Consider the following 55,631-nt stretch of genomic DNA (forward strand, 5'->3'; position numbering starts at 1 on the left):
CGGATGCGGGGCAAGGCCCATTCTTGCAGCTTCTCGGCGATGCGGGGCGAGGCATAATTGATGATCTGGAATTCGCAGCCCGCCACCAGCACATCGGAGATGATCGAGGTCAGGATTTCGCCGATGCGCTCGTCCGCACCCATGAGCGGGGCGAGTTCCAGGATGAAGCCCTTCGATCGGGTCAGGTGGAAGATCTGCGTCTCGGCGGCATAGGCGCGATAGCCCAGGAAATTGGCGAGCATCGGCACATCGCGCGTTTCAGCGCGGTGTTCGGGCGCTTCGCTGTCGCCAGTGACGAGTTCGATGAGCCGGGAGAGCATGGCGCGTCAGTCCCCCTGCGGCGGGAAGGTTGCAGCGCCCGCTTTGGTCTCACCAGCCTTGGCCGGTTCGGCTTTGATGGGGGCAGCGACCTGCTTGGGCTGGTTCAGGATCTCCTTCACCTGCGCCTTGATCGCTGCCGTCGGATCCGCTGTCACCGCCGGAGCGGCCTTGCCGGGTTCCGATGCCTTGGTGGTTGCGGGTGCTGGCGCCATCAGTGCCATGTCGGGAGCCATTTCCGCGAGGGTGAGCAGGCTCATGTTTTGCCCGGTGCCGATGGCTTTCGCGTCCAGCGGAGCGCTGGACGCCTCTGAAGCACGCAGTGCGTCGATGGGGACAAAACCTGTGGTGCGGGGGTGGAGGCGGCCCGATCCATCGCGCCAGGGCAGATAGACAATTCTGAGCACCGGCCGCGTTGCCGAACCGGCCGGGCCGATAAAGGTCCATGCCTTCTTCTCCTTGGGATTGGTGAATGCTTGGGAGCCGTTGGCGGCAGGCTCGCCATCGGGAGTGGGCGGCGCGTCCTTGGCTTCAGCCTCGGCGTCGATCGCGTGGATGGCGCTGTCATCGATCGTGGTCGAAGGCGCGCATGTGCCGCGCGGCGCGCTGCACACAAAGCCGCCTTTGATGTTCGAGTGGAACAGCGAGCAACCGGCCAGCGGCATCAGGCCTAGCACAGCGATGATGGGGGAAATGCGCATGGTTCAGGCGCCTCCCTTCAGCCAGCTTTCAAGGAACTCGCGTGGGCGGAAGCCCAGCAACACAGCGCCATCCTCGCGGACCAGCACGGGCGTACCGGTAAAGCCATGGGCGCGCGCGAAGGCCTCGTTGGCATCGAGGCCGCTGGTGTCGCAGGCGCGCTTGACCACGTCCTGATCGGCGTAGGCGCGCTCCATGGCCGCAACCTTGTCCTCGGCGCAGATCACACTTTCGGAAATCGCCCGCGTGCCGAGGATCGAGATCGGCCGTTCGGTGACGCGCACGCCCATGGCCTTGAGGGTCTGGTGCAAAGCCCGGCAATAGCCGCAGTGGAAGTCGCTGAAGACGGTAACGCGAGGGGCGTTGGGGTTGCTTGCCCCCCATTCAATGGCACCATTGGCCGGAAGGCTGGCAAGGCTCACCTTCTGTGCGGGCGCTGAAGCGGCCACCGATGCCGATTGCGGATGCGAAGGGGCAAGGCCGGCGCTCTCCGCCTCTTGCGCCTTGGCCGTGGCGGCCGCGCCGACCAGTATGTCGGGATTGATCGCCAGCAGGCGCACTGCGGTCAGATCCTGGTGCGTCTCCATGTCATAGATCCGCCCGACGATCAGATAACGGGCCGAGGGATCGATGTAGAAGAGGTTGGTGCCAGCCTGGACCTCGCAGATCCCCGGCACATGGCTGCAATCGACTTTGGTGACCGCAGTACGCGGCAGACGCTGGGTCAAGGCCCGCATGGCGGCGGCATCCCGCGAGACGGCAGGACGAGCGCGCGTGGCCGCGGCAGCACGGGCATCGGCGATGCTCGGCAAGGCTCCCAAAGCGAGACCGAGAACGGGCAACAGGCGCAGAAATGTTTGGCGGTGAGACACGTGGGTGGGTTCCCTTCAATTGCGGATGAAGACGCCGTCGAGGAACACCACCTCGACATCGAGGCCGGTCGGCATTTCGACGACTGGCTGGTACTGCTCGGCGCGCTCGATCAGATATTTGGAGACCATGTCGCCGGACTGGGCGACGCCTTGGCCAAGCCCGCCCTGGGCGATGTCCGAGGGCGAGAGCGTCGAGCGCTGGCCGTTCATGCTGACCGTGGGCGAAGTCAGATAGGCCGAGGAATTGGTCGAGAAGCCGCGGCCGAACCCGCCCAGCACGCCTGCGATGAAGGCCTGGCCCACCAGATTGCCCGAGCGATTGACCACGCGGCCACGCACACCGGTCTTGCCGCCAAAGGCAATGAAGCCTTTGACCTCACTCACTGCGACTTTGCCGCCCGGCTGCGGACAGGTCATGCGCTGGAGCTTCACATAGACCTTCTCGGACGAGAGGTCGGCGAGCGCCGCGCCATTGACCATGCAGCCCACGATATTGGTCTTGAGCAGCTTGCCAGCCACATAGACCGAGCGCGCGGGCCCCGTGATGCGCAGCACCACCGGCAGCGGATCGGTCTGGCTCTTGGTGTTGGTCGTGGCATCGACGCCCACCACCACTTTGGCTGTCGCGATCGAATTGGGCGGCAGATAGTTCTCGCTGTCGGTGAACTGGGTCGTTTTGCCCGGCACCATGCGTGTACCAGTGCCGCCGGCATCCCCGCCAAAGGAGAGCAGCTTCACCTCACTCGAACGCGGCGCGCTGGCCGGATCGATGGCGGCGCGGGCGGGATCACCGGAAGACTGGGCCAGCGGCGAACCGCTGGGGACCGAGGCAGAACGCTGATAGGTCGGCGGGGCGCCAGTGCCATAAAGCGCGCTCGGCCCGGCGGTGGCCCGCTGCATCTGGGTCGAGAGCGCCGAGATCTGCGAGCGAAGCTGGTCGTTCTCGGTCTGATAGGCCGAGAGCACCTTCGATCCATCGGTCTTGAGCGCCTGGTTCTGGCCCTGCAAATCCTCGATCTGCTTTTGGAGTTGATCCAGGCGGACGGAATCGCCTTGCAGCGTCTTGATCTGGTTGCCCTGCGTGGTGAGCTGGTTCTCCGACAGAGCCATCCATTCCTTGTCGGCCATCGACCGGTTGACCATGTCATCGGTCGAGATCTTGATGGCTTTGGGATCGTCCTTCTTCTCGACGGCCGCGTCCTTTGGTGTGGGCGAGGCAATGATCCACCACATGCCCGCCATCACCAGCACGCCGCCCAGACCCCACATGGCGATCTGCTGGTTGCGGCGGGTGGTGGCGTTGCGGGCGAGATCGTCGGTTGTCGATGCGGGCACCGATGACGGTGTTGCGGGGCTGCCCTGAGTGCTCGGCGCGTTCATGGCTGGCCTCCCGCATCAGCGCTGCGCTGGACAATGAAGGCGGTGGTTGCCTCGCCGGGGGCCAGACGGGGGTTGGTAATGCTCACAGCGATCGCGTCAGCAGGCGCGACCTTGTCCTCGGTCAGTGCCGCCGGCTTTGTCCCGCGATTGGTGATCTTGATGAGCTTGCCGGTGTAGCTGGCCCCGACATATTGCCCGACCATCTGGACGACGAGCGTATCGATGTTGACCGGCACCAGCGCGCGCCAGGTGATGTCGAAACCCTCGACCGGCTTCTGGGCATACATGGCGGCGATCAGACGGGCTGAGGCATCCTGCGGCGACAGGCCAGCGGGCCATGTCTCACCGACTGGGCGCGGATGTTCGACATCGGCATTGGCGATGAACACCTGCCGCGCATCACTGCCGCCCACGGCGCAGATGAATTTGTAGACGAAGCCTTTGCGGGTCGTGCCGAAGAAGGAGATCGTTTGCCTTGTAAAGCCATTGGCGACCGACAGGTAGATGTCGCCGCGCAGGGGCTCATTGACCACCTGGAAGTCATCGGCGGGATTGGGCGCCTGCACCTTGGAGACCGAGGCGAACTGGTCGTCCTTCAGCGAAATGCGGGTCAGGTCCTTCGCCGAGGCTTCGCAGCGCACAGTGCCATTGTCGGCAACAAGCAAGGTTTGATCGGCATAGGCTGGCGCGGCCGTGGCAAGGCCAGCGCTCACCAGCGCGATGCCAAGTGCGCGTTCCGCCCACCACAGGCGCGGGGCAAGGCTTGCCCCCGCCGACAATTCCAGAATGGCCATGAAGGAAAACCTCTGTGGGAAGAGGCCGGGCAAGGAAGCGCTCATGGCGTCTCCTCCGGCTTGGCAATCATCCCGAAGCCTTTGAGCTTCAGCGAGATGCCGTTGTAGGTCCAGGTGAAGCGGAAGGTGCGATGCTCGGAGGTCACCTCCTTGGAGGCGACCACGGTATGCAGCGTGCCGCCGACCGTGCTGGTCAGATGATCGGGATCGACCTGCATGCCATCGGGCGTGAAAAATTGGGTGATCTGCGAGCCTTGCTGCTCGGCCACCACTTTCATCAGCGCCTTTTTGACGTCGCCGCGTGCCTGCTCGTCAGTTACCTCGAGGATGGAGTCCATCCAGTAGGTCAGGCTCTGGGGCGAGCGATTGAGGGCAACCAACGCCACATCGCGGGTCACCAGTTCGAGATAGTCTTTTGAGACTTTGGTGCTGGTCAGCGTGAGCGGTGTGCGCAAGGTCGGCACCAGCACTACCTCGCGGTCCCTGCGACTGGCCGAAATGACGGTGGCGACGCTGATGATGCCAAGCACAATGCAGACAACGGCCAGGCCATTGCGCTGGCGCAGCACGCGTTGCGATTTGTCGTGGGCGAGATCGATGTCCATCTCAGCCCGCCAGCACGCGAAGATGGGACGGCGGGAAGCTCTTCATGGCGAAAAACTCGCCAGGAAGGTGCCAGTATCCAAAATGCAGGATCCAGGACATCGAGCGTCCGGCGCGGAGTTTGCGATAACCGAACCAGGCCACGGTGGAGAACACCAGCCCGATGACGATATGCGAAGCCAGAATGCCCCAGATGAAGGGGGTGACCATCACCAGGAACTCATCCAGCGTCCAGAACCCGATGAGTTCGGGGTCATCCAGATGTTTGGGGATCGCATAGCGTTCCATCGCTGCCCGCCGTCACAAGAGTTGATAGGGGATCGGGCCGGTCCGCGCGGGGCTGTGGGAGGGGCGATTGCCCTGCGCAGCCGGCCTTCTCGTCAGATGGTGGCGGTGACCATCGCGGTGACGATGGGAACGCCCGTCCCGGCGGCGACACCCGTGCCGACCGGCACGGCGACCTGCGCCAGCGAGAAGCGGCCCGAGGCCAGACCGACGATGCCGCCAGCAAGGCTCAGCACGGTGATCACCTTGCCGCCCGAACCGGACAGGAAGTTGGTGAACTGCGTGAGCGCGGTGTTGAACGAGGTGTCGGTGCCGGCAAAGGCGGCGCCCGGGCCTAGTATGGCCGCAGCCACCACTGCGACACCGAGATAAGGCAGGATCGAGGCGCGTTTGGGCGCCGGCAGAGCAAGGGACGTCATGAAGTAAGTCCTTTCGAGAGGGCCAGGACAAGGGACTTGTTCCTGCGCCGACCCAAAGGCTCCGCCAGTCGGGGACTCACCGACAAGTCGGCTCCCGCCAAATTCGAGCTAAATCAAGTAAAATTCCAAGGTCGGGCGTATGCTCGACTCGATTCGGCCCAACAGGTGTGTGGGAAGCGCCCAGTCGCGGGCGAAACGAGACGGGGCTTGTTTCAATCTCGCGCAAGCGTGGGCGCTCAGCGCCCATTATCGGGCTGAAATCATGGGGCAACAGGAGGTTGATATGGGGGCAGGCCATGAAAGAGGATCAGGCAAGGGATAATCATCAGCCGCGATCTCAAACCGCACATCGCCTGAAAATGAGCCCGGCGGCGTTTCGGGCGCTAAGCTTGGCGCTGCACAATCTCTCGTCGCGCGAGCTTGAGCTTTGCTCGCCCAGACGCCTGCTGACCACAGTGCTGTCCTCAGAGAAGAGAGAAATATTTCATATACCTCTCAACGTGTTGGACGGCATTTGTCATCACGACGCGCTGGTTGGCGAAGTGCCGATCAACATCCGGGTCGATTCCACGATCAATGATCGCCTGCGTGATTTTCGCGAAGAAGCGGGGCGACGGCTCGGTCGATCGGTCAGTGTGATCGAGGCGATCAGCGCTTGTGCCCATGTGCTGAACAAGGGTCTTTGAGCCAAAGCAACGACATTGCCTGAAACTTGACAAAAGTCGCCCTCCCGCGCCGGTTATGGTTAACGCCGCAGCGCGCCGAGGAGTATTATGACTGAGCCCATCACTCCAACCACTGACTATACTTTAGTATCCCATGACGGGGCGGCCTTGGTATCTGAGGTCCCGGTATCTGGGAGCCATTGCGCCTTGCTTCGGGACCGCATCAACCGCGATGGCCGGTCATTGGCAGAAATCGCATCGCTGGCGGGGATGAGCCGCCGCCAGCTTGGCCGTCTCCTTGATGGGCAGAAGCCTTTGCGCCTCGTCGATCTCAAGCGGCTATCGGCTATCGTCGGGATCGATGCCGCCAAGGCGGTCATTGCCATCGAGATTATCGGTGATTGGAGCGCCTATGATGAGCCAGTGCTGGAGATCCTCATCCGGATGCTGGCACCCGTTTTCAAGAAGGTGGATGCCAGCGCCGACTTCCCGATGGAGCCTTTGTCGGTGGCGGCCCAAGAGAAGTTCACGACCTGGCTTGCCGACATTCTGGTCACCAATCAGAAGCAGATCCGACAGCGCCGCGATGAGTTCGTAAAGTTGCCATCGCTCTGAAATCCCCTCGGCCCGAACAATATGGGCAAACGGCTGCAACTCCCTCGGGTCGCCGCAGCTGCAACGAATTGAGGGGCGCCAGACTATTCGCGAAGCGGCACAGGCGCCGCAAGCTGCCGCTGCATGGTCACCAGAATGTTCGAGACATAGTGGATGGTCTCGTTGATGCGGGGCACGCGGCCTGTTGCCCGCACGCGGCCCGCGCCAGCATTGTAGGCGGCCAGTGCCAGATCGAAACGGCCGAATTCATCGAGCAAAGCGCGCAGATAGCGCGCACCACCGCGCATGTTCTCGCGCGGGTCCAGGATGTTGCGCACGCCCAGGAAACGGGCGCTGGCGGGCATGAGCTGCGCGAGGCCAGTAGCGCCCTTTGGGCTGACGGCGACTGGGTTGTACCGGCTTTCCTGAATGATGAGAGCGTCGAACAGTCGAGCGGGCACGCCCGCCTCGCAAGCAGCAGCTACCATACTTGAATACCATGCGGCGCGACGGCGCTCTGCCTGGTCTGGCAGTTGCGGACTAGGTGCATAAGGCTCCGCCCAACAAGGTATTGGATCAGTGGGAAATTCGTCGCGGAAGGTTTTCCGCCTAGGCGAAGCTGGGATTGCTCGGCGCGGTTTTAGACCGCCATCCGCCATGGGCAGTTTATGCTCAGCCATGCTCGTGAAATCGTCCAGTAGGGATGACGCACCTTTGCTAGGCTTCCCATCATGATCGGGGACACGGAGGGCAAACGGCTGGAGCTTACCTGCTGAACTGTCGAAGTTCTCAAGGGTTACGCTCTGCGCGGCGGCCATCGACGGGTAAACTGATGAGCCGATCATAGCGGCAAGCAGCAAAAATCTTGTTTTCACAGTCCTGATCTCTCAATCAGGCTTGGTCCGGTTATCGCGCTGCTAATCTCGGATAAATAGGCTCTCGGGGCAAGGCTGGGGCGCCCACTTTATCGCAGGCGCCCCACATGTCATCAAATCTTAGTGCCGTACCGGGCCACAAGTCCCGCCAAAGTCGCGTTCTCAGTTACAGCTTGGTCAGGTATCAAGGCATATTCCCAAGGCTTGCCATCCCCTTCTGCTGCAAATTCGTTGGCATGTTTGATCCACTCGGCGGCAGCTCTCGCCTTTTCTTTGACGATGGGATCGTCCATTTCCCGCTCAGCCTTGATCTCTGCGATCAGTTTCCGGTCAGAAAGCTCAACGACGAAATCCGGTTCGTATGGCTTACCTGGTTGGTATTCGATGCGGAATTGATTGCGGGCCGGCTTGAGCCAACGGATCACGTCCTTTTCGAATTCGCTGTCGATCAAAACAGCAAACCGGCGCTCAGGATCAGAATGGAATTTGTGAAATTTGTAGGGGCTCTTTTGCCCCCCACGGAACGTGTATCCGGGCGTTGCTGAAAGGGGATTGGCGGCCTCAGTCAGTAGCAGGGATTTGGCAGGTGAATACGCGATATTCTGGGGCTCAAGACTGCGGAAAGACCGAACCTTGGTTGCACGATATTCTGCCGGCGTCTGCCGGTAATGTTGCTTCATTTGGACCATGATGCGCTGCGCCAAGGCCTTGCCTTGCGCCAGCGCGACGTTCTCAACATCGTCTTCGCTTTGCAGGTAGCTGCGCAAGTGATCTACCATTTGCCCTGCCAGCTTATAAAGAAGATCGGCTTGGCTATCGTAATCAACCTCGGGATAATCCATGAGGAAGCGCACGATATAGTTTTCGATCCTATCTTCTCGCGGCCCGTCCAAGGCTCGCGCCAGTTCACGCTGGGTTTGATCGCGCAGATTGCGGACGAGCAATCGATCCGAGATCGGCTGAAACCGGATGTCGCTGATCCCCGAGAGGTCAAAATCCTCGAACCAAAAATTGACCTCGCGGCTCGGAAGAACGACGATTTCAGGAATTTCGATGCTGTTATCAGCGATGCTGGCGGTAACCACAGCAACGAGTTGGTCGACATCGGGCTGGGTGACAATGCCCTCAAGTGTTCCTTGGCGAGCCTTGGAGATCCGGCGAACGTCCTCAGCAATGCGCTTCTGGACTTCGGGACTTTTCAATTCTTTGTGACCGCCCTTTAGCTCACGCTCATACTTCTCGCGAATAAGGTCGATCGTCAACTGAGCGACCTTCCGGTCTTCAGGTGTATCAAAAATGGCTGGCGCTGGCGCTTCTCGCACCTTGTCGTCGCCTTCTGGCACCTGCGGAGCCGTGCCGGTCAGTGCGGCTTCGAACGCCGTGGGCACGGTCAGGACCGTTTGTGGCGCGGTGGTGATGTCTCCCCCTTCGCCGATCGTGTATTCCTTGATCTGAACGATCGAGTCCGCTTCTCGCGCCTTTTTGATCACCTCGTCGAAACGGTCATGCGCGATCACTGTAAGCGTATCGACCGCCTCATTCCCTGTCCGCTCGCCATAGGGCAAGCGCAGACCGCGCCCGAGGGTTTGCTCAGTCAGGATGTCTGATGCCGAGGCTCGGAGCGGGACGATTGTGTAAAGGTTGGTGACGTCCCAGCCTTCTTTCAGCTTGTTGACGTGAATGACGATGTCGGTGTCACCCGCTTCCTCCAGACGGACCAGGCGCGACATGGCGTCATCGCTTTCCTCTCCCTTCGTGTTCGAGTGGACCTCGATCACACGGCCCTTATAGGCCCCCTTGAAGAACTCATCGCCTTCGATGCGCGCTTTCAACTTGCCAGCATGGGTTGTGTCTTGCGCCACCACCAGCATGAAGGGGAACACCCGCTTTCGCCCCGTCTGCCGAGCATAAAGCTCCAATTCGGTCTTCACGAACTCGTGATAATGCACACCGTCCTCAAGCATGATCGCCTCAAGGCCATCGGCGTCATAATCCTTGGGATTGAAATCGGCGCGCGTGGCGACGGCCGGCTCTTTCACAAAGCCATCGGCCATGGCGTTGCCCAAGCCGTAGTTGAAAATGACGTTCCGGAACTCCTTGTTGGTCCCGACGGCCTTTGGCGTGGCGGTCAGTTCCAGCCCCAGCTTGGGGTTCAGTTCGAAAAGCGTCTTGGCCCCGGCCTTGGCGCGATAACGGTGCGCCTCATCCATCAACAGCACGAGATCGGGGAGCTTGGACAGGTAATCGAAATAGCTGTCGCCCAAGGTCTCGCGGAAGCTGCGGATTTTGCCGCCTTCCTTGTTGATCTTGTCGACGTTGAAGATGTTGATGATTGCTTCCGAGCCGAAAAGATCGGCGCCGCGAATGCCGCGCCCCTCCTGCCAGGTATCGCCGGTGACGATCACTGGCGGCGTCTGAGCAAACTGCGAGATCCCGCGGAACACATATTTGGGCGACGATTGCTTGGAAAAATCCGCAATGAGCTTGTCGTAAATCGTCGTGTTCGGCGCGAGCACGAAGAAATTTTTCGATCGGCCAGACAGATAGAGATAGGCGATGAATGCGCCCATCAGGCGCGTCTTGCCCACGCCGGTGGCGAGGGAGAAGCAGATCGAGGGGAACTCCCGCTCGAAATCGGCAACTGTCGGATACTGGGCCTTGATCGCCTCCAAAAGCGCCACCGGGTCGGTCTCGGCGCTGAAATCCATGTGGCTCAGCACGTCACCAAGAATCGACAGTGAGTTTTCCTGTGGCGCGCGTAGCGAGAGCCGCTGGGCAATCTGGCGGCGGATACGGGTTTCGTTCACCGGCTCACTCATCGCCAGCCTCCCCGCCGAACAGGTCCATCGCATCGGGCTTGGCCTTGCTGCTCCGCCTGCCCTTCTTGGGTGCCTCATCTTCCGTAGGCTCGCCGTCATCCTCGGCGACTGGCAGGTTCTGAATATTCAGCGAGTAATCATCACGGCCCCATTCGCATTTTTGCAGGATCGAGGTCGGGATCTTGACCAGCGTCAGATTGTCGAAAGCATCAGCTTTGGCGTCGAATGCTTTGCAGCAAATCAGCAAGCTGCGGTCAGGGCCGACATCATGCGCGATCTTGGCGCAAGCATCATGCGTTAGAGCCTGCGTGGTCACATAGATGAAATCGGTCTCGGTCGAATGGCCATGCCGCCAATATTCCTGGGAATCCTCGGCGGGCGCATAGGTAAAGCCCATGTGCTTGCACATGGCCTCGGCCAGCATTGCCGGGTTGTAGTCCTTGGCAATTACCCAGTTGCCGTATTTGTCCTGTTCAAGCAGTGATGGGGCAAGATTGAAGTAGCGGAAGCCTCCGCCGCCTTTCCATTCAAACACTTTGCTGACCCCACCTTGATCAGTACCGTCGATCACTTTCTGCAAGCGGGGAATGATATGCGTTTCGGCATGGGTGCCGATCTCGACCATGATCCAGCGGCGTCCCATTTTGTGGGCCACAGCGCCAGTGGTGCCTGAGCCCGCGAAAGAGTCTAGGACTAGGTCGCCAGGGTCAGTCGCTAAGTGGACAATGCGCTGCATTAACCTCTCGGGTTTTGGTGTCCCGAATAAGTCGTTCACAAAGAGGTATCGCATCTCCTTTTTGGATTCGTCGTTGTGGCCAACCTCGTCATATGGCCATATTGTTGTGCTCGGGATCGTTTCGCTCACTTCAGAAAGGAAACGCTTATAGGCCGGTCTAGAGTCGCCCGCCTGTCCGAAATAAATTCGGTTGTCAGCGATAAGATCCTCAAATTTTTCCTTTGTATAGCGCCAGCTTGTGCCCGCAGGAGGCATAACTTCTCGCCCGCTCGGAAGGCGGACAGGGAAGATAGCGTAGTCTCTCGCTTCACTTCTGAGTACGTCGCTAGCCTTCCATGGCCCACGCGGATCGTTGTCCTTATTCGTGTAGCGATCGGTCTGCTTATTAGATTTCGGAAGACGGTTGATCTTCAGATTTTCCAGAGATTTCGCATATGCCAGAATAAAATCATGAGAGGCAGACAAGTATTTTGAATCTGATTTTGGCGCGTATTTTTTCTGCCAGATGGCAGTTGAAATGAAGTTCTGCCTTCCGAAAATTTCATCGCACATTACTTTGAAATAGTGCGCTTCGTTATCGTCTAAAGTCACCCATAGCGAACCATCGTCGGATAGCAGCCGTTTGATGATCTCCAACCGATCCCGCATCAGGCTAAGCCACAGCGAGTGCTCCAGCCCATCGTCATAATGGGTGAACGCCGATCCGGTATTGTAAGGCGGATCGATGAAAACGCACTTTACTTTCCCCGCGTAATCCTGCTCAAGCGCCTTTAATGCGAGCAAATTATCGCCCTTAATAAGCATATTATCAAAGATATCGCCTTCACGCCGCACTTGCGCGTGATAGCTCTTCGAGGGATCTTCGATCAGGATACGCGGCTCCAGCTTGGGGCGTTCATCCTTGCCGGGCCAGGTCAGTTCAAGCTTGGTCTTTTTGGTCATAACAATGCGATAGCGCCTTCTCAGTCGATTGTCTCGCCCGCGGTGGGAGTTTTGAACGGCAAGCCCAATCGCTTGGCCTTGCTGATAACGGCATTGCGGCTTGTGCCTCCCAGCGCCTCGGCAATCTGGGCCGCCGAATGGCCCGAAAGCCAAAGCTGCCTGAGCATCTCAACCCGCTTCCCAGACCATTGGCCACTGTCAGAATCATCTGACCAGTCATTGCCAATCACCGCCGTGGCGGCAGCCATACGGCGATCCAGCAGTTCCAACTCTTTGCTCACCGCAGCTCGTGCATCTTGATTGGCCAGAAACTTGCGCGATCCCGGGAAAAACTTCCGCCCATGCTCCGTCAGGTCTTCAAGCTCGGCCGCAAGCATGGCCCGCTTGACGGCGAGGTCATCGCTGATCGCGAGCTTGGGCAAAGGCTGCACGATCTTGACTGGCGGCTTGGGCGGGACGGCCGCTTCGACGGCCCCCAACCGCTTTGGCAGTCCGAGCCGATATGCCTTGCCGATCACCGCGTTGCGCTTGACCCCACCCAGCGTGAGGGCGATTTCATCGGCAGAGATGCCATCTGCCCACATCTGCTTCAGGGTCGCCAGCCTCGTCGGTGTCCATGTTCCATTGGATTGATCGACCATCTGCGATTTGGGAAGAGGCCCTACAGCCCTGTCGCCTTCGGCAGGCTCGACGATGACTGCCTCAGCGCCCGATGATGGCGAGCCATTGCCCTGTACATCTTGGGATGATTCATTCTGCTGCGCGGCTTCCTTCGCCGCGTTGGCGCGAAGAGCGGCGCCTACTTTTGCCAGGACAGATTCTGCATTTTCGATTGGCGCCTCGGCCTCGGGCGCGGCCGGCGCATAGAAGCTACCCTCAGTCCATTTGGGGGCAATCTCACACTCTGCTCTCGGGCAACCGGAACGCCAACGCACCAGGTAGAGCGGCTCAACTTCAATAAGCACATCCGTGCGGCGCCAGAGCATTTCCTCATGGGCCTCAGCGCGTCGACGCAGCGAATTGCGCTGGTCAACATAATCAGCGAGGAGGCTATCATTCTCAGCCTCTAGGTCGGCAATCACGGAGTTGAGCGCGATCTGAGCCTCGATGGTTGTGTCCGGCCGGCGCCGCCGTTGACGCAGAACGCCGATCTGGTGCTCCAACTGCCTTGACCTGGACTTGACCGCACGATCAAGGGCCTCGACCTCCCGCTGAGATTGGTCGTAGAAGGCAGCCAGATCGGCATTGGTGGATCGCTGCCAGCGCGCGTAGAACGCCCCTTCTTCCTCACATAGAAGATCATCGAGCACCATCGGCGGCTCTTCGTAGCAATAGTCGAGGCCGCTCCACGAGCACTGCGTCAAGTGCAAGGCCCGCCACGAGGGGATAATGTTGTCGCGATCATCACAAGCAACGATCAGTGTGCTGCTCAAAATGTCATGCTCGCTCTGAATCGTTGCCTGGGCCGCAAGAAGCCATCCTCTCTGACCACGGAATGCAGCGACATGCTTCCAGTCGCCTTCATAGGAACTGAAATCGAGTTCGAGGCTGATCGGGACCTGACCAATCTCGACCAACATGGCGTTATGCCGCCATCGCGCTTTCTGGGCGACTTGAACCGGCAACCACAGTCCATCGTAGTGTGAAAAGCTGCTGGATCGTGGGTTTCTGATTCAGTTGGTCGGCAAATTCATCGAGCATGTCCTCAACTTTCCGGCGCGCATCTTTGCGGCGCTGGAATTTTGAAAGCTTGATGTCATCGACCTCGTTTTCCATCCGCTTAATCTTGCGCGTAATTTCAATTTTGTCCTGCATAGAGGCATCCGCCGCACGCTTTTGTTTTTTCAGGTCTTTGATCTCGGTTTCAAGTGCAGCGATTTGCGCATCAAGTTCGACCTCAACATCGGCAGCATACCGATCGAGCCGATCACTCTCGGCCTCAAGCCAAGCCTCGTTCTCCTTGAACACGCGATCAGAAAAGCTGCCGAACAGCCCATCTCGTATGGCGGCAAGGCTTGCCTCATCCGGCTGCCGGGCTTCGACACCCAGATCATCTGCGGGCGCAAGGAGCAATTGATCGGCGACTTCGGCCTTGATCGAATTCCCTTGGTCATCAACACATGCGATCAGCAATTCTTCCCGCAGGGCATTGGCAGACGGCATCACTGCCTTGAACACCTGCATCCAACCGGACTGACCTACAAGACCACGTGCAGCGCCAAGCTGGCCGCCATATGGAAAGCTTTCCGGCTCAAACCGGACGCTGCCAACCTTGCCGGTGTGATCGCGGCTTTTCGCGGCTTCGACCAACTCGGCCCCCAAACCCTCATTGACGCGGAAAAACTGCCAATCTCGTTCGTCTGCCTGCGGCCATTCGGTTGTGTAAGTCTGACCGTTGACCGAAAAAACCTCCGAACCTGCGCCATCGAATTGCGCTTCGGGCAGTTCGGCATGAGCCACCATAAGCAACCGCTGGCGGTACTCTGGCACGACCCTCTGCAATTCCTTACCGCGATCCTGCAACTTGGAAACGACGGTAGCATCCATCTCGCCGAGCAGCTTGTTGCGAGCCGCTTCAAATGCTGCATCGATATGATCTTGGATTCGAGATTTCAACTCATTGAATTCAAGCTCAATTTGATCAGGCGTCCTGCCCTCCTGGACGATGCGCAAGACTTCCTTCTCGAAGTCAACACCGCTCATCAATGTCCCGAGAACCTCGTCGCTGGCACCAAAAACGCCTTCAAAGAGATGGAACTTCTCACTCAACAGTTCATGGATGCGCTGCTCTGTCTGGTTGGTAAGATCGAGCATGTTGACCACGGTGACGTCGATCTTTTGCCCATACCGATGGCATCGGCCGATCCGCTGCTCAACACGCTGGGGATTCCAGGGCAGGTCAAAATTCACAAGCAGCGAGCAAAATTGAAGGTTGATGCCTTCCGCACCGCTCTCGGTGGCAATCAGAATTGCCTTCTCGTCGCTCTTGAATGCCTCGACGATGGCCGCCTTCATATCGGCGCTCTTTGAACCAGAAACCTTGTCCGTCCCTTTATGGCGGGCGAGCCATTCAGCATAAATCCGACGGCTTTCGTCGTCGGAATTTGAGCCATTCATGAGCACGACCTTGCCCGCATAGCCGTGTGTATCCAGCAGATCCCGAAGGTAACGCTGGGTCCGAACGCTTTCTGTAAAAATTACCGCCTTGCGCGTGCCACCTTTCGCATGGATTTCGTCCATAACCTGCGGCAGGCGCTTGAGCAGTTCCTCGCCTTTGGCGTTTTTGGAAATGGATTGGGCAAGCGCAAGATAGCTCTGCAATTCTAGGATTTCTGCCTCGATCATCTCGGGTGTGATATGGACATCATCGTTCTCGTCGACGTCCTGATCGGCTTCTTCAACTGTCGTGCCAAAATCCTCAATGTCATCCGTCATGTTAAGGGATGCTGCTTTCCGACGTTGCAAGCGCTCGATCAGCGTCTCTAGATATTTGGCAACTGCAAAGCTCGAGGAACCCAAGATTTTGCGTACTTGCAGAACTACCAACTGGTTGGCACGATCTCCATACGAAACGGTATCTGTGCGCTTCAAAAAAGTAGATAACTGCTCATAGAGATCTCGTTCCGGCTGCGACGGATCGAAATGAAAAGTCTTCGCATTGCGCTTGGTAAAGCTGATGTGGCCGGCCTCTTGAACTTGCCGGCGCAGTGACCGGTGACAAATTGGCTTCAGCCGGTCGCGCAACACATCCAAAGCTGCCGACGAAGCGCCACTGCCTGCATATTGCGCTCGGAATGCATTTTCGCCGCCAAAGTGCTCGTCATCAATTATGGAGATGATACCGTATAGCTCCATCAGCGAGTTCTGAAGTGGCGTCGCGGTTAGTAGGATCTTGAAGTGATCCTGCAGGGCATCTTTTAGGTCTTTAGCTCGTGCTGAGCCGCCTTTGCGGTATACGTTGCGAAGGCGGTGAGCTTCATCGAAAACCACCAAATCCCAACGGACATGACGCAAGTCATCGGCTTTGCGGGCAGCAAACTCATAGGAGACGATGATGATACCATCCACAGCCTCGAACGGGCGGCGATTTCCGGCCTGCCGTAAGGCACGATAGGTGGCCGCTTCCATGATCTCGCTGCGAAGCGAAAATTTCTCGTAGAGTTCTTGCTGCCACTGCTTTCGCAGCGAGGCAGGAACAATCAAAATCATTCGCCGCCGATGCTCCGCCCAGCGCTGTGATAACACCAGACCGGCCTCGATGGTTTTGCCCAAACCTACTTCGTCTGCGAGCAGCACCCCTTTGGAAAGCGGAGACTTGAGGGCGAACAGGGCGGCATCGACTTGGTGGGGGTTCATTTGGACTCGCGCTGAAGTCAACGACCGCGTGAACGCGCTGTCATCGACACCAGCAAGGGTGATTTTGTGAGCCTGGTAATGCGCCTGAAGAGAAGTATACAAAGCTCACACCCATTTGAATTTGCCGAACAACGAATATTATTTTTTGGACCAGAAGCGTAGAACGCTAATGCGGCCAAATTTATTCTCCGCTCGATCTATTAGCCATAGCGGCAAGAGGAGCGAGATAAGGATGATTGATATAGTTTTGGTTTCAAAAGTTTTTTGAAAGAAGGCGAGGATTAGCGCGATCAAGGCAATGGTGGCGAATGTTAATACCGTTATTTTTGCGAACGCCAAACTTTGCGGGATGATCTCAAGCTTAAGGCGATCCATCTCCGCGACACGTTGCCGCTCAGCTTCAAGCTCAGCCTCCTTACGGCGCATTTCTTGCCGCAATTCAAAGCGATCTGCCATCAGTTTCTCGATTGGCGGGTTCACTTCCTTTAGAGCAGCAAGCAAGCGCTTGTCGGTGATATTTGGCAATCGATCGTCAGTCATTTCATGCGCTCAATGCAAAAATCTTCTCACTCATTGCTGGGCTAATTTCGCCATGCTCTAGCAGATACTGAAACAGAGCGCCGCCGAGCTTGACCAATGCATCCTTATCCACTTCGTCACCGCCGCGACCCAGGTAAGTCCAAGCCGTTTCAATAGAGCGTGCGTATGCCTCATCCAGGCCCGTTTGATCCGGCCGACCCTCACCGGTCAAAACCCAAGCGGCGCTAACCTTGTAGCGCTCCGCAAAGCCCAGAATGACGCTGGCAGGCGGTTCGCGCAGGCCTTTTTCATAATTCACCAGAGCGCCATGCGAGATCCCAAGTTCCGAAGCAACGTCGGCTTGATTCAAGCCGAGAGCCTTCCGGATCTCCAGAATGCGGCCTCCGATGCTCATTCAAAATTCCCCTTCCAAGGGCCTTGACGAATCTCACATATGTGAGTTAACACACTAATGTAAACTTTTTACAGATGATCGTCTGTAAAATACAACAGGAGACGCGCCCATGCAAACAGTGCTTTTGCGTGTGCTTGGTGATGGACTGGGTGCGAAACCGCGCACTCATCGAGTGTTGAAAAGCGGGCCGCAACGACTTCACACGGAGCCCTGAAATGACGTCACGCCGCAGATTGGTGCCATTGGCAGAGATTCAGCAGGCCTATGACTGGTGGACCAGCTTGGGCCACACAGCGGCCGGCGTCGATATTCGAGCCGATGGCGTCACCTTCATTCCCCCTGCCACACAACAAGTTGGAAGTGCATTCGATGCGTGGAAGGCAAAAGACCAGGGTCGTGACCGGACTGCACATAGTCGGTAAGCGATCGGCCAAAGGCTGCATATGGTACGTCTATGCTTGGCGTGGCGGCCCTTGCATCCACAAGGCATTTGGTGAGCGGCCTGTGGTCGACATGGCCCTCATCATGAAGGCCGAGAAGGCCCGCACTCCATCCAAGGGGACACTTGAGACCCTAGACGATGTTCTGGATCGCTATCGGCAAAGTCCCGAATTTGTGAAGTTGGCCGAGAGCACCAAGAGAGATTACCGGCTTTGGCTGGATCGCATCAGCGAAAAATTCGGTCCAGCACCCATAGCGGCCTTTGAGGATCAACGCATGCGCACAGAGATCATCGACTGGCGCAACACCTGGGCAGATCAACCACGAACCGCAGACAAAGCCAGCGTCACCATGGCGACCGTGCTTGGTTGGGCTCAGGGCGAAGGCATTCTGCCCGTCAATATCGCCACTGGCATCAGGCAACTCCATCACGTCAACAAAGCCGACCAAATCTGGGAGGACAGGCACTGGGATGCCATGAAGTCCAGCAAGGACAAAAATGGTCGGTCGCTCTACTCCGATCACTTGGATCGCGCGCTGCGCCTTGCCAGCCTTACGGGTCTGAGATTGGGTGATTTGGTTCGTGTCACATGGGAGGACGTTGGCGATAAGGCCATCATCCTGACCACCCGCAAGCGTAAAGGGCGAGCCATCATTCCGATCCTCCCCGACCTTCGGGCGCTACTCGACTCGATTGGTGCAGGAACCGGCCCGATCCTGAGGAACAGCCGGGGCGAACCGTGGACCGAGAGCGGGTTGGGAAGCGTGTTCCAGAAGGCCAAGCCAACAGGCTTCGACAGGACCATGCACGACCTGCGCGGGACCTATGCGACCTGGCTAGCCGTGCGGGGCCTGACCGACGAAGAGATCGCCCGGACCATTGGCTGGACGGCCAAACGGATCAGTGAAATTCGCAGCCGATACGTCGATGAAGCACGTGTCATTGTGTCGATGGTGGAGCGCCTCAGCGCCTAGCGGTTTACAGAGTTTGTAAACCGGCCCATTTTTGGAGGGACTGTGATGGACCTAAGTTATTGTTTTTATGGTAGCGGAGGAGGGACTCGAACCCCCGACACGCGGATTATGATTCCGCTGCTCTAACCGGCTGAGCTACTCCGCCCCGAAGGGTTCTGGCCTTGCTGCGGACACATCCGGCGGCAAGGCAGGCGGGCCTATTAGGCAAGGCTGCCTGCGGGGTCAACAGGGGAATCGGCCTTGCGGCACATGGCTTAACGCCGGACGCGCCCACGGAAGGGCCATCGGCCCGCCGGCTCCCACGGGCCACCGAGGTAGCGGTGGAGCGCAAGCCCGGCGAAGGCAAATCGCTCCGGCTGCACAGCGGGGGCTAGCGCGGTCTGCAGGGCCTTTGCCTCTGCCCGCAGCACCTTGTTCTGGATGGTGACGTGGAGGCGCGGCACACCCTCGTCCTGCAGCGTGAGCATGCCGTGGAAATGCTCGGCGATCATTGCCCGCACATCGAGCAGCGAGCGGCTTTCGATCGCAAGCGCGGTGCCGGTGCCGAGATCCATCAGGCCGGTCATCTGCGCGGGCGGCGGTGGCAGCTCGGCGGCGAGCGCGGCCAGCAGGCGCCGCGCTTCGTCCTCCACGAAGGGTGGCAATGCGCGCAGCAGGGTTACGTGCGCCGGCACCAGGTTGCGGTCCGCCGGATAGTGCGCGCGGCGCAGGGCATCGGCGCGGGACTGGAGCGCGACCGGCAGCTCGGCCGTCACCACCAGCGGGGCCTGCACGGCCGCCTAGAGCTCCCCGCGCGCGCGGCGAATCGCGAACCAGCGGGCGACGTTGGCGTTGTGCTCTTGCAGGGTGGCGGCAAAGACGTGCCCGCCCTTGCCATCGGCGACCATGAACAGCGCGTTGGTCTTGGCCGGATGCAGCACCGCTTCGATCGAGGCCTTGCCCGGATTGGTGATCGGCGCCTTGGGCAGGCCAACCATCGTGTAGGTGTTGTAGGAATTGACAGCCTGAATTTCGGACTGGCGGATGCGCCGCCCGAGCGGTTTGCCGCGCGTGATCGGATAGATGATCGTGGGATCGGCCTGGAGCATCATCCCCTGCCGGATCCGGTTGGAGTAAAGCCCGGCGACCATGCGCCGTTCCGAAGGCTTGCCGGTTTCCTTCTCGACGATCGAGGCCAGAACAACCGCTTCTTCAGGGCTGCGCGCGACAGAATCGGGCGCGCGGTCTGCCCAGAGCTTGGCCAGCGTGCGGGCCATCGCCAGCTGCATCCGGGTCACCACCGCCGTGCGGCTCTCCCCGCGCTGGAACGCGTATGTATCGGGCAGGACAGACCCTTCCGCAAGCGTCGGCACCGGCCCTGTCAGCAGGGTGACCTTGGCGAGGCGTTCTTCGACCATGATCGAGGGCATGCCTTCGGGAATGGTGACCATGCGGCGTACTTCGCCGCCCACACCCTGGAGGATCGCCAGAACGGCCGAGCCGCTGGCATGCGCCGGAATGGCATACTCCCCCGCCTTGAGCGGCTCGCTACCGCCCAGCAGGCGCGCGCGGAGACGGAAGGTATCCGCCGATGCGACGATGCCTTCCGCTTCCAGCTTCTCCGCCACGCCGGCGAGCGTCGCTCCCTCTGGCACGGAGAAGGTCGCGTCCTTGACCAGCGGGCCGCTGCCATACCAGCCGTAGAGGAAATGGACGCCAAAGGCGCCCACCACCAGCAGCACGGCCAGCGCGATGATCCTGAGGCGGCCTGCTGCTGCCTTTGGCATCGAACGCCGCCTCCCCCGTCTCCGGCTCAGATCGCCTTCACGATCACGCTGGCGTTGGTGCCGCCAAAGCCGAACGAGTTGTTGAGCGCAGCGCGCACGACACGCTTCTTCGCGACCTTGGGCACGAGATCGACGCCTTCGGTGCCTTCATCCGGATCATCCAGATTGAGCGTGGGCGGCACGATCTGATCGCGGATCGCCAGCACACAGAAGATCGCCTCGACCGCGCCAGCGCCGCCGAGCAGGTGGCCGATGGCCGACTTGGTGCTGCTCATCGAAGCACCCGACAGATCGGGCCCGAGCACCCGCTTGACTGCCGCCAGTTCGATCGTGTCGGCCATGGTCGAAGTGCCATGGGCGTTGACGTAATCGATATCGCCCGGCTCCATCCCGGCCTTGCGCAAGGCCATGCGCATGGCGAGTTCGGCGCCCTTGCCTTCGGGGTGCGGCGCGGTGACGTGGTAGGCATCGCCCGAGAGGCCATAGCCGACGACTTCGGCATAGATCTTCGCGCCGCGCGCCTTGGCGTGCTCGTATTCCTCGAGCACGACGACACCGGCACCCTCGCCCATCACAAATCCGTCGCGGCCCTTGTCATAGGGACGGCTCGCCTGTTCGGGACGGTCGTTGAAGCTGCAGTTGAGCGCGCGTGCCTGGGCAAAGCCGGCCACGCCGAGCGGGTTGATCGTGCTTTCCGAACCGCCCGCGAGCATGATGTCAGCGTCATCGTCGCGGATCATGCGCGCGGCATCGCCGATCGAGTGCGCGCCGGTCGAGCAGGCGGTGACGACGGCGTGGTTGGGGCCCATCAGGCCATACTTGATCGAGACCTGGCCCGAGATGAGGTTGATCAGGCGGCCATGCACGAAGTGCGGGCTCACGCGGCCCGGGCCCTTTTCATGCAGGACGATCGATTCGCTCTCGATGCCCGGCAGGCCTCCGATGCCCGAACCGATCGAGCAGCCGGTGCGCATCTTGAGGTCATCGTCCATGTCGGTGAGGCCAGCATCCTCGAGCGCCTGGCCCGCCGCATCGATGCCGTAGACGATGAACGGATCGACCTGACGCTGCACCTTGAAATCGACGCGCTTGTTCGGGTCGAAGCCATAAGGATGATCAGCCGGCTTCACTTCGCAGGCGATCAGGCACTTCTGGCCTGTGGTATCGAAGCGCGTGATCCGCCCCGCACCCGATTTGCCGGCAATGAGATTGGCCCAAACGGTTTCGACATCGGCCCCCAAGGGGGTGACGAGGCCAAGTCCGGTGATGACGACACGGCGCATTTCAGTCTCCGAAACGTCCGCCCGCAACCGGCGAACGAACCTTGAAGCACAACAGGCCCAGACCCCTCACGGGACCGAGCCTGTCGAAGCCCCGGCGGTTCAGCGCCGGGGGACGACCGCCGCTCCCGTCACGCTCCGCAGGCGGGGCAAGACGGAAAGGTGCGGACGGATTGGCAATCCGAAAGGATCAGCCCTTGTTGTCGTCGATGTACTTGATCGCGTCCGACACGGTGGCGATCTTCTCGGCCGCGTCATCGGGGATCTCGACACCAAACTCTTCTTCGAACGCCATGACCAGCTCGACGATATCGAGGCTGTCGGCACCGAGATCGTCGATGAAGCTCGCGTCTTCGGTGGCCTTATCGGCCTCTACCCCGAGGTGCTCGACAACGATCTTCTTCACGCGGTCGGCAGTATCGCTCATTCTTTTGCCCCTTCAAGGAACTGGGTTGGTATACTCAAATCTGGCCATCGCCCTAATGTCCGGATTGCGGGCTGGCAAGTGGTGCGGTGTGGACGAATTGTGCGAGAGGCGTGACGAGCGGTGAAAGAAGCGGCGAGACGGGCGGCCTGACCGGCGGTTTGCGCGCCCTCCCTGCCTAATCCGCTCACCCCTTCGAGGGTTCCACCGTCCGCAGATGCAATTCGCGCAGCTGCGTGTTGATCGCCGGCGAAGGCGCACCCATCAGCAAGTCCTCGGCACGCTGGTTCATCGGGAACAGCGTAATCTCGCGAAGGTTCTGCGCGCCGCAGACCAGCATGACAATGCGGTCCACGCCCGCCGCCATGCCGCCGTGCGGCGGCGCGCCATACTGGAAGGCGCGATAGAGCCCGCCGAAGCGCTGCTCGACGTCTGCCTTGGACAGGCCGACGAGTTCGAACGCCTTGACCATCAGTTCGGGCGACTGGTTGCGGATCGAGCCCGAGGCGATTTCGTAGCCGTTGCAAACGAGGTCGTACTGGAAAGCCTTGATCGTCAGCGGGTCCTGGCCTTCCAGCGCGCCCATGCCGCCCTGCGGCATCGAGAACGGGTTGTGCGCGAACTCGACCTTCTTGGCGTCCTCGTCCCATTCGTAGAACGGGAAATCGACGATCCAGCACAACTCGAAGCGGTCCTTGTCGATGAGGCCGAGCTGCTCGGCGACGCGCGTGCGTGCGGCCCCTGCCAGCTTGGCAGCCTGCTCAGGCTTGCCGGCGGCAAAGAACAAGCCGTCGTCCGGGCCAAGGCCGAGCGCAGCATAGAGCGCTTCCATGCCCTCGGCACCGTGGTTCTTGGCAATCGGGCCGCCGAATTCGCCGCCCTTGCGCGTGACGTAGCCAAGCCCGGCATGGCCTTCGCTGCGTGCCCACTCGTTCATGTCGTCGAAGAACTTGCGGCTCTTGTCCGCGGTGCCCGGCGCGGGGATCGCGCGAACAGTGCCGCCGCCCGCCACGATCTTCTCGAACAGGCCGAAGCCCGAGGTGGTGAAGTGGCTGGCGACATCAGTGATGATCAGCGGGTTGCGCAAGTCCGGCTTGTCCGAGCCGTACTTCAGCATGGCATCATCATAGGCGATACGCGGGAAGCTGCCCGAAGGCGTCACCGGCTTGCCGTTCGCGAACGTTTCGAACACGCCGCCGATCACCGGCTCCATCGTCTCCCACACTTCTTCCTGGGTGACAAAGCTCATCTCGAGATCGAGCTGGTAGAATTCGCCCGGCAGACGGTCGGCACGCGGGTCCTCGTCGCGGAAGCAGGGGGCGATCTGGAAATAGCGGTCGAAGCCCGCCACCATGAGCAGCTGCTTGTACTGCTGCGGCGCCTGCGGCAGCGCATAGAACTTGCCGGCATGGATGCGGCTGGGCACGAGGAAGTCACGCGCGCCTTCAGGGCTGGAGGCGGTGAGGATCGGCGTCGAGAATTCGGTGAAGCCGGCGGTTTCCATGCGGGCACGCATGTCGCGGATCACCTTGGTGCGCGTCATGATGTTGGCATGCAGCGTCTCGCGGCGCAGATCGAGGAAGCGGTAGCGCAGGCGGATATCCTCGGGATACTCCTGCTCCCCGGCCACTGGCATCGGCAGCTCTTCCGCCGCCGAAAGCACCGTGGCGGCGCGGGCATAAACTTCGATCTCACCCGTCGCGAGCGCGGCGTTCACGGTGCCTGCGCTGCGAGCCTTGACCTCGCCCTCAATCGTCACGACGCTTTCGACGCGCAGGCTTTCGAGCACGGCAAGCGCCGCACTGTCGCTGTCCGCCACGATCTGGGTGATGCCGTAGTGGTCGCGCAGGTCTACGAACAGCACGCCGCCGTGGTCGCGCTTGCGGTGCACCCAGCCCGAAAGGCGCACGTTCTGCCCGACATCCGTCTTCGCGAGCGCGCCGCAGGTGTGGGAACGATAAGGATGCATGAGGCGAGGTTCCAATTTGGCTGGCAAACCGGCCAGCATTCGGGCAGTGATGGCCAGCGGCCAAGAGGCGATGGCTGCGGATTTGTCAAGCCGCAGGCCCCGGACGGGGTCACCACCAGCACCGGTCAGGCATGAGGGCCTGGCCCGGTGCGCAATAAGAAAAGCACGATGAAGATACACCCGCTGATCACGACGACTCCGGCCCTTGCCGATCTGTGCGAGCGTCTCTCCAAGGCCGATTTCATCACGGTCGATACCGAGTTCATGCGCGAGAACACCTATTGGCCGGAACTGTGCCTGGTGCAGATCGCCGACGACAAGGAAGCCGCCGCGATCGATCCACTGGCGCCCGGCCTCGATCTTGCCCCGCTGCTTGAGCTGCTGGTCGACAACGAGGACGTGCTCAAGGTCTTCCACGCCGGCGGCCAGGATGTGGAGATCATCTACAACCTTTCGGGCAAGACCCCGCACCCCATCTTCGATACCCAGATCGCGATGATGGCGATCAGCCAGTCCGAACAGATCGGCTATTCGAACCTCGTCGAAAGCTGGCTGGGCTTCACGGTCGACAAGGGCGCGCGCTTCACCGACTGGTCGCGCCGGCCGCTGACCGAACGGCAGATCGAATATGCCATCGGCGACGTGACGCATCTTTCCAAGATTTTCCCGCGCATGCTCAAGCGGCTGATCAAGACCGGGCGCGGCGAATGGCTCGATGCCGAGATGGAAAAGCTCGCCGATCCCGAGAACTACCGCTCCGATCCTCAAGTGGTTTGGCAGAAGATCCGCGCCCCCAGTCGCAACCCGGCGGTGCTGGGGCGGCTCAAGGCCATCGCCGCCTGGCGCGAAACCGAGGCGATGGACAAGAACATCCCGCGCGGGCGAATCATGCGCGACGAGACTCTGGCCGATATCGCCAGCCACCCACCGCGCGAGCAGCACGAACTCGCCAAAGTGCGCGGGCTTTCCGCCGGGTGGAAGGACAACGACATTGGCCGCCGCCTGATGCAGGCGATCGCGGATGCAACGCCGATGAGCGATGCCGAACTGCCCCCGCGTGCGCCACGCGGCGCGCCGCTGGGCAAGGAAGGCGCGCTGGTGGCCGATCTGCTCAAGCTGCTGCTCAAGATCCGCAGCCGCGAGATTGATATCGCAGCCAGATTGCTGGCCCGCAGCGATGATCTGGAGGCCCTCGCCGCCGGGCAACGCAAGGGCCTGCCGATCCTCGAAGGCTGGCGCTTCGAGCAGTTCGGGCGCGATGCGCTGGAACTGGTCGAAGGCAAGCTCGCCTTCGCTGTGGTGAAGGGCAAGCTCAAGATGGCACATATCGATGCCATCGGCGGCGGCAATGACGACGAGGTCGAGCCGGCGGCGGATGATGACACCATCCTGCTGGCGACCGAGGGCGACGAATTGGGGGGCGACGGGCGCAATTGGGACGACGTTCAGGCCGCCGAGCCCGAGGCTGACTGAGAGCCTGACGGCATGACCACCTACCTCCCCACGCTCAAGCAGTTGCAATATCTCGTCGCGCTCCACGAACACGGCCACTTCGGGCGCGCGGCGGAGGCCTGCTTTGTCTCGCAATCGACGCTGTCGGCAGGGCTGCGCGAACTGGAAACGCTGCTCGGCGTGACGTTGGTCGAGCGCACACGGCGCGTGGTCCGCTTCACCGCACTGGGCGATCAGGTCGTTGCCAAGGCCCACCGCCTGCTGCGCGAGGGCGAGGAACTCTCGGCGCTCGTCCAGGCGCACGGCGCGCCGCTTTCAGGCGAACTGAGGATGAGCGTAATCCCCACCATCGCGCCGTTCCTGCTGCCACGCATCCTCCCGCGCCTGCGCCGTGAACGGCCTTCGCTCAAGCTGTTCCTGCGTGAGGAACCAAGCGCGGCGGCGGTCGAATCGCTGCATCATGGCCGCGCGGACTGCGTGCTGCTCGCCCTCCCCTTCGCGACGGGCGAGGTCGAGGCGGCGCACTTGTTCCACGACCGCCTGCTCGTAGCCTTCCCCAAGGACGACCCGCGCGATCCCCCGCTGAGCATCGCGCCCGCGCTGATCGACGAGGCGCGCCTGCTCCTGCTGGAAGACGGTCACTGCCTCAAGGACCACGTCCTCGCCGCCTGCAACCGCCCCGAACTCCGCGCCAGCGCGAGCGTGATCGGCACCAGCCTGCACACGCTGGTGCAGATGGTCGACAATGGCCTCGGCCTTACCATGCTGTCGGAAATGGCGGTGAAGGCGGGCATCCTGCAGGGCACCCAGATCGTCGCCCGCCCGCTCGAATCCGAACATGCCAGCCGCGAAATCGCACTGGTGTGGCGCAAGAACTCCCCCCGCGCCGAGGAATTCCGCCTGCTGGCGAGCGAACTGGCCGCCGGTTGATAATAGTTGATAAGCGAGATATTGTCAGCGGTCCCTTCATCTGCGAGGCAATCATGATCAGCGCCGATCTCGGAACCAAGCTTGAGGAATTCGTGTCCTCGCTCGTCGCGAACGGACGCTACAACTCGAAGAGCGAAGTACTGCGCGAAGGGGTGCGGCTGATTCAGGATCGCGAGGCGCGGCTGGCTGCGTTTGATGCTGCGATCATGGAAGGCGTGCGAGAGGCTGACGCAGGTCTCGGCGCGCCGGCAGAGGATGTACTCAAGCGGCTGAAAGACAAGTACCGGTCAATGATGTGACCATGTTACCGGTGATCATTGCGCCGCGTGCGCAGTCCGATCTCACAGACATAAGCGACTTTATTGCCGCAGAAAATCCAGCCCGGGCTGCAACCTTTGTCGAGGAGTTGATCGGGCGGTGCCTGTCCCTGTCTGAGCAGCCCGCAAGGTTCCCGCTTGTGGAGCGACTTGCAGGCGCCGGTGTCCGCAAGATGACGCACGGCAGCTACCTAATCTTCTATCGGGTCTATCCGAACCGCGTGACCGTCGCGCGCATCCTCCACGGTGCCATCGATTATGAAGCGAGGTTCCTCGCCCCATGAACCTCCCGCCCTATCTCGCGCTCGCAATCGCGATTGTCGCCGAAGTGGTCGCCACCACCGCGCTCAAGCAATCGGCGGGTTTCACCAAGCTTCTGCCGCTGGCGGTGAGCATGGCCGGATATGCGATTGCGCTGTTTTTCCTCTCGCTCACGCTGGAGCGCATTCCGACCGGCGTCGCCTATGCGATATGGTCGGGCGTAGGCATCGTGCTGATCGCCGCGCTGGCGTGGGTGGTCCATGGTCAGCGGCTCGATATGCCGGCGCTGGCGGGGATCGGCCTGATCATGGCCGGGGTGCTGGTGCTGAACCTGTTCTCGAAAACCGGCGCGGGCTGAAGGCTCTCAGTCCATGTGCTTGAGGCCGACCCGCAGATAATCCCAGCCGGTAATCACCGTCAGCGCGGCTGCGGCCCACAGCGTGATGAGCCCCACCGTGTGCGGCAGGTTGGCGTCGATCCCTGCCACCATCACCGTCCAGTCCGGCGCGCCCTGCCCCAGGATCAGCGCGCCGAGTGCAATGAACTGGAAGGTCGTCTTCCACTTGGCGAGCTTGGAGACGGGCACCGAGACCTGAATGCCCCCAAGAAACTCGCGCAGGCCCGAAACGGCAATCTCGCGGATCAGGATGATAAGCCCGGCGATCACGTGGAGATCGCCCACATAGGGTCCGGTCAGCACGCCTTGCGCGGTGAGCACGAGGATCACCGCCGCCACCATGATCTTGTCCGCAATCGGATCGAGGAAAATCCCGAGCTTGGAAACCGTGCCCTGCGCGCGGGCCAGGTAGCCGTCGAAATAGTCCGTCACCCCCATCAGGGCATAGACAGCGAAGCCGATCGCATAGCCCGCCTGCCATTCAGGCCACCATAGCAGGCCTGCCAGCAACGGCACGGTGACAATGCGGGACAGCGTTAGCAGATTGGGAAGGGTCAGCATCGTAGAGCCACCATAGGCATGAAGACGCCGCGAAGAAACCGCAAGTTGGTCCCAACGTGCCCCCTTGCCCGCCCTGTGGAGGGCGCTATGGGATGAACGCAACACGCGAAGGCTGGCAAAACCCGAATGACAACGCCCGAATGACGACAACCGCGCTGCTCATCCGGAAACGCCGCTTCCTGCCGCTTTTTGCCACGCAGTTGCTCGGCGCGTTCAACGACAACCTCTACAAGAACGCGATGATCCTCTATGTGGTGTACACCGTATACCACTCGGAGGCAGCCGAAGCGCGCTTCTCGGCCATCGCTTCGGCCGTGTTCATCCTTCCCTTCTTCCTGCTTTCCGCACTTTCCGGCCAGCTTGCCGATATGCGTGACAAGGCGCGGATCATCCGCATCGTGAAGGCGGCGGAAATCGCCATCATGCTGGTGGGCGCGGCAGGTCTGTTCATGGCCTGGCGCGGCATGGCCGTGCAGATCATGGCAATCCCGCTGATGCTTACCGCGCTGCTCGCGATGGGCGTGCATTCCACCTTTTTCGGCCCGATCAAGTACGCAATCCTGCCGCAGCACCTGCATCCCGATGAAGTGCTGGCCGGCACCGGCCTTGTCGAGGCGGGCACCTATATCTCCATCCTTGCGGGCACGATCTTCGCAGGCTGGATCCCGGTCGAATGGGCCGCAGTCATCTGCATCGTGACCGCTGCCATCGGGTTCTTCACCGCGCAATTCGTGCCCTCCGCACCGCCGCAGATGGAGCCCGTCCCGCTCGACTTCAACGTGATCCGCTCCTCGATCACGCTTGTGCGCATGACCACGCGCCACCCGCGCGTGTTCCTTGCCATTGCGGCGATCAGCTTCTTCTGGACCATCGGCGCGGTGCTGTTCATCCAGTTTCCGCCGCTTGCCAAGAACGTACTTTCGGCGAGCAAGGAAGTCGCCAGCCTGTTCCTCGTGGTCTTCTCGATCGGCGTCGCGATAGGCTCGGTCTCGATCAACCAATTGCTCAAGGGTACCGTTTCGGCGCGCTTCGGTCCGGTGTCGGTGATCGTGATGGGCCTGTTCATCGTGGCCTTCCACGTGGTGTGCAAGACCTGGCCCCATGCGGCGGGCACGGCGCTGCTCAGCGTGCCGCAATTCGTGATGGAGCCGCTGGCGGTACCGCTGCTGCTGACCTTGCTGGGCATCGCCATTTCGGGCGGCATGTTCGTGGTCCCCCTCTACGCCTTCCTGACAACGGTGGTCGACAAGGGTGAAACCGCGCGGACAATCGCGGCGAACAACATCGTCAATGCCGGCGCGATGGTCGTTGGATCGCTCATTGCGGTCGGGCTGAGCGCCGGGGGCGTGGCGCTGGCCGATCAGTTGCTGCTTGGCGCTGCCATGTGCCTTGTCGCTGCGTGGCTCGCCCGTGTGCTCCACAAGGCCGAACTGGCCCATGAGGGCGAGATCGAGCACACGTTCTGAACGGCGGTATCCGCTTTCAGAAGATGAAGACCGAAACCGCCAGGAAGCAGGCGCAGTAGGCCAGCAGAAAGTCCATCACATCCTGCCGCGTGATCCGTTTGGGATCGACCGGCGGCGAACGCACGCCCTCGGGCAGCTGCAGTGCCTTCATCGCCGCTTCCACCTCAGGCTCGAACATCGGAAGCGGGCGCAGTACATGCGCGGGCAGCGTGCGACGAAAGGGGTGGCCGGCAAGTTCGGGATTGGGGGCGCGCCGTCTGAGCATACCGTCAGTGGTAACGCTTTATTCACCATACGGGGAGGCTGCGAATCGCCCCCGCGCACAATCAAAGCGGGACTGTTCCGATCCGGCACAGCGGGCGCGGACAACCGATCAAATGGTGCCGCCCGCCATCTCAAGCACGATATCCCATTCGGATGCGCGGACGGCCGAAACCGAAAGGCGCGAAAGCCGCAGCAACTCCATCTCGGCCAGCTCAGGATTGGCCTTGATCGCGGCGAGCGTGACAGGCGTCTTCAGCTTCACGACCGGCTTCACCTTTACCGCCGCCCACTTGCCTTCAGGGTCGGTCGGATCGGTGAGGCCAGCAACGCTGATCTGCGCGATTCCAACGATTTCCTTCCCGATGTTCGAGTGGTAGAAGAATGCCAGATCGCCCACCTTCATGGTGCGCAGGTTGCGCGCGGCGAGGTGATTGCGCACGCCGTCCCAGGTGCCCTCGCCCTCAGCAATCAGGTCATCCCAACCATAGACGTCGGGTTCCGACTTCATCAGCCAGGCCTGTTCGGTCGCCTCGATTTTGCTCATGCATGCCTTCCGGGATCGGGATATGGGGAGGCTCATAATCGCTGATGGAACGCACGCAAGCCATGAACCTCGATACCCTTCCCGTGCTGTCGCTGGCCGCCCCTTCGGGCAATCTGGACGAGGATCTGGCCAAGGATCTGGGCAGCAGCTTCCAGCGCTTCGGATTCGCGCTGGTCTCTGACCATGGGCTCGATCCGGCACTGGTGGCGCGCGGGTGGGAACTGACCGCAGCGTTCTTCGCACAAGGCGAGGCCGCCAAGCGGCGCTGGCACATCACGGGCGGCGGCGGGCAGCGCGGCTATACCCCGTTCCGCACGGAAATCGCCAAGGGTGCAGCGCACCACGATCTCAAGGAATTCTGGCACGTAGGCCGCGAACTAGCAGCGGAAGATTCTCTCGCAGCGACGATGCCCGCCAATGTCTGGCCCGATGCTCCAGACGGCTTCCGCGAAACATTCACCGCCCTATTCGCCGAGTTCGACCGGATCGGCGCGCGCATCCTTTCGCACATCGCGGTCTGGCTGGGGCTTGCGCCTAACTGGTTCGATCCGGCCATCGCAGGCGGCAATTCGATCCTGCGTTTGCTCCACTATCCGCCAATCCCGGGCGATACCGGCGGCGCAATCAGGGCGGGCGCGCATGAGGACATCAACCTCATCACGCTGCTGTTGGGGGCCGAGGAAGCCGGACTGGAACTTCTGACCCGCGAGGGCCGCTGGATCCCCGCCTCGCCACCGCCGGGCGCGCTGGTGGTCAATATCGGCGACATGCTGCAGCGCCTGACCAACCACGTCCTACCCTCGACCACGCACCGCGTGCGCAACCCCGATGGCGCGCGCGCCGCGCACAGCCGCTATTCGATGCCGTTTTTCCTGCACCTGCGCAGCGATTTCGCGATCCGCACCCTGCCCGGCTGCGTCAGCGCCGAAAACCCGGACCGCTATCCCGTGCCGATTCTCGCGGACGAATATCTGCACGAAAGACTGCGTGAAATCGGGCTGAAGGCCTAAACCTTCACGTCGATCACCGCGATCGCGCTGTCCTTCCCGCCGAAATCGAGCTCATCGCCCGCCTCAGCGCCCAGCAGCGCGCGGCTGAGCGGTGCGGTAAAGGAGAGCAGCCCCGCCGCAGGGTCCGCCTCGTCATCGCCGACGAGCGTCACGGTCCGTTCCTTGCCGTTCAGTTGGAACGTCACGGTCGAGCCAAACGCGACCGCCGCGCCCACCGGCGACGGCATGACTTGCGCGGTCGCCTGACGGGTGCGCCAATAGCGCAAGTCCCGCTTAACGCGCTTGATCTGGGTCTCGTCAGATAGGCCTGCCAGCTCTGCCTCCAGCGTCTCCACGCGCGCCGCGATCAGCGCCAGGCCGCGCTCGGTGACAAGGTTGGGCCCCGGCGGAATCGGCAGCTCGAACTTTGGTTCGAGATGTTCGTCATCGCTTTCGCGGCGGAATGCGACGCTCATGCTTCCTCCACTTCGTCCACCGTCCACTCGGCAAGATCGGGCGCGCTGCCGATCAACGCTAGGCCGTGGGCAATGGACGTCAATTCATCGCCGCTGGCAATGCGCATTTCGCCAAAGCGCCGTGCGAAGATCTGGCGAACCGCCGGAATGAGCGAGGAGCCGCCAGTGAGGAACACATGGTCGATCTGCGCCGGTTCAAGCCTTGCCCGGGCCAGCACCCGGTCCACTCCGGCTTCGAGTTCGGCCAGATCGGGCGCGATCCAGCGTTCGAAATCCGCGCGGCGTACTTCGGCACTGACGGAAAGGCCCTCCCCCTCGAAGGCGAACACTGCCTCGGTCCGGCTCGACAAGTCGCGCTTCACAGCGCCGACCGCTTCGTAGAGCCCGTAGCCGAGCTCGTTCTCGACCACCGCGATCATCCGCCCGATGGCGGCGGGATCGGTCGCCGCGTGTTGCAACTTGCCAAGCTGTGCGAGCGTGCGCCGGTTGCGCATCAGCGCAAGGCGCGACCAGTCGCTGAAATCGGCGAAGTGGCCGGGCGGGATTTCGAGCACTTTGTCAAACGAGCGATAAGTGCCGCCCTTGCCCAGCAGCGGCAGGACGAGCTGGTCCATGATCCGGAAGTCGAACCGATCCCCCGCAATGCCCACACCGGCCGAGGCGAGCGGGATGCAGCGCCGCGGGGCATCGGGCGCCTCTACGCGGACGATCGAGAAATCGCTCGTGCCGCCGCCGAAATCGGCCACCAGCAGCGTCGCCGGATCGCTGAGCCGCGACGCGAAACCATAAGCCGCGCCAAGCGGCTCATAGACATAGTGAACCTCGCTGCCGAGCCGGGCGAACATCCCCGCATAGCGCGCACAGGCAAGCGCCGGATCAGGCCGCGCTCCGACATACCGCACCGGCCGGCCCACCACGATCCGCTCGGGCAGATCGCGCAAGGCCTCTCCGGCATGGGCGATCAGATGATCGAGAAAGGTGCGGCCGAGGTCCTCGAACGCCAGCCGCTTGGTGAAGACCGGGGCATGTTCGAACGTGGCGCTGGCGGCAACCGACTTGAACGACTGGAGAAACCGCGAGCCTTGCGGATCGGCAAGAAACTCGGCGATGGCCCATGGCCCAGCCTCATGCCCAAGCCCGCCGCGCAGGGCATCGTCCTGCCAGAAGCACAGCGCCGAGCGGAACACCGAGCTCGCCCCATCGGGCGCGGCAAATTCGGCAAGGCGGACCGCGCCATTGCCCGCGCTGCGCGCCACGACCGAATTGGTGGTGCCAAAGTCGATGCCGATGGCAGGTGCAGGGGGAACGAGGACGGACATGGAACCAGAACCTTTGGCTGACCGGCACTGGCCGAATGACACGAGAAGCGCCGCTGGAGCACGGTCCTGTCACGTGCGCCAGGCATGGCCTGCCTGCCATCACGACATCAGCAAGCCGCTACGAGCACCGAAGATGTTAGGACAGAGGAAGGGTATTGGTGGAGCCTAGCGGGATCGAACCGCTGACCTCCTGCATGCCATGCAGGCGCTCTCCCAGCTGAGCTAAGGCCCCACAATTCCTGACAGAGGTGCCGCTGGAGGCACCCTGCACCGGCAGCGTCGCGCCGGAGGACCGCGCCTTTATGCGAGGCCCCGTTCGCTGGCAACAGCTTTTTTGCGCCAACGGGAAATCATTGCCGGAGCGCCGGACCATTGGGCCGCGCACGCTCCGGCAAAAAAGAACTCAGACTTCCTCGTCCTCGCCATCGTGGCCGGGAACGCCGAGATCGTCGTCGCCGCCCAGATCGACATCGTTGTCCGGCGAGTCGGAGTCTTCATCAATGTCGAGATCCTCGTCGGCCAGATCGACGTCAGGCACGACATCGACCTTCTCCTTCTGGATCTCCTCGTAGGGGATCGGCTGCTTGGACTTGAGCACCGGCTCGGGCGTCCAGGAATACTTGCATTCCACGCAGGTAACCGGGTCGTCCTTGCCCAAGTCATAGAAGCGGGTGCCGCACTTCGGGCAGCCATGCTTTGCGCCCCATTCAGGCTTGACCATGCGAATTCCTTAAATCTGGCGCCCGCGGCAGATGCGGACGGCTCAATGGCATTGCTTGATGGGGACAGGCAGTCCGGGAATCAAGCGCGGCGCGCGCCTTGCCATAGGCGCGGGGCGCTGTCAAAAGCGCGCCCGCTTCAACACGCACCTGAACCCGGAAAGAACCGCTCCCCGTGCATTCAGCCGAAACGTCCGCCCCGCGCCCCCGCCGCTTCATCGCCGCCGGGCCGTTGACCGGGCGGATCCGCGTCCCCGGCGACAAATCGATCAGCCACCGTTCGATCATGCTCGGTGCGCTGGCGGTCGGGCGCACGCGGGTGACCGGGCTGCTGGAGGGCGAGGACGTGATGGCTACCGCCGCCGCAATGCGCGCGATGGGGGCAACGATTGACCGGCTCGAAACCGGGGCCAGCGGTCCGGAATGGGTGATCGACGGCGTGGGCGTCGGCGGGTTGCTGCAGCCGAGGCAGGCGCTGGACATGGGCAATTCTGGCACCTCGACACGTCTACTCATGGGCCTCGTTTCGAGTCACCCGATCACCGCCACCTTCATCGGCGATGCCAGCCTTTCCAAGCGCCCGATGGGCCGGGTGATCGATCCGCTTTCGCAGATGGGCGCCGATTTCACCGCTGCACCCGGTGGCCGCTTGCCACTTACCTTGCGCGGCATCTCGCCGGCGGTGCCGATCAGTTACCGCCTCCCGGTCGCCTCGGCCCAGGTGAAGAGCGCGGTGCTGTTGGCGGGGCTCAACACGCCCGGGATCACCACGGTGATCGAGCCGGTGCCCACCCGCGATCATTCCGAGCGCATGTTGAGGGGCTTTGGCGCAGAGCTGACAGTCGAAGTCGCCCCGGACGGCACCCGCACCATCCACCTTGTCGGCGAGGCGGAGCTCAGGCCGCAGACCATCGAAGTGCCGGGTGACCCCTCGTCCGCAGCCTTTTTCGTCGTTGCCGCGCTGCTGGTGCCGGGCTCGGACCTCGTGGTCGAGAACGTCGGGCTCAATCCCACCCGCGCCGCGCTGTTCGATGTGCTGCGCGCCATGGGCGGCCAGATCGAGGAGCTCGACCGCCGCGATGTCGGCGGTGAACCGGTCGCGGACTTGCGCGTGCGGCATTCGGCTCTCACCGGCATCGCCGTCGATCCGGCCGTGGTGCCAAGCATGGTCGACGAGTTCCCGGTCCTCTTCGTCGCCGCCGCGCTCGCCAGCGGGCGCACCATCACCACCGGCCTTGAAGAACTGCGCGTGAAGGAAAGCGATCGCATCGCCGTGATGCGCGCGGCGCTGGAGCAAGCGGGGGCCGCGGTGACCGAGACCGAGGACGGCCTGATCATCGACGGCACCGGCGGCGATCCGCTTCGCGGCACCAACAACGCGCCCGTCGCCACGCACCTCGACCACCGCATCGCCATGTCCATGGCGGTAGCGGGGCTCGCCAGCAAAGGCGGCGTCGAGATCGACGACACCCGCCCCATCGCCACCAGCTTCCCTGTGTTCGAGGCGCTGCTGGCGCAAGCAGGCGGGACGACATGATCATCGCCATCGACGGCCCGACCGCTTCGGGCAAGGGGACCATCGCCAAGGCCCTCGCCGTGCATTATGGCCTGCCGCATCTCGATACCGGGCTGCTCTACCGCGCGGTGGGGCGGCAGGTCTTCCTCACCTGCGGGAACCCGGACGATCCGGACGAGGCGCTCGCCGCTGCGGATTTCCCCGAAACCCTGCTCGATGATCCGGACCTGCGCAGCGAGGCCACCGGCGCGCTGGCCAGTCGTGTTTCGATCCACCCCGCCGTGCGCGCCGCGCTGCTCGCCCGCCAGCAGGCCTTTGCCCGCCAGCCCGGCGGTGCGGTGCTCGATGGCCGCGATATCGCCACCGTGATCGCGCCCGAGGCGGAGGCCAAGCTCTTCATCACCGCCAGCGTCGCCGCCCGCGCGCTGCGCCGCTGGGCCGAAATGCAGAAACGCGGCGAGGACGTGACGCGCGAGGCAATCGAGGCCGATCTCGCCGCGCGGGATGAACGCGACCGCACCCGCGCCGCCGCGCCGCTGCGTCAGGCCGAAGGCGCGGCACTGCTCGATACCTCCGCGCTCCCCATTGAAGCTGCCATTGCGGCAGCGATTGCGCTGGTCGAGAAGCAGCTGAGGGCTTGACAGCCTCACTCTCATAACGCGATATATAACGCGTTATGAGAGTGGAGATACCATGACCGATATCTTGCGCGAAGCCGGACCCGTTTTTCTCGGCAGCCGTTTGAAGCGGCTTGCTGAGCGAATGCAGGCCGAAGCGGCCATTGCGATCACCGAGGCTGGCCTGCCGTGCCAGCCGGGGCACATGGCGCTGATCGCTGCGTTGGCAAAGGGGCCGCAGAGCATTACCCAGCTTGTAGCCGCCATCGGCACCAGCCAGCCCGGCGTCACCCGCGCCGTGGGTCAACTCGCGAAGCTTGGCCTCGTCGATACGGCCACCGGGCGCGACCAGCGCCAGCGCCTCGTCTCGCTCACACCGGCGGGCGAGGAAGCCCATGCGGCTGCGTTGACCGATGTGTGGCCGCGCATAGGCAGCGCGGTGCGATCGCTGCTCGATAGCACCCCCGGCGACTTCCTCGGCGAAGTGGGCCTCATTGAGGATGCCCTCGCCGCGCAGCCGCTGCTCGCCCGCGTCGGCCCTGCGCGCAAGACACCGCTGCGCCTTCGCGAATTCAGCGACGACCTCGCGCCGGCCTTCCACGACATCAACAAGGAGTGGATCGAGGCGATGTTCGTGCTCGAACCGCTTGACCGCGAGGTGCTCGAAAACCCGCGAGACAAGATCATCGCGCCCGGCGGCACCATCCTGTTCGTCGAGGCGGAAGGCGTCGGCGTGGTCGGCGCCTGCGCGCTCAAGCCCACCGGCGGAAACAGCTATGAACTCACCAAGATGGGCGTGCTGGAAAGCGCACGGGGGCTTGGCGCTGGGGCCTTCCTGCTGTCAGCGACCATCGCCCGGGCGCAGCGTCTCGGGGCCGATCCGCTCTATCTCCTGACCAACAAGACCTGCGAGGCGGCGATCCACCTCTACGAAAAGCTGGGCTTCCGCCACGATGCCGGGATCATGGCCGACTACGGCACGCGCTATGCCCGCTGCGACGTGGCGATGCGCTACGTGCCCTAGCGTAAATGCGTAGGGCCTGAAGGATGGTCGAACGCTGCCGTTCTCAATGCATGTGGTAAACGCCAGCGGCAGGAGCAGGCCATGTTCGATGACTTCGAAGGCGTGGAAAACATCAACCACCGGCGCACGCGCCGCGTGGGTTTCGAGCTTCCCGTGCGCTGCAAGCACGGGCTGACGCGGTCAACGGTCATGCTTAAGGACATGACGACGCACGGCGCCCGGATCGAAGGCATTCCGCGCCAGCGCATCGGCGATACCGTCACCCTGTTCCTGCCCGAACTCGCGCCCAAGCTCGCCTTTGTGGTGTGGTCGAAGGACAAGACATCCGGCCTCGAATTCGAACTGCCGCTGCACGAGAACGTGTTTGCCAACCTGGTCGCCGATTTCGCGATCGGGCATCTGCAGCGGCTCGAACTGGGCCGGCCCGAGGCTGATGCGACAGCGCAAACCAAGCCGGGGGTGCCGCCAGCCCGGCATGCCGCCTGAAAGCCCGTTACCGGCATACCCAAGCTCGTCAGGCCCAGGCTCGTCAGGCCCAGTTTCGCCTTGCATCTTCGCCGATTCCCGCTAAGGACCAGCGCTTCCGCGAAAAGGGCGCTGCCCATGGGCGGAAACTGAAGAAAGCCGGAGGGGCCCCGCAATACCGCGGATCAGCCAGCGATCGGTTAGATTGATGAAGGACGAGAAGGCCTCATGCCGCTTTACGAGCATGTCTTCCTCGCGCGTCAGGATCTGAGCCAGGCTCAGGTTGACGCGCTTGCCGCCACCGCCACCGAAATCGTCGAGAGCAACAATGGCAAGGTCATCAAGACCGAGACCTGGGGCCTCCGTTCGCTGGCTTACAAGATCCAGAAGAACCGCAAGGCGCACTTCGTGCTGCTCGACATCGAAGCCCCCGCCGGGGTGGTTGCCGAGCTTGAGCGCCAGACCGCGATCAACGAGGACGTGATCCGTTTCATGACCGTGCGTGTCGACGCCCATGAAGCCGGCCCCTCGGTCATGATGCGCAAGAACGACCGCGAGCGGACTCGCCGCCGCGAACGCGAAGGGGAATAAGCCATGGCTCGTCCGTTTTTCCGCCGCCGCAAGTCGTGCCCGTTCTCGGGCAAGGGCGCCCCTGTCATCGACTACAAGGACGTGCGCCTGCTTCAGGGCTTCATGTCCGAGCGTGGCAAGATCGTGCCTTCGCGCATTACCGCCGTTTCGGCAAAGAAGCAGCGTGAGCTGGGCCAGGCGATCAAGCGCGCCCGGCACATCGGCCTGCTTCCCTACATCGTCAAGTAAGGAGCGCTGACCATGCAGATCATCCTGCTCGAGCGCATCGAGAAGCTGGGCTCCATCGGTGACGTCGTAACCGTCAAGGATGGCTACGCGCGCAACTTCCTGCTGCCCAACAAGAAGGCGCTTCGCGCCAACGAAGCCAACCGCAAGGTCTTCGAATCCAACCGCGCCCGCATCGAAGCGGACAACGCGGCTCGCCGTGAAGACGCCAAGGCCGAAGCCGGCAACGTCGAGGGCAAGGAAGTGGTGCTGATCCGCGCTTCGTCCAACTCCGGCCAGCTCTACGGTTCGGTTTCGGTGCGCGACATCGTCGACGCGCTGGTCGAACAGGGCGCCAAGGTGACGAAGTCGATGGTCGTGCTGGAACGCCCGATCAAGGCCATCGGCATCTCGACCGTGAAGGTTTCGCTCCACCCCGAGGTGAGCGTGACGGTCAAGGTCAACGTCGCCCGTTCGCCCGACGAAGCCGCGCTGCAGTCGCAGGGCGTCGACGTCATCGACGCGATGTTCGATACCGAAGTCGGCGGCTTCACCGAAGCTTACGACCCGAACGCCGAACCGGGCGAAATCCCGGCTGACCTCCTCGAGGATCGCGCCGCAGACGCGGACGCCTGAGGCAAGGCCACACGGCAACAAAAAAGGGGCGCTTCCGGCCAGGAAGCGCCCCTTTTTTGTTGCGCGGCAGTGCGGCGGACCCGGGAGCCCGCCGCCCCTCCCCTCACATCACGAAATCTGCCGCCACAAGCGCGCTCGCGCTCGTCACGAGGATTGCGAAGTCGGCCACCTTGTCGCCGTTCACATCGCCCTGCACCAGCCACTGGTTGCCTTGTGCCGCCACCGTCAGCGCCCCATGATAGCCATCGAACGCGGTGACGAGCTTGAACGCGCCCTCGCCTGCATCGGCGCCGTTGGCATCGATCTTCGACAGGTCGATGCGATCGCCCTCCGCATGGCTGAAGTCGAAGATCGTGTCGCGCCCCTTGGCATCGACAGTCGATTCCGTCGTGCTGGCAAAGACGAACGTGTCTGCGCCGGTGCCGCCGGTCAGCTTGTCGGCCCCCAGCCCGCCCAGCAGCGTGTCGCTGCCGCCCTTGCCCAGCAGCGCATCGTCGCCCGCTCGCCCGTCGAGCACATTGTTCGCATCGTTGCCGCCAAGCCAGTTGAAGCCATCGTTGCCGGTGCCTGATAGGGCGCCCGTACCTTTCAGCTGCAGGTTCTCGACATTGGCGCCGAGCGTGAAGCTGATCGAGGCATTGACCGTATCGATGCCCTGATTGACTGCTTCGATGACCTTGTCGCCGGCATTGTCGACCACGTACGTATCGTTGCCGCCCCTGCCCAGCATCGTATCGGCGCCCGCCTTGCCGTCGAGGTAGTTGCCGTTGCCGTTGCCGTTCATCGTGTTGGCGAGTTCGTTGCCATACCCGTTCGCGGCATTGCCGATGAGCTCGAGATTTTCGACATTGGCTCCCAGTGTCGTGTTTGCGGCGGAGGAGCGGACGGTATCGGTGCCCTCGCCGGCATTCTCGATGATCTTGTCGGCATTGCTGGCCGAGACATAAACGTCGTTGCCCGTCCCGCCGGTCATCGTGTTGCTGCCGGTGCCGCCATCGAGCACGTCTGCGCCAGAGCCGCCGAAGAGGAAGTCGTCGCCGTTGTCGCCGCTCAGCGCGTCATTGCCTTCCATGCCATAGATCGTATCCGCCCCGGCGCCCCCCGAGATGCCGTTGTCGAAGGTGTTGCCGGTGATCGTCATGGCACCGCCGCTCTCGTCGGTGAGGTTCTCGACGTAGATCGGCAGCACATAGCTCGTGACAGCGGTGGAGGTGATCTTGATCGTATCGTTCCCGCCGGCAGCCGTTGTTTCGCGCACGACATCCTCGGTGCTGTCCACCCAGTAGATGTCGTCACCGGTCCCGCCGATCATCAGGTCCTTGCCGAGACCGCCAATGAGCACATCGGCCCCGCCGCCGCCATTCAGCGTGTCGTTGCCAGCCCCGCCTTCCAGCATGTTGGCCTGATCGTTGCCGGTCAGCGTGTTGTCATCGCTGTTGCCTGCCGCGTTCACGGCGATGCCCTTGAGCGTGATCGACTTGGCGCTGGGAGCCAGCTTGCTGTTGAGCCCTTCGGTGACCGTGACGTTCGGCGAGGACGCGCTGCCGACGAGCGGTGATGTGCCCGGCCCCGGCGCCGGCAGCGGCGTGGTGCCAAGCAGTTCGTTGAGCCAGTAGGTCACCGTTTCGACCCGCGCATTGGCATTGCCGTCCTCGTTGAGGAAGCGGTCGGAACTGGTGTTGAAACCGATGTGATAGATGCCGTCCATCACGGTATCGATCGCGCTGTCGCCCAGCAGGTAGCTTGCCCCGTGATCGCCCTGGATCAGGTGGAAGCCGGTTTCGATCATGTTCTCGTCATTGCCGTGCGCGGCGGTGAATTCGGCTGGCCGGTTGGCCCGGATCCAGGCCGAAAGGTCATAGGTTTCGGCAACCGTCAGATGCCCGTCGTCGAGCGCACCCGTCGCGGTGATCGCATCGACGATGATGTGATTGAGCTTGTCGGCCGCAGCGGCCCCTCCGCGGATCTGGGCGGCGGAAATGTTGTTCCTGAGGCCGACGTCTTCGCCGATGATCTGGATCAGCTTGTCGAGCCCGGTACCGGTGGTACCCACCGGCCCTTCATAGGCATAAGGCAGCCCGCTCGCCGGCATCGCGCCGTTTGCCGCAAGCGCCGCCTTGTAGTCGTCGATCGAGGAATAGAGCCGGTCGGCGCTCACAGGATCGCCGTCGAGTTCCAGCCGCAGGCCTTCAGCGCCGGTGTTGTCGAAGTAGTAGAGATCGACCGCATAGAGCCCGGATTTGTCGATGGTGATCGTCTCGCTGGTGCCGGTGAAGCCGCGATTGCCGGCAAAGCTCGATAGCTCGTCGCCGCCAAGCTTGAGCAGGAAGCCATCGTCGGAGCGCACGTTGACAAGATGCTGGCCCTTCTCGAGCCAGATATAACCCTGCAGTCTCAGCCCGATCGTGTTCATCACGACATCGGTGCCGCCATCGGTCAGGCTCGCCTTCCCGTCGAGGAACTGGCTGAGCGTGGCGACTTCCTTGAACCCGCCGAAGTCCACCGTCTTCGCATTCAGGTGGAAATTGGCGGTCTTCGTCGCGGTCTGCGCGATGAGATCGTCGATCGAATCGAAGTTCGTTCCCCGGTCGAACACCTCGCCCTTGAGGCCGGTGCCCGCGCGCACCGCAGGCTGTTCACCTTCAAGCGCCGCCGTGCCGTTCCATTCCTGCGGCAACGCGCCAGACGAGTTGATGGCACGCAGTTCGAACGGATCGAGGATGCGGTCGTAGACGGCAAGGTTCCCGACCTTGCCATCGAGGTGGCTGTCGAGTTGGCTGGGATGGCTCGCGTCGCGGCCCCAGGTGCCCGCCCCCAGCACAAGATTGCGCGTGTTGGGACCGAGCCCGCTGGTTGCATCGACATCGGCGGCAACGCGCTTGCCATCGAGGAAGAGCCCAAGGCCATCCTGGCCGAAGGTGATCGCAAGCGAGTACTGGCGGCCACTCTCGATCGTCACGCCCTCGGCCTTGAGCCACCAGTCGCGGGCTCCGTCCTGCAGCACCACGTAAAGCTCACCGCCGCGCACGAAGGCCGTAAGATCGCCGTCCGCATTCGAGGCGCCATCTTTCGAGAACACCACGTGGGTGCGGCCATCATCTGCATGGTTGGCCACGAAATCCAGCGCGATCGTGCCTTCCGCCACGCCGGTTGCATCGGCCTTGCCCAGATCGACCGCGCCCTTGGTGCCATCATCGGTCACCAGCCCGGCCCTGCTGAACACAAGGTTGGGCTTGAGCGACGCGGCATCGACGGGAGCGTGGTTCGAATGCAGCGCGCCAGTGGCAAGGTCCTTGGCCAGCAGCAGGCTGATCCAGTCGGACGTATCGCTGATCCGCTGATTGGCGTTGCCGTCCTCGTTCTCGAAGCGGTCGCCGGAGATCTTGAACCCGATGTGGTAGATGCCGTCGGCCACGGTATCGACCGAAAGGTCGCCGTAGATGTAGTCGCGCCCGCCGTCGCCTTGCGCGTAGTGCAGGCCGCTCTCGAACGCGCCCTCGTCATCGCCGTGGAGCGTGGTCCATTCGCTCAGCTTGTTGACGATGATCCAGCGGTTGAGATCGACCATGTCCATCGGATCAAGCTTGTTGTCGTCGGCGACGCCGGTTTCCTTGATCGCCTGCAGCATGATCTTGGCCATGCCATCGGCGGCCTTGGCGGCATCGTTGATCTGCTTTTGCGAGATGCGGTGGTTGAGGCCGATGTCATCGAGCAGCCGCTCGGTAATGAGATCAAGGCCCGTGCCGGTGGTGCCATGCGCCTGCGGATCAGCCTTGCTGTTCTTCAGCGTACCCGCCGCCAGTTCAGGCGCCAGCAGCGTGTTGAGCCAGTGCGCCACGTCGTCGACGCCCGGCCCCCAGTAGTTGCGCGGGGAAGTCAGGTGGCCGTCCTTGATCTCGAAGGCGATCTCGTAGATCCCATCGAGCACCCGGTCGACACCAGCCTCGCCGAACAGCCGCGTTACCGCGCCTTCGCCCGAGACTTGCTGGAAACCACTCTCGACGCCATTCTTCTCGGTGCCGTAGAGACTGGTGAACTTGCCATAGCCGTTGGAGCGCAGATAGGAGTTGAGCGAATAGATATCCGAAACGGTGATTTCGCCGTCGTTGGCAAGGCCAAGTGTCCGAATCGCGCTGACGATCATCCCGTTCATCGCATCGGCCGCCGCTGCCCCTTCACGGATCGCGGCGCCGGATGTCCCCATGTTGAGGGCGTAATCGCCCGCAATCAGGTCGATGGCACGGTCGAGACCCGTGCCGGTAGTGCCCATGATCCCCATCGCGCATCTCCTTGGCTTTGCGCCTTATGCTCAGAGCATGCCGAAGGACGTTTTAAGTACAATGACTGCGGTAAGTCCCTAAGGGATTAACCTTTATCGTTAGAATTTGAGTGGCCGGATTTTTGAGCAAACTTGAAAACAGCATTGTATCCCAAAAGCTTGCGGGCATATGCTGACAACGATTGACCGGGAGCAGGGAATGAAACGCACGCATGCCGTCGCAGTTGCGGCACTTCTCATCGGGTTGACCCCGGTTAACTCCATCGGGAAAAGTTCCGAAATAATCGGTGAAGCGAAGATCGAACGGGACGAGTGGGGTATCGCTCACATTTCGGGCAAGACCGATGCCGATGCGATCTACGGCATGATCTATGCGCAGGCGGAGGATGACTTCCCCCGAATCGAGCGCAACTACCTCGTCAGCCTGGGCCGCCTTGCGGAGGCCGAAGGCGAAAGTGCGGTGTGGCAGGATCTGCGCCAGCGCCTCTGGATCGATCCCGAAGTGTTGAAGGCGGACTACGCAAAGAGCCCGGTGTGGCTGCGCAAGCTGATGGATGCCTGGGCCGCAGGGCTCAACGCCTACCTCGCCGATCATCCGGAGGTTAAGCCCAAAGTCCTTACGCATTTCGAGCCATGGATGGCGCTGAGCTTCACCGAAGGCAGCATCGGCGGCGATATCGAACGGGTGCCGCTTTCGCAGCTTGAGGCGTTCTACGGCCGCCGCCAGGTCGCCATGACCGACGAGGAGCTTGGCCGCCGCCTCAAGGAACCGGCCGGCTCCAACGGCATCGCCATCGCACCCTCGCACACCGCCGATGGCCATGCCCTGCTGCTGATCAACCCGCACACCAGCTTCTATTTCCGCGCCGAGCAGCAAGTGACCAGCGGCGAGGGCCTCAACGCCTATGGCGCAGCGACCTGGGGGCAGTTTTTCATCTATCAGGGGTTCAACCAGAACGCTGGGTGGATGCACACCACCACCGGGGCAGACCGGATCGACGAGTTTGCCGAAACCGTGGTGCAGCAGCCCGGCCAGCCGCCCGCCTACAAGGTGGGCGATGCGGTGAAGCCCTTCACCAGCCAGACCGTCACGCTTTCGCTGCGCCAGAGCGACGGAACAATGCGCCAGCGCAGCTTCACCACTTATGCGAGCGAGCATGGTCCTGTGGTGCGCGAGGAAGGCGGCAAGTGGATCGCCTATGGCCTGATGAACCGGCCAATCCCGGCGCTCGAGCAAAGCTTCCTGCGCACCAAGACCCGCGATCTGGGTAGCTTCCTCAAGGTTGCGGGGCTGCAGGCCAATTCCAGCAACAACACCTTGTTCGCCGATACCAAGGGCGAGATCGCCTATCTGCACCCGCAGTTCATGCCGATCCGCGACAACAGCCTCGATTGGCGCAAGCCCGTCGATGGCAGCAACCCCGCGGCGCGCTGGCAGGGCCTTCACCCGGTCTCCAGCCTGCCCAACGTGCTCAATCCCGCCAACGGTTGGGTCTTCAACGTCAACAACGCGCCGTGGACTGCGGCTGGGGCGGATAGCCCGAAAAAGGATGCCTTCCCGCGCTACATGGACGAGGTCGGCGCCAATGCGCGTGAAGCCCACGCCCTCGCGGTGCTGGGCGATCGGCGCGACTTCACGCTCGAAAAGCTGATGGCCGCTGCCTACGATCCGGCCCTCCCCGCGTTTGATCGCCTGCTGCCCACGCTCATCGCTGCGCATGCCGCCGCGCCCGATGCGAAGCGTGACGGGCCGGTCGCGCTGCTCAAGGGCTGGGACCACAAGTGGGCGCTGAACTCCACCGCGACCGCCCTCGCGGTCGGCTATGCCGAGGCCCTGTGGTCGCGCGTCGCGGCGCATAGCGACGGCGATGAAGAAAGCCTGTGGGAACGGATGAACAATCGCATCACCGATGCCCAGCGCCTCGCCGCGCTCGATGATGCAGTGAACCGCCTCGTCAGCGATTTCGGGTCGTGGCAGGTGCCGTGGGGCGCGATCAACCGCTACCAGCGCAACGACGGGGCGATCACGCAGACATTCGACGATGCGAAGCCCAGCACGCCGATCCCGTTTGCCAGCGGCAACTGGGGCAGCCTCGCCTCGTTCGGTGCGGCCCGCTATCCCGGCACGAAGCGAATGTACGGCACCAGCGGCAACAGCTTCGTCGCGGTAGTCGAGTTCGGCCCGAAAGTCCGCGCCCGCGCGGTGAGTATCGGCGGCACCAGCGCCGATCCCGCCTCACCCCATTTCGGCGATCAGGTGGGCCGCTACGCGCGCGGAGACCTGCGCGAGGTGTGGTTTTATCCCGAAGACCTCAAGCCGCACGTCGTCTCGACCAAAGTACTCAAACGAATGCGCTGAAGCCCCGACTTCCAAAGGTCACGACAGGCAGGTACACCTGCGGGCATGGATCATATCGCCTCCGTGCTCGACGAGCTTACGCGCATCTACACTGCCTCGGTCGCCCGGCTGCGCGAGGACGTGATGGCCTTTGCCGCCACGGGCAGGCTCCCGCCGGACGAGCGGCGGCATGACGGCAGCTACTGCTATCCGGAGCTGCGCATCCACTTCGGCGGCGAGCCAAGCATCGAGCCGACCGGGCACTCGTTCGGGCGGCTCAGCCAGAAGGGCATCTACAGCTGCACGGTAACGCGGCCGGCGCTGTTTGCGGACTATCTGGCCGAGCAACTGGCGATCATCCTGCAGGGCTTCGACGTGACGGTGGAGGCCGCCGTCTCGCGGCAGGAAATCCCGTTCGCCTATGTGCTCGATGGCAGCCTCGGCGCGCAGATGGGCAGCATCGGGCCGCAGGAACTGGCCCGGCACTTCCCGAATGCCGATCTGGCCCACATCGGTGACGAGATCGCGGACGGCGAGTACAACGTCGGCGACGGGCCTTTGCCGCTCGCCCTGTTTGATGGCCTCCGCACCGATTTCAGCCTGGCCCGCCTCGTCCACTACACCGGCACCCCGGCCGAGGACTTCCAGCGCTACATCCTGTTCACGAACTATCACCGCTATGTCGATGAATTCGTTGACTGGGCGGGAAAACAGCTCGGCACCGGCGAGTATGTCGCGCTATCGGGCGCAGGCGGGCTTCACCTGACCGAGCCGACCGAGAACGCCCGCGCCCGCATGTCGGACACCGCGTGGCGGCGGCACCAGATGCCGGCCTACCACCTCGTCGCACCGGACCGCAGCGGGATCACGCTCGTCAATATCGGCGTCGGCCCGTCCAACGCCAAGACGATCTGCGACCACCTCGCCGTGCTGCGACCTGAAGCATGGCTGATGATCGGCCACTGCGGCGGCCTGCGCCCCACGCAGAAGATCGGCGACTATGTGCTGGCACATGCCTACTTGCGCGACGATCACGTGCTCGATCCGGTGCTGCCACCCGAGATCCCGATCCCGGCAATCGCCGAAGTGCAGGTAGCGCTGGCGCGGGCGGCAGAGATCGTCAGTGGCGCGGGCGGCTCGGACCTCAAGCGGCGGATGCGTACCGGCACCGTGGTGACCACCGATGACCGCAACTGGGAGCTGCGCTACTCGCACTCGGCCCGCCGCCTGAGCCTCAGCCGCGCAGTGGGGATCGACATGGAGTCTGCCACCATCGCCGCGCAGGGCTACCGCTTCCGCGTGCCCTACGGCACACTGCTGTGCGTTTCGGACAAGCCGCTGCATGGCGAGCTCAAGCTGCCGGGGCAGGCCAACCGCTTCTACGAGGAGGCGATTTCCAGCCACCTCGCCATCGGCACGACCGCCTGCGCTCTGCTCAGGGCCGAGGGTGCCCGCCTCCACAGCCGCAAGCTGCGCGCGTTCAACGAGCCGCCGTTCCGCTGATTCGGCGGCGACGCTGGCAAGTCTTGCGCAAAGTCGCGTGCCCTTTGACATGCCCCCGGGCAATGGTACCCTTGCCATGTGGGAGGGCGTGACATGGCCGCAGTGCTGGAAGCTTCTGACATGGTGCCAACACGCCGCCACCAGCCATGGGTTCGCCTTACGCATTGGCTGATCGCGCTGGCGGTGCTGGTGCTGATCTATTCCGGCATCGCGATCCTGATGGTTCATCCGCGCTTCTATTGGGGCACTGTCGGCAACGACCTGATGAAGCCAATCTTCGAAGTGCCGGTCGGCCCCAATTACCACGCGATGCAATGGTCGCCGGCCACGGCTTTCTTCGGCAACCCCGATGGCCCTGTGACGGCGGACCGTCTGGCCGAGCCATGGAACGGGAACGGCTGGGCGCGCAGCATGCATTTCCTCGCCGCATGGGCATTCCTGCTGGGGCTGGCGGTCTATCTCGGGCTTGGCGCGCTGACCGGCCATGCCCGCCGCGCACTGCTGCCACGCCCCGATGAGCTTACGGCCGGGAACCTCGGGCAGGACATCAAGGCGCATCTGCGGCTGCAAATGCCAGCGGTGCAGCCCGGCCCGCCTTATGGGGTCCTGCAGAAGCTGGCCTATGCCATGGTCGCGTTTATCGCCCTGCCGCTGATGTTTCTCACGGGCATCACGATGTCGCCCGCGATCACGGCAAGCTATCCTGTCCTGCTCGATGTGTTCGGCGGCGGGCAATCGGCGCGGACGATCCATTTCTTCACGTTTTCCTTCCTCGCGCTGTTCCTGCTGGTTCATCTGGTGATGATCGTCCTCACCGGACCGCTGCGGCAGCTGCGCGCCATGACCTTGGGGAAATGACATGAGCGGCAAGGGATTGGTGATTTCACGGCGCGGCCTGATTGGGGGGCTCGGCTCGACCAGTGCGCTGCTGCTAACCGGCTGCGGCGAAAGCCAGCCGCCGACTTACGGCAATATCCTGCGCATGGGCGACAACCTGACTTATGCGATGCAGCGCACGCTTCTGTCGTCCGCTGCGCTGGTGCGCGAATACGACCGATCCGAGATCACCTCGATGCCGGCGACGGGGACGTATGACCCGGCCCGCGCGGAACTGGGCCTGCATGATCCGCAAGGCGGGCACGACTATGCGATCCTGCGCAAGGGCGGCTTTGCCGATTGGCGGCTGGTGGTGGAGGGGCTGGTCGACCGGCCTGCCAGCTTCTCGCTCGCCGATCTGCAGCGCATGCAACGCCGCACCCAGGTGACCCGCCATTCGTGCGAGGAAGGCTGGTCCGCGATTGCCGAGTGGACCGGCGTACCGCTGCGGACGGTGCTGGAAACCGTCGGTGCGAGGGCCTCGGCGCGCTATGTCGAGTTCTATACCTTCGACAAGATGGCCGATAACATCGACATGATCGATGCGCTGCATCCGCAGACGATCCTTGCCTACGGGATGAATGGGCGCGACCTGCCGATCGGCCACGGCGCGCCGGTGCGGCTGCGGATCGAGCGGCAGATCGGCTACAAGAGCCTGAAATATGTCCGGCGGATCGTTGTATCGGACAGGTTCAATGACCTCGGCAACATCAAGGGTGGCTGGGCCTGGTACAACGGGATCTGACGAACCTGCGGGGGTAACGCCTCACAAGTGCCATTCGAGCGTGACGAAAACCTTGTCGGTATCGGCCGAGAACGTGCGGGCAGTGTAGTGAGCGAGGCGGGCGGCGAGGGTAGCGTTCCTGATGCGGGCCGAAGCGATGAGGTCGAGTTCGTCGCCGTAGCGCCGGGTCAGGCGGTCGCTCGTGAGGTGGTGCCACGTGGCGCCGAAGCCGATGCCGCTGACGAGGCCGGTGCTCTTCCAGTTGGCGGCTAGTGCCGCGTAGGCATCTCGGACGCCATCGGGCGGGGTGGTGGTGAACTTGGTTGCCCACCCCTGAAAGCGGAAGAACGAGGCGAGCGGGGTCTGCACGCTCGTGTACGGTGCGCCGCGATCTGCGCCGAGCACTTCATAGCCAGCGGTGCCGGTAATGACCTTGCGGTTCAGGCTTGCCTCCGCGAGCGCATACGTTGCGGCATAGCGGTTCGGATTGCGTGCATAGGCGCTCTGGCGCGCGGCGCTGGCCGTGTAAGCTAGCTTCCAGCCACGCCCGAGCAACTGCGAACCGGTGAAGCGCAGGCCAAAGGTCTGGCTGGAGAGCCGGTAGCCTGAAAGCGCGGCGGAATCCTGATCGACCAGATAGGCAAAACCCGACAGCGTACCGAGCGGCGAGGCGTAGCTGATGATAGCAAAGACATTGTCGCCATCGACCGATTGCGGCCGGCTGGGCGTGCCCTTGTTGCCATTCACCGTGCGGACCGACCATGCATAAGTCGCATCCACAGTGAGGCGCTTGAGGCCGGTCCACTGCACGCGCACCGCATCGAAGGTCTGCTCGTTTTGCCGCCATGCCGCCGGGCCGACGAAGCGCTGGTCAGCCAGTTCCAGCCGCTGGCGCCCCACGGCAAGCGTGAGGGCCTTGCCCGCATAGCGCAGCTGCGCGCGGTTGAGCTCGACATTGCCGGGATCGCCCACCACCGGGCGCGCAAGGCCGTTAAAGCCGTCGTTGTAGTGGTCGATGAGGACGGCGGCCGCCTCCCCCTCGACGAGCAGCGACACCGGTCCCTTCACCAGCTGAGCGCCGGCGCGGGTGCGCAGCGTGAGCGCGTCGGCCGGCAAGGCGATGTTTGCCTGATCGATGTGTTCGGAATGCAGCCGCAGATCGAGGAGCGGGGTGAGTGTGAGCTCCTGCGCCTGCGCGTTGCCCAGTGGCAAAGCAGCCACGAACGCTCCGGACAGGGCGAGCGCAGCCCTTCGTGTTTTGGCGTTCATCCCCATCCCCCGCCCCCGCAGGCGGAGGATCTTGCGATAGCAGGGTTCTACAGGTAAGCGGGTGGGGTGTGGGAGCGGGTTAAAGTTACGTATGCGTGAAGCCACTTACCCCTCCGACCTGCCTTCGGCAGGCCACCCCCCCATTTGCGCTGCGCAAAATGGGGAGGACCTTGGGGGTTACCAGCCGCAGTTCTGACCCTTGTTCTGCTTTTCCAGCCAGGTCTGCAGCGGGGCGAAGTAGCGGATCATCGCCTTGCCGCTGATCTCGCGGGTGCCGGTGAAGGCTTCCAGCGCATCGGGCCAGGGCTTGCTTGCGCCCATCGAGAGCATGGCGTTGAGCTTCGCGCCGACGGCCTTGTTGCCATAGAAGCTGCAGCGGTGAAGCGGGCCTTGCCAGCCGGCTTCCTTGCAGGCGGCTTCATAGAACTGGAACTGCAGCACGCGGGCGAGGAAGTAGCGCGTGTAGGGCACGACCGCGGGGATGTGGAACTTGGCGCCGGGATCGAATGCATCGGCGGGGCGCTCTGCCGGCGGGACGAGGCCCTGATACTTGAGGCGCATCTGGTTCCATGCCGCCTCATAGCCATCGCGCTTGATCGAGCCATCGAACACACCCCAGCGCCAGCGATCGACCAGCAAGGTCCACGGCATCGCCGCCACCTTGTCGAGCGCCTGGCGCAGCAGGAGGCCGGTGTCCTTGTCTGGCGAGGGCACCTTGTCGCGGCTGAGGAGACCGATCTGGACGAGGTATTCAGGCGTGATCGAGAGCGCCATGGTATCGCCGATGGCTTCGTGGAAGCCGTCGTTGGCGCCTTCCATGTAGTAGCGCGAGGGCTGCGTATTGTAGGCGCGCTGGTAGTAATTGTGGCCGAGTTCGTGGTGGATCGTCACGAAATCGTCGGCATTGACCTTGGTGCACATCTTGATGCGCAGGTCGTCCTTGTTGTCGATATCCCAGGCCGAGGCATGGCAGACGACCTCGCGGTCGCGCGGCTTCACGATCTGCGAGCGGGCCCAGAAGGTTTCGGGCAAGGGCGCGAAGCCTAGCGAGGAATAGAAGCCCTCTCCGGCCTTGACCATCTTGACTGGATCATAGCCCTTCGCGGTGAGCAGATCACCGATGTCATAGCCGATATCGCCCGCGCCCTTGGGGGCCACCACGTCGTAGATATTGCCCCAGGACTGGCCCCACATGTTGCCGAGGAGATCGGCGCGGATCGCCCCGGACTTCTTCTGCACGCCGTCGCCATATTTCTCGCCCAGCTTCGCGCGGGTATAGCAGTGAAGCTGGACGTAAAGCGGGCGGACCTCGTTCCAGATCTTCTCGGTTAGCGCAGCGAAAGCGGCGGGGTCCATATCGTAGTTCGAACGCCACAGCGCGCCGGTATCGGCAAAGCCCAGTTCGCGCGCACCTTCGTTGGAAAGCTCGACCATGCGGGCATAGTCGGCCTTCATCGGCTTGCCGACGTTGTCGTGCCACGAAAGCCACATTTCCTTGAGCTCGTCCGGATTACGGCTGGTGCCCATCGCGGCTTCGATATCGCTGCCGTTGATCGGCTCGCCCTTCAAGGTGCCATGGCCCTTGCCATAAAGGCCCTGAATGCGCGCCTGACGGGTGCCGAATTCTTCCGCTGCGCCCGGCGTGGTCGGCACGGGGCTGGTGATCTGCGTGCGCATCATGACGAGCTTTCGCTGGTCTTCGGCAGTGAGGCCGGGAACCTTCGCCATGCGCGCCGCCTCAGCAGCGGTCTTCACCATCAGCGTGTTGTATTCGGCGTTCGAAGCCGCAACGAGCGCTTCGGTATCGTCGGTAATGTTGGTCTCATAGACCCACTGGACGCGACCCGAGCGGACGGTCTGATCGGCATAAGCCTGATCGGCAGCCTTGATCCAAGCCTGCGCAGAAGCGGCATCAGCAGCGGGCGCAGCCTGCTGGGCGAGCGCGGGCGCGGCCACGCTGGCGGCCGCGAGCGCGGCGAGGGAAACGAGCTTTTTCATGGAACTGGCTCTCCGCAAGGTGCAAATGGACGGCCTTTGCGGCCACCCTTGTGCGCACCGTTAGCCGTGCGGGTCGCCGCGTCAAGCGGTCAGAAATGAAACCAGTTCTGCGCCCATCGCGGGTTCGGTGACGGAGCTCATGTGCGTACCGGTAATGACCGCGTGGCGAGCATTGGGCAGGACTTCGGCCAAGCGGTCGGCGCTGCCGTTGTCGTTGTCCTGATCGCCGCAAAGGACGAGCGTGGGCATGGTGATCGCGGCGAGTGTGGCCGGATCGGTATCGTCCATCGTGCCGAGGAGGAGGCCTGCGGCGACGGGATCGGTGCCCATGGTCTTGAGGAACTGCTGCGCCGCATAGCCGCGGTCGCCGGGACGGATCGTGCCGAAGCGGTCGAGCACATCGCGGAAGAACGCCTGACGCCCCGTCCAGCCGGCAAGGCCATCGAGCCCCATACCGCCGAGCACGAGCCGCCGAGGCCGCGCGCCCGCGATGACCGCGCGCGCTGAAGTGCGCGATCCGAGCGAAAAGCCGACGAGGTCGTAGTCCGCAAGGCCGAGATGGGTAACGAGCGCTTCCAGATCGCGCACCAGCACATCGGGTGGGTAAGCGGCGGGATCATGGGAAGCAGCGCTGGCACCGTGGGCGCGCAGATCGGGCATCAGGCACTCGAAACCAGCGGCGACGAGCTGCGCGGCGGTGCCGAACTTGACCCAGTTTACATGGGCATTGGAGAACAGCCCGTGGAGCAGGATCACCGGGCGGCCAGCGCCGAGGCGGTGCAATGCGAGGCTCGCGCCATCGAAGCCGGGGTAAGTCTCGCTCACTGGCTCAGCAGCCGGATGCCGGAGACCATGAGGACGGCGGCGAGCGCGGGGCGCAGCACGTGATCGGGCGAGCGGGTCGAAAGCATGCTCCCCACTACCGCACCGGGCAGCGAACCGACAAGCAGGCTCGTCAGCAGGCCGAAATCAACATCGCCGATCATCCAGTGGCCGAAGCCCGCAACGAGCGTGAGCGGAACCGCATGGGCGATATCGGTGCCGACGATCTTCGCAACACGCAGCGCAGGGTAGAGCATCAGCAGAACGGTGACGCCGATCGCGCCCGCGCCGACAGAAGTGATCGTCACGGCGACGCCGAGCAGCGCGCCGAGCATCACCGTGGGGATGCGCGCCTGCCGGTCGTCCAGCCGCTCGTGCTGCTTGGCCATCACCGCCAGCTGCTTCTGGAACAGCGTGGCGATAGACGTGACGATGAGCATGCCGCCAAGGCAGAGCAGCACCACGTGGCTGGAGCCTTTGCTCAGCTTGCCGAAATCGGACATCAGGATCAGCGTGACGGTCGCCGCGGGGACGCTGCCCATGGCGAGGCGGCGCATGATGTGCCAGTCCACCGTCTCGCGCTTGCCGTGGACCGTGGAGCCGACGATCTTGGTGACGGAGGCGAACAGGAGATCGGTGCCCACCGCAGTGCCCGGGGCGACGCCGAACAGCAGGACGAGGATCGGCGTCATCAGCGACCCGCCACCCACGCCCGTCAGGCCGACCAGAAAACCCACGAGCAGCCCGGCAATGCCGTGCAGCAGATCGAAATGCGCAAACATCTGTGCCCCTTCCGGTCCCGTGGTCGGGTCCCGTGCGGAAGACATCGGAGTAGAGCCACGATGTCAGCGCGGCAATGCAAGAAACTCTATCAGCCGGGTTGGGGTTTCTATCGGCCAAACCGATGCGGCGGAACATCACGGGCTGCGGCACATTTTGCGGAGTATGCGGCAACCGCGCTCCCGCGGCGCTGCACGGAGTTCCCGATCATGAATCGCCCCACCACCCGCCACAACGCCTTTGGCCGCCTGCTCATGGCCACTGCGCTGTGCCTCTCGTTCGCCGCCCCCGCTTATGCCGAGGGCAAGGCCGACAGGGCGCGCGCTGCCATTGCCGAAGCGCAGACCAAGATCAATACCGCCGAAAGCCTGGGCACATCGACCGCACAGCCAGGCCGCACCGCCGAAGCCAATGCGGCGCTGGCCCGCGCGAAGGAAAACCTGGCCGCCGGACACAAGCCCGAGGCCATTGCGGACGCGATCCACGCCTCCGCACTCGCCGACATGGCGCTGGGGCAGATGCAGAAGAACGCGGCCCAGCACAATGAGGCGGTACAGGCACAGGCGCAGGACCAAGCCAATGGCATGGCCCGCGCGCAGATGAACGTCGATGCCGCGCATATGCAGACCGACATGGCCAACGACCGAGCGAACCGCGCCGAGAACGCAGCGGCGGTTTCTGCCAGCGATGCCACGTTCTCGCGCAATGCGGCGATGGCGGCACAGGCCCAGCCGATGCAGGTGCAGACGACCACGTCCACCGAGCAGGCGGAACCAGCCGTGGTCCGCCGCGCTCCCGCCCCGCGCACGCATCGCGCGGTCACGCATCACCGCCGCGTCGTCCATCACCGCCGCGTGGCGCATCACCACACCGCGCGCGGCAGGGTGACGACCACCACGACCGTCACACATACGGGGATGTAGGCTTAGATGGCCCCTTCGCCAGGCGGAGGGGCCAATCGAGCGCGCGAAGGCCAAATCGCCAGCAGCGCGCCGAGATTGGCGACGGCCATATCCTTCTGGCTGTCGTACATGTCACCCTGCTCGCCATTGTAAGCCCCGGCCTGATCGGGCGCGAGACCAAGGGTGAGCAGCCATTCGAAGATCTCGTAGGCAGAGCTGAAGGCAAAAATCCCTAGCACGGCCATGGTGAGCGCGGCCTGGCGCGAGAGGCCACCGTGACGCACGGCGATTTCCGCGAACGGTAGGACCAGCCAAAGGCCGAAGCACAAGTGGACCATGCGGTCGAACATGTTCCGTTTGAAGCCGAACGTCGCATCGACGCTCACGCCTAGGAGCGCGCGGCTCCAACGGTCATAGGGCGTGAGGCTGTAGGACCAGCAGGCGGCAAGCAGATGGAGCAGGATAAATGCCGTAAGCAACCCTGCTGCCAGATTGCTTAGCGGCCAGCGGCGCAGCGCCCATGCGCCGAGCGGCAGGCCAAGCAGCACGGGTCCGACCTGAAGCCAAGTGTTCTGGGGATAGATGGCGGCCCAGCCGCTCAACAGCGATGCGATGGCGAGCGCCACCAGCATCGCGCGTTGAAAGGCCGGGACCGGCCGCGACATATCAGCCCTTCTTGAGGTGGCGGCGGCCGAGGAGTTCGGCGATCTGCACCGCGTTGAGCGCGGCGCCCTTGCGCAGATTGTCCGAGACGCACCACAGCGAAAGGCCGCTGTCGACCGTCGGGTCTTCGCGCACACGGCTGACGAAGGTGGCGTAATCGCCGACGCATTCGATCGGGGTGACGTATCCGCCGTCCTCGCGCTTGTCGATCAGCATGACACCGGGCGATTCGCGCAGGATATCCTGCGCTTCCTTGGCCGAAATCTCGTCCTTGAACTCGAGGTTGATCGCTTCGGAGTGGCCGACGAATACGGGGACGCGCACGCAGGTGGCGGTCACCTTGATCTTGGAATCGAGGATCTTCTTGGTCTCGGCGACCATCTTCCACTCTTCCTTGGTCGAACCGTCATCCAGGAAGCTGTCGATGTGGGGGATCACGTTGAAGGCGATCTGCTTGGTGAACTTGCGCGGTTCGACTGAATCGCCGACGAAGATCGCGCGGCTCTGCTCGAACAGCTCGTCCATGCCGTCCTTACCCGCGCCCGAAACCGACTGATAGGTCGCAACGACGACGCGCAGGATC

The 55,631-nt window shown here is 62.7% G+C and carries 55 protein-coding genes and 2 tRNA genes (2 of these 57 cut by a window edge); 22 read left to right on the forward strand and 35 right to left on the reverse strand.

Translation table 11 applies throughout. The annotated features are described in order from the left end of the window. The 8 genes from traC to ACODS2_RS17090 form a co-directional block, all read right to left on the reverse strand. Positions 1-320: the start of a type IV secretion system protein TraC gene (traC, locus tag ACODS2_RS17055; RefSeq protein ID WP_488999902.1), read on the reverse strand. 2,227 nt of this gene lie to the left of the window's left edge; only the first 320 of its 2,547 coding nucleotides appear in the window; its start codon is at positions 318-320; its stop codon lies beyond the left edge, outside the window. A 6-nt stretch (positions 321-326) separates the two neighbouring features. Continuing rightward, entirely contained in the window at positions 327-1,019 is a 693-nt protein-coding gene (locus tag ACODS2_RS17060; protein WP_488999903.1) for a hypothetical protein, read from the reverse strand. 3 nt (positions 1,020-1,022) lie between these two features. Further along, a complete protein-coding gene (locus ACODS2_RS17065; RefSeq protein WP_488999904.1) occupies positions 1,023-1,889 on the reverse strand; it encodes a DsbC family protein in 867 nt (288 codons plus the stop codon). Positions 1,890-1,904: 15 nt separating this feature from the next. After that, positions 1,905-3,269: a TraB/TrbI/VirB10 family type IV secretion system protein gene (locus tag ACODS2_RS17070; protein ID WP_488999905.1), complete on the reverse strand. Its 1,365-nt coding sequence runs from the start codon at positions 3,267-3,269 to the stop codon at positions 1,905-1,907. Continuing rightward, positions 3,266-4,063 (reverse strand): type-F conjugative transfer system secretin TraK, encoded by a 798-nt coding sequence (locus ACODS2_RS17075; protein WP_488999906.1) that lies wholly within the window; start codon positions 4,061-4,063, stop codon positions 3,266-3,268. Before ACODS2_RS17075 ends, ACODS2_RS17070 begins: the two co-directional genes overlap by 4 nt. A gap of 41 nt (positions 4,064-4,104) precedes the next feature. Continuing rightward, a complete protein-coding gene (locus tag ACODS2_RS17080) occupies positions 4,105-4,668 on the reverse strand; it encodes a type IV conjugative transfer system protein TraE (RefSeq protein ID WP_488999907.1) in 564 nt (187 codons plus the stop codon). 1 nt (position 4,669) lies between these two features. Next, on the reverse strand, positions 4,670-4,954 hold the full coding sequence (gene traL / locus ACODS2_RS17085) for a type IV conjugative transfer system protein TraL (protein WP_179506120.1): 285 nt from the start codon (positions 4,952-4,954) through the stop codon (positions 4,670-4,672). Positions 4,955-5,046: 92 nt separating this feature from the next. Next, positions 5,047-5,370: a hypothetical protein gene (locus tag ACODS2_RS17090; RefSeq protein ID WP_008065176.1), complete on the reverse strand. Its 324-nt coding sequence runs from the start codon at positions 5,368-5,370 to the stop codon at positions 5,047-5,049. A 296-nt stretch (positions 5,371-5,666) separates the two neighbouring features. On the opposite strand from ACODS2_RS17090, the gene ACODS2_RS17095 reads away from it, so the two are divergent. Both ACODS2_RS17095 and ACODS2_RS17100 read left to right on the forward strand, forming a co-directional pair. Then, positions 5,667-6,056 (forward strand): hypothetical protein, encoded by a 390-nt coding sequence (locus tag ACODS2_RS17095; RefSeq protein WP_488999908.1) that lies wholly within the window; start codon positions 5,667-5,669, stop codon positions 6,054-6,056. Between the two features lie 87 nt (positions 6,057-6,143). Continuing rightward, on the forward strand, positions 6,144-6,650 hold the full coding sequence (locus ACODS2_RS17100) for a helix-turn-helix domain-containing protein (protein WP_488999909.1): 507 nt from the start codon (positions 6,144-6,146) through the stop codon (positions 6,648-6,650). A gap of 83 nt (positions 6,651-6,733) precedes the next feature. Here ACODS2_RS17100 and ACODS2_RS17105 read toward each other — a convergent pair whose 3' ends face one another. From ACODS2_RS17105 to ACODS2_RS17135, 7 genes are all read right to left on the reverse strand, one after another. Then, a complete protein-coding gene (locus tag ACODS2_RS17105; RefSeq protein WP_488999910.1) occupies positions 6,734-7,117 on the reverse strand; it encodes a lytic transglycosylase domain-containing protein in 384 nt (127 codons plus the stop codon). 500 nt (positions 7,118-7,617) lie between these two features. After that, positions 7,618-10,323, reverse strand: coding sequence for a DEAD/DEAH box helicase (locus ACODS2_RS17110; protein WP_488999911.1), 2,706 nt, complete (start codon positions 10,321-10,323; stop codon positions 7,618-7,620). Beyond that, the gene (locus ACODS2_RS17115) at positions 10,316-12,001 is read right to left on the reverse strand and encodes a site-specific DNA-methyltransferase (RefSeq protein WP_488999912.1); all 1,686 of its coding nucleotides are present in this window, start codon (positions 11,999-12,001) and stop codon (positions 10,316-10,318) included. Before ACODS2_RS17115 ends, ACODS2_RS17110 begins: the two co-directional genes overlap by 8 nt. 20 nt (positions 12,002-12,021) lie before the next feature. Next, complete coding sequence (locus ACODS2_RS17120; protein WP_488999913.1) at positions 12,022-13,581, reverse strand: GcrA family cell cycle regulator; 1,560 nt, start codon at positions 13,579-13,581, stop codon at positions 12,022-12,024. Between the two features lie 4 nt (positions 13,582-13,585). After that, complete coding sequence (locus ACODS2_RS17125; RefSeq protein ID WP_488999914.1) at positions 13,586-16,459, reverse strand: SNF2-related protein; 2,874 nt, start codon at positions 16,457-16,459, stop codon at positions 13,586-13,588. A 36-nt stretch (positions 16,460-16,495) separates the two neighbouring features. Continuing rightward, positions 16,496-16,897, reverse strand: a complete 402-nt coding sequence (locus tag ACODS2_RS17130; RefSeq protein WP_488999915.1) for a hypothetical protein — start codon at positions 16,895-16,897, stop codon at positions 16,496-16,498. A gap of 1 nt (position 16,898) precedes the next feature. Beyond that, positions 16,899-17,291 (reverse strand): helix-turn-helix domain-containing protein, encoded by a 393-nt coding sequence (locus ACODS2_RS17135; RefSeq protein WP_488999916.1) that lies wholly within the window; start codon positions 17,289-17,291, stop codon positions 16,899-16,901. A 513-nt stretch (positions 17,292-17,804) separates the two neighbouring features. On the opposite strand from ACODS2_RS17135, the gene ACODS2_RS17140 reads away from it, so the two are divergent. Continuing rightward, positions 17,805-18,707 carry a tyrosine-type recombinase/integrase gene (locus ACODS2_RS17140; protein WP_488999917.1) on the forward strand — a complete coding sequence of 301 codons (903 nt, stop codon included), beginning with the start codon at positions 17,805-17,807 and terminating at the stop codon, positions 18,705-18,707. A gap of 68 nt (positions 18,708-18,775) precedes the next feature. On the opposite strand, the gene ACODS2_RS17145 is transcribed toward ACODS2_RS17140, so the two are convergent. From ACODS2_RS17145 to aspS, 6 genes are all read right to left on the reverse strand, one after another. Beyond that, a tRNA-Met gene (locus ACODS2_RS17145) sits at positions 18,776-18,852 on the reverse strand. A gap of 109 nt (positions 18,853-18,961) precedes the next feature. Beyond that, positions 18,962-19,480, reverse strand: coding sequence for a 2'-5' RNA ligase family protein (locus tag ACODS2_RS17150; protein ID WP_488999918.1), 519 nt, complete (start codon positions 19,478-19,480; stop codon positions 18,962-18,964). A gap of 6 nt (positions 19,481-19,486) precedes the next feature. Beyond that, entirely contained in the window at positions 19,487-20,473 is a 987-nt protein-coding gene (mltG, locus tag ACODS2_RS17155) for an endolytic transglycosylase MltG (protein WP_488999919.1), read from the reverse strand. Positions 20,474-20,499: 26 nt separating this feature from the next. After that, positions 20,500-21,756 (reverse strand): beta-ketoacyl-ACP synthase II, encoded by a 1,257-nt coding sequence (fabF, locus tag ACODS2_RS17160; RefSeq protein WP_298169592.1) that lies wholly within the window; start codon positions 21,754-21,756, stop codon positions 20,500-20,502. A 187-nt stretch (positions 21,757-21,943) separates the two neighbouring features. Beyond that, on the reverse strand, positions 21,944-22,180 hold the full coding sequence (locus tag ACODS2_RS17165) for an acyl carrier protein (RefSeq protein ID WP_488999920.1): 237 nt from the start codon (positions 22,178-22,180) through the stop codon (positions 21,944-21,946). 184 nt (positions 22,181-22,364) lie between these two features. After that, the gene (gene aspS, locus ACODS2_RS17170) at positions 22,365-24,146 is read right to left on the reverse strand and encodes an aspartate--tRNA ligase (RefSeq protein WP_488999921.1); all 1,782 of its coding nucleotides are present in this window, start codon (positions 24,144-24,146) and stop codon (positions 22,365-22,367) included. A 168-nt stretch (positions 24,147-24,314) separates the two neighbouring features. On the opposite strand from aspS, the gene rnd reads away from it, so the two are divergent. Genes rnd through ACODS2_RS17195 form a run of 5 tightly spaced genes read left to right on the forward strand, consistent with a single transcriptional unit; the run spans position 24,315 to position 27,464 of the window. Continuing rightward, entirely contained in the window at positions 24,315-25,619 is a 1,305-nt protein-coding gene (gene rnd, locus ACODS2_RS17175) for a ribonuclease D (RefSeq protein ID WP_488999922.1), read from the forward strand. 12 nt (positions 25,620-25,631) lie between these two features. Beyond that, entirely contained in the window at positions 25,632-26,528 is an 897-nt protein-coding gene (locus ACODS2_RS17180; protein ID WP_488999923.1) for a hydrogen peroxide-inducible genes activator, read from the forward strand. Positions 26,529-26,581: 53 nt separating this feature from the next. Further along, a complete protein-coding gene (locus ACODS2_RS17185) occupies positions 26,582-26,827 on the forward strand; it encodes a type II toxin-antitoxin system ParD family antitoxin (RefSeq protein WP_298169579.1) in 246 nt (81 codons plus the stop codon). Between the two features lie 2 nt (positions 26,828-26,829). Beyond that, the gene (locus ACODS2_RS17190) at positions 26,830-27,129 is read left to right on the forward strand and encodes a type II toxin-antitoxin system RelE/ParE family toxin (RefSeq protein WP_488999924.1); all 300 of its coding nucleotides are present in this window, start codon (positions 26,830-26,832) and stop codon (positions 27,127-27,129) included. Next, a complete protein-coding gene (locus ACODS2_RS17195) occupies positions 27,126-27,464 on the forward strand; it encodes an SMR family transporter (RefSeq protein ID WP_488999925.1) in 339 nt (112 codons plus the stop codon). The genes ACODS2_RS17190 and ACODS2_RS17195 overlap by 4 nt, the downstream gene beginning before the upstream one ends. Before the next feature lie 6 nt (positions 27,465-27,470). On the opposite strand, the gene pgsA is transcribed toward ACODS2_RS17195, so the two are convergent. After that, positions 27,471-28,064 carry a CDP-diacylglycerol--glycerol-3-phosphate 3-phosphatidyltransferase gene (gene pgsA / locus ACODS2_RS17200; protein ID WP_488999926.1) on the reverse strand — a complete coding sequence of 198 codons (594 nt, stop codon included), beginning with the start codon at positions 28,062-28,064 and terminating at the stop codon, positions 27,471-27,473. 140 nt (positions 28,065-28,204) lie between these two features. Here pgsA and ACODS2_RS17205 point away from each other — a divergent pair, with 140 nt between their 5' ends. Continuing rightward, positions 28,205-29,530: an MFS transporter gene (locus ACODS2_RS17205; protein ID WP_489000076.1), complete on the forward strand. Its 1,326-nt coding sequence runs from the start codon at positions 28,205-28,207 to the stop codon at positions 29,528-29,530. A gap of 16 nt (positions 29,531-29,546) precedes the next feature. Here the strand turns inward: ACODS2_RS17205 and ACODS2_RS17210 are convergent, their stop codons facing one another. After that, positions 29,547-29,795, reverse strand: a complete 249-nt coding sequence (locus ACODS2_RS17210; protein WP_298169565.1) for a hypothetical protein — start codon at positions 29,793-29,795, stop codon at positions 29,547-29,549. 108 nt (positions 29,796-29,903) lie between these two features. Further along, positions 29,904-30,338 carry an EVE domain-containing protein gene (locus tag ACODS2_RS17215; RefSeq protein ID WP_488999927.1) on the reverse strand — a complete coding sequence of 145 codons (435 nt, stop codon included), beginning with the start codon at positions 30,336-30,338 and terminating at the stop codon, positions 29,904-29,906. Positions 30,339-30,400: 62 nt separating this feature from the next. Here ACODS2_RS17215 and ACODS2_RS17220 point away from each other — a divergent pair, with 62 nt between their 5' ends. Beyond that, entirely contained in the window at positions 30,401-31,348 is a 948-nt protein-coding gene (locus ACODS2_RS17220; protein WP_489000077.1) for an isopenicillin N synthase family dioxygenase, read from the forward strand. Here ACODS2_RS17220 and ACODS2_RS17225 read toward each other — a convergent pair. The 4 genes from ACODS2_RS17225 to ACODS2_RS17240 form a co-directional block, all read right to left on the reverse strand. Continuing rightward, positions 31,345-31,803 carry a GreA/GreB family elongation factor gene (locus tag ACODS2_RS17225; RefSeq protein WP_488999928.1) on the reverse strand — a complete coding sequence of 153 codons (459 nt, stop codon included), beginning with the start codon at positions 31,801-31,803 and terminating at the stop codon, positions 31,345-31,347. The genes ACODS2_RS17220 and ACODS2_RS17225 overlap by 4 nt on opposite strands. Next, positions 31,800-33,122, reverse strand: coding sequence for an Hsp70 family protein (locus tag ACODS2_RS17230; protein ID WP_488999929.1), 1,323 nt, complete (start codon positions 33,120-33,122; stop codon positions 31,800-31,802). The genes ACODS2_RS17225 and ACODS2_RS17230 overlap by 4 nt, the downstream gene beginning before the upstream one ends. 156 nt (positions 33,123-33,278) lie before the next feature. Then, a tRNA-Ala gene (locus tag ACODS2_RS17235) sits at positions 33,279-33,354 on the reverse strand. Positions 33,355-33,525: 171 nt separating this feature from the next. Beyond that, positions 33,526-33,843, reverse strand: coding sequence for an FYDLN acid domain-containing protein (locus ACODS2_RS17240; protein ID WP_488999930.1), 318 nt, complete (start codon positions 33,841-33,843; stop codon positions 33,526-33,528). Positions 33,844-34,016: 173 nt separating this feature from the next. Between ACODS2_RS17240 and aroA the strand changes: the two genes are divergently transcribed. The 7 genes from aroA to rplI all read left to right on the forward strand — a co-directional run bounded on the left by aroA (position 34,017) and on the right by rplI (position 38,894). Then, positions 34,017-35,378, forward strand: a complete 1,362-nt coding sequence (aroA, locus tag ACODS2_RS17245; RefSeq protein ID WP_488999931.1) for a 3-phosphoshikimate 1-carboxyvinyltransferase — start codon at positions 34,017-34,019, stop codon at positions 35,376-35,378. Further along, on the forward strand, positions 35,375-35,998 hold the full coding sequence (locus tag ACODS2_RS17250; RefSeq protein WP_488999932.1) for a (d)CMP kinase: 624 nt from the start codon (positions 35,375-35,377) through the stop codon (positions 35,996-35,998). Before aroA ends, ACODS2_RS17250 begins: the two co-directional genes overlap by 4 nt. A gap of 52 nt (positions 35,999-36,050) precedes the next feature. After that, on the forward strand, positions 36,051-36,998 hold the full coding sequence (locus ACODS2_RS17255; RefSeq protein ID WP_488999933.1) for a bifunctional helix-turn-helix transcriptional regulator/GNAT family N-acetyltransferase: 948 nt from the start codon (positions 36,051-36,053) through the stop codon (positions 36,996-36,998). 81 nt (positions 36,999-37,079) lie between these two features. Further along, positions 37,080-37,484 carry a PilZ domain-containing protein gene (locus ACODS2_RS17260; protein WP_488999934.1) on the forward strand — a complete coding sequence of 135 codons (405 nt, stop codon included), beginning with the start codon at positions 37,080-37,082 and terminating at the stop codon, positions 37,482-37,484. A 207-nt stretch (positions 37,485-37,691) separates the two neighbouring features. Continuing rightward, entirely contained in the window at positions 37,692-38,054 is a 363-nt protein-coding gene (gene rpsF, locus ACODS2_RS17265) for a 30S ribosomal protein S6 (protein WP_421837518.1), read from the forward strand. Between the two features lie 3 nt (positions 38,055-38,057). Continuing rightward, positions 38,058-38,282 carry a 30S ribosomal protein S18 gene (rpsR, locus tag ACODS2_RS17270; protein WP_054121790.1) on the forward strand — a complete coding sequence of 75 codons (225 nt, stop codon included), beginning with the start codon at positions 38,058-38,060 and terminating at the stop codon, positions 38,280-38,282. 12 nt (positions 38,283-38,294) lie between these two features. Next, on the forward strand, positions 38,295-38,894 hold the full coding sequence (gene rplI / locus ACODS2_RS17275; RefSeq protein ID WP_298171200.1) for a 50S ribosomal protein L9: 600 nt from the start codon (positions 38,295-38,297) through the stop codon (positions 38,892-38,894). A 103-nt stretch (positions 38,895-38,997) separates the two neighbouring features. Here rplI and ACODS2_RS17280 read toward each other — a convergent pair whose 3' ends face one another. Beyond that, complete coding sequence (locus ACODS2_RS17280) at positions 38,998-43,173, reverse strand: LamG-like jellyroll fold domain-containing protein (RefSeq protein ID WP_488999935.1); 4,176 nt, start codon at positions 43,171-43,173, stop codon at positions 38,998-39,000. 199 nt (positions 43,174-43,372) lie between these two features. Between ACODS2_RS17280 and ACODS2_RS17285 the strand changes: the two genes are divergently transcribed. The 4 genes from ACODS2_RS17285 to ACODS2_RS17300 all read left to right on the forward strand — a co-directional run bounded on the left by ACODS2_RS17285 (position 43,373) and on the right by ACODS2_RS17300 (position 48,635). Continuing rightward, positions 43,373-45,532: a penicillin acylase family protein gene (locus ACODS2_RS17285; RefSeq protein WP_488999936.1), complete on the forward strand. Its 2,160-nt coding sequence runs from the start codon at positions 43,373-43,375 to the stop codon at positions 45,530-45,532. Between the two features lie 45 nt (positions 45,533-45,577). Next, positions 45,578-47,014: an AMP nucleosidase gene (locus ACODS2_RS17290; protein ID WP_488999937.1), complete on the forward strand. Its 1,437-nt coding sequence runs from the start codon at positions 45,578-45,580 to the stop codon at positions 47,012-47,014. Positions 47,015-47,107: 93 nt separating this feature from the next. Beyond that, positions 47,108-47,872, forward strand: a complete 765-nt coding sequence (locus ACODS2_RS17295; RefSeq protein WP_488999938.1) for a cytochrome b/b6 domain-containing protein — start codon at positions 47,108-47,110, stop codon at positions 47,870-47,872. Between the two features lies 1 nt (position 47,873). Then, positions 47,874-48,635: a molybdopterin-dependent oxidoreductase gene (locus ACODS2_RS17300; RefSeq protein ID WP_488999939.1), complete on the forward strand. Its 762-nt coding sequence runs from the start codon at positions 47,874-47,876 to the stop codon at positions 48,633-48,635. A 21-nt stretch (positions 48,636-48,656) separates the two neighbouring features. On the opposite strand, the gene ACODS2_RS17305 is transcribed toward ACODS2_RS17300, so the two are convergent. The 4 genes from ACODS2_RS17305 to ACODS2_RS17320 form a co-directional block, all read right to left on the reverse strand. After that, positions 48,657-49,835, reverse strand: a complete 1,179-nt coding sequence (locus ACODS2_RS17305; RefSeq protein WP_488999940.1) for an alginate export family protein — start codon at positions 49,833-49,835, stop codon at positions 48,657-48,659. 225 nt (positions 49,836-50,060) lie between these two features. Next, the gene (locus ACODS2_RS17310; RefSeq protein ID WP_488999941.1) at positions 50,061-51,881 is read right to left on the reverse strand and encodes a M2 family metallopeptidase; all 1,821 of its coding nucleotides are present in this window, start codon (positions 51,879-51,881) and stop codon (positions 50,061-50,063) included. An 81-nt stretch (positions 51,882-51,962) separates the two neighbouring features. Further along, on the reverse strand, positions 51,963-52,706 hold the full coding sequence (locus ACODS2_RS17315) for an alpha/beta fold hydrolase (protein WP_488999942.1): 744 nt from the start codon (positions 52,704-52,706) through the stop codon (positions 51,963-51,965). After that, entirely contained in the window at positions 52,703-53,485 is a 783-nt protein-coding gene (locus ACODS2_RS17320) for a sulfite exporter TauE/SafE family protein (RefSeq protein WP_489000078.1), read from the reverse strand. The genes ACODS2_RS17315 and ACODS2_RS17320 overlap by 4 nt, the downstream gene beginning before the upstream one ends. A gap of 207 nt (positions 53,486-53,692) precedes the next feature. Here ACODS2_RS17320 and ACODS2_RS17325 point away from each other — a divergent pair, with 207 nt between their 5' ends. After that, positions 53,693-54,406 carry a hypothetical protein gene (locus ACODS2_RS17325; RefSeq protein ID WP_488999943.1) on the forward strand — a complete coding sequence of 238 codons (714 nt, stop codon included), beginning with the start codon at positions 53,693-53,695 and terminating at the stop codon, positions 54,404-54,406. Positions 54,407-54,408: 2 nt separating this feature from the next. Here the strand turns inward: ACODS2_RS17325 and ACODS2_RS17330 are convergent, their stop codons facing one another. Both ACODS2_RS17330 and ACODS2_RS17335 read right to left on the reverse strand, forming a co-directional pair. Then, positions 54,409-55,050: a DUF2238 domain-containing protein gene (locus ACODS2_RS17330; RefSeq protein ID WP_488999944.1), complete on the reverse strand. Its 642-nt coding sequence runs from the start codon at positions 55,048-55,050 to the stop codon at positions 54,409-54,411. Position 55,051: 1 nt separating this feature from the next. Continuing rightward, positions 55,052-55,631, reverse strand: the 3' portion of a protein-coding gene (locus ACODS2_RS17335; protein ID WP_488999945.1) for an aspartate-semialdehyde dehydrogenase. It continues 446 nt past the right edge of the window; 580 of the gene's 1,026 nt are visible here — the last part of the coding sequence; its start codon lies beyond the right edge, outside the window — the gene reads right to left on this strand; its stop codon occupies positions 55,052-55,054.

The organism is Novosphingobium sp. FG137 (assembly GCF_057809735.1).

Bases quoted from the DNA above. Each gene is read 5' to 3' on its own strand.
- ACODS2_RS17060 (WP_488999903.1), bottom strand. From the start codon at position 1,019: ATGCGCATTTCCCCCATCATCGCTGTGCTAGGCCTGATGCCGCTGGCC.
- ACODS2_RS17070 (WP_488999905.1), bottom strand. From the start codon at position 3,269: ATGAACGCGCCGAGCACTCAGGGCAGCCCCGCAACACCGTCATCGGTG.
- ACODS2_RS17075 (WP_488999906.1), bottom strand. From the start codon at position 4,063: ATGGCCATTCTGGAATTGTCGGCGGGGGCAAGCCTTGCCCCGCGCCTG.
- ACODS2_RS17080 (WP_488999907.1), bottom strand. From the start codon at position 4,668: ATGGACATCGATCTCGCCCACGACAAATCGCAACGCGTGCTGCGCCAG.
- traL (WP_179506120.1), bottom strand. From the start codon at position 4,954: ATGGAACGCTATGCGATCCCCAAACATCTGGATGACCCCGAACTCATC.
- ACODS2_RS17090 (WP_008065176.1), bottom strand. From the start codon at position 5,370: ATGACGTCCCTTGCTCTGCCGGCGCCCAAACGCGCCTCGATCCTGCCT.
- ACODS2_RS17095 (WP_488999908.1), top strand. From the start codon at position 5,667: ATGAAAGAGGATCAGGCAAGGGATAATCATCAGCCGCGATCTCAAACC.
- ACODS2_RS17100 (WP_488999909.1), top strand. From the start codon at position 6,144: ATGACTGAGCCCATCACTCCAACCACTGACTATACTTTAGTATCCCAT.
- ACODS2_RS17105 (WP_488999910.1), bottom strand. From the start codon at position 7,117: ATGGTAGCTGCTGCTTGCGAGGCGGGCGTGCCCGCTCGACTGTTCGAC.
- ACODS2_RS17110 (WP_488999911.1), bottom strand. From the start codon at position 10,323: ATGAGTGAGCCGGTGAACGAAACCCGTATCCGCCGCCAGATTGCCCAG.
- ACODS2_RS17115 (WP_488999912.1), bottom strand. From the start codon at position 12,001: ATGACCAAAAAGACCAAGCTTGAACTGACCTGGCCCGGCAAGGATGAA.
- ACODS2_RS17120 (WP_488999913.1), bottom strand. From the start codon at position 13,581: ATGTTGGTCGAGATTGGTCAGGTCCCGATCAGCCTCGAACTCGATTTC.
- ACODS2_RS17130 (WP_488999915.1), bottom strand. From the start codon at position 16,897: ATGACTGACGATCGATTGCCAAATATCACCGACAAGCGCTTGCTTGCT.
- ACODS2_RS17135 (WP_488999916.1), bottom strand. From the start codon at position 17,291: ATGAGCATCGGAGGCCGCATTCTGGAGATCCGGAAGGCTCTCGGCTTG.
- ACODS2_RS17140 (WP_488999917.1), top strand. From the start codon at position 17,805: ATGGCCCTCATCATGAAGGCCGAGAAGGCCCGCACTCCATCCAAGGGG.
- mltG (WP_488999919.1), bottom strand. From the start codon at position 20,473: ATGCCAAAGGCAGCAGCAGGCCGCCTCAGGATCATCGCGCTGGCCGTG.
- fabF (WP_298169592.1), bottom strand. From the start codon at position 21,756: ATGCGCCGTGTCGTCATCACCGGACTTGGCCTCGTCACCCCCTTGGGG.
- ACODS2_RS17165 (WP_488999920.1), bottom strand. From the start codon at position 22,180: ATGAGCGATACTGCCGACCGCGTGAAGAAGATCGTTGTCGAGCACCTC.
- aspS (WP_488999921.1), bottom strand. From the start codon at position 24,146: ATGCATCCTTATCGTTCCCACACCTGCGGCGCGCTCGCGAAGACGGAT.
- rnd (WP_488999922.1), top strand. From the start codon at position 24,315: ATGAAGATACACCCGCTGATCACGACGACTCCGGCCCTTGCCGATCTG.
- ACODS2_RS17180 (WP_488999923.1), top strand. From the start codon at position 25,632: ATGACCACCTACCTCCCCACGCTCAAGCAGTTGCAATATCTCGTCGCG.
- ACODS2_RS17185 (WP_298169579.1), top strand. From the start codon at position 26,582: ATGATCAGCGCCGATCTCGGAACCAAGCTTGAGGAATTCGTGTCCTCG.
- ACODS2_RS17190 (WP_488999924.1), top strand. From the start codon at position 26,830: ATGTTACCGGTGATCATTGCGCCGCGTGCGCAGTCCGATCTCACAGAC.
- ACODS2_RS17195 (WP_488999925.1), top strand. From the start codon at position 27,126: ATGAACCTCCCGCCCTATCTCGCGCTCGCAATCGCGATTGTCGCCGAA.
- pgsA (WP_488999926.1), bottom strand. From the start codon at position 28,064: ATGCTGACCCTTCCCAATCTGCTAACGCTGTCCCGCATTGTCACCGTG.
- ACODS2_RS17205 (WP_489000076.1), top strand. From the start codon at position 28,205: ATGACGACAACCGCGCTGCTCATCCGGAAACGCCGCTTCCTGCCGCTT.
- ACODS2_RS17210 (WP_298169565.1), bottom strand. From the start codon at position 29,795: ATGCTCAGACGGCGCGCCCCCAATCCCGAACTTGCCGGCCACCCCTTT.
- ACODS2_RS17215 (WP_488999927.1), bottom strand. From the start codon at position 30,338: ATGAGCAAAATCGAGGCGACCGAACAGGCCTGGCTGATGAAGTCGGAA.
- ACODS2_RS17220 (WP_489000077.1), top strand. From the start codon at position 30,401: ATGAACCTCGATACCCTTCCCGTGCTGTCGCTGGCCGCCCCTTCGGGC.
- ACODS2_RS17225 (WP_488999928.1), bottom strand. From the start codon at position 31,803: ATGAGCGTCGCATTCCGCCGCGAAAGCGATGACGAACATCTCGAACCA.
- ACODS2_RS17230 (WP_488999929.1), bottom strand. From the start codon at position 33,122: ATGTCCGTCCTCGTTCCCCCTGCACCTGCCATCGGCATCGACTTTGGC.
- ACODS2_RS17240 (WP_488999930.1), bottom strand. From the start codon at position 33,843: ATGGTCAAGCCTGAATGGGGCGCAAAGCATGGCTGCCCGAAGTGCGGC.
- ACODS2_RS17250 (WP_488999932.1), top strand. From the start codon at position 35,375: ATGATCATCGCCATCGACGGCCCGACCGCTTCGGGCAAGGGGACCATC.
- ACODS2_RS17255 (WP_488999933.1), top strand. From the start codon at position 36,051: ATGACCGATATCTTGCGCGAAGCCGGACCCGTTTTTCTCGGCAGCCGT.
- ACODS2_RS17260 (WP_488999934.1), top strand. From the start codon at position 37,080: ATGTTCGATGACTTCGAAGGCGTGGAAAACATCAACCACCGGCGCACG.
- rpsF (WP_421837518.1), top strand. From the start codon at position 37,692: ATGCCGCTTTACGAGCATGTCTTCCTCGCGCGTCAGGATCTGAGCCAG.
- rpsR (WP_054121790.1), top strand. From the start codon at position 38,058: ATGGCTCGTCCGTTTTTCCGCCGCCGCAAGTCGTGCCCGTTCTCGGGC.
- rplI (WP_298171200.1), top strand. From the start codon at position 38,295: ATGCAGATCATCCTGCTCGAGCGCATCGAGAAGCTGGGCTCCATCGGT.
- ACODS2_RS17280 (WP_488999935.1), bottom strand. From the start codon at position 43,173: ATGGGGATCATGGGCACTACCGGCACGGGTCTCGACCGTGCCATCGAC.
- ACODS2_RS17285 (WP_488999936.1), top strand. From the start codon at position 43,373: ATGAAACGCACGCATGCCGTCGCAGTTGCGGCACTTCTCATCGGGTTG.
- ACODS2_RS17290 (WP_488999937.1), top strand. From the start codon at position 45,578: ATGGATCATATCGCCTCCGTGCTCGACGAGCTTACGCGCATCTACACT.
- ACODS2_RS17295 (WP_488999938.1), top strand. From the start codon at position 47,108: ATGGCCGCAGTGCTGGAAGCTTCTGACATGGTGCCAACACGCCGCCAC.
- ACODS2_RS17300 (WP_488999939.1), top strand. From the start codon at position 47,874: ATGAGCGGCAAGGGATTGGTGATTTCACGGCGCGGCCTGATTGGGGGG.
- ACODS2_RS17310 (WP_488999941.1), bottom strand. From the start codon at position 51,881: ATGAAAAAGCTCGTTTCCCTCGCCGCGCTCGCGGCCGCCAGCGTGGCC.
- ACODS2_RS17320 (WP_489000078.1), bottom strand. From the start codon at position 53,485: ATGTTTGCGCATTTCGATCTGCTGCACGGCATTGCCGGGCTGCTCGTG.
- ACODS2_RS17325 (WP_488999943.1), top strand. From the start codon at position 53,693: ATGAATCGCCCCACCACCCGCCACAACGCCTTTGGCCGCCTGCTCATG.
- ACODS2_RS17330 (WP_488999944.1), bottom strand. From the start codon at position 55,050: ATGTCGCGGCCGGTCCCGGCCTTTCAACGCGCGATGCTGGTGGCGCTC.